The organism is Scopulibacillus darangshiensis, assembly GCF_004341035.1.
In the GTDB taxonomy this organism is placed as follows: Bacteria; Bacillota; Bacilli; order Bacillales; family Sporolactobacillaceae; genus Scopulibacillus; species Scopulibacillus darangshiensis.
On record NZ_SLXK01000029.1, the window covers coordinates 1 to 55,668 of the forward strand.

Here is a 55,668-nt window from a genome sequence, read left to right on the forward strand (position 1 = left end):
CACATGCATTATCAAGAAATAACTAAATAAATCAGGCTGGCAAGCTTATGTATTTTTTCATTGCAATCTTGTGTACTTTTACCTTGCAAAACACAGCTCCTTTTAAATACCATTGTTCCCCATTCATTTCTAACCATAACAGACAGAATTGAAGTGCTAAAACTTCAATAAAGTGCTGAGTCATCCCCCGCTTCCAAATTAACAATATCCGAAATAGCGGTATAAATGTTTGGAGGGTATTCTGCTAGTCGATGGCACAGATACAAATACCATTCTTCACCGTATGTAAGATAAATTTTAGTTTTACATCCGCGATCCTTAAGTTCTTTTGCCATATCAGGCCGGACGCCATAAAGCATTTCAAATTCAGTTTTAGCTAATTGATTTCCTTTTAGAAGTTCCTTAATCAAAGATTCGTCATGTGTCGCAATGGAGACAGGATGGTTAGCCTCTTGGCATATCTTTGCCAAATCCAAATAGTGTTTATTTAATTCTCCCGAGCGTGACATTGAAATATCTTCAGGTTCCTGATAAGCCCCTTTGACAATTCGAATCGTTCCGGGATAATGTAATAACTCTTCTAAGTCATTTGCCGTCCGCTTTAAATGAGCTTGCAGGGTGATCCCAATATTAGAATATTTCACAGCGGTCCTTTTGAACACACTAAGAATACTGTCCGTTTTTGCGGATTCCTCCATGCTGATCATAAGTGTTAAGTGATATGCCTTTGCTTCCTCCGCAAGTTCCTCTAATTGGTCTTGGGCAAATGCCTCACTAATAAATAAGCCAATATGTGATAAATCAAAAGATATTGTTGCGTGCAGATTTCTTGAGCCAACGTCTTTCATTAACCTAACAAATTCATTCTTAGCCTTAATACATTCAGCTTCCTCTGAAGTGTTTTCCCCGATATATTCCAGTGAAACCCGATATCCCTTCGACCGAAGCGATTCTGCCGCCGAAATGCCTTCTTCCCTTGTTTCGCCAGTGACAAAACGTTTTGCAGCTTTTTGAAATAAGGGATACAAATCCGGTGACTGTTGAATATAGGACTTAATTCCTTGATCACGTGCTATGGCTTTTAGAGCATCGGCTGCTTTTTGTTCCTCGACTCCCATTCTCCTTCTCTCCCTTCTCCATTATTTAAAGCTCTTTCATCATAGAAACGACTTTTTTCGATGAATCCAATGTGATATTTAGTTCCCGTTTTAGATGTCGCTCAATTTCTTTATTTTTATCAGATACTTTTTTTGAGAAAACAATTCAAGCTATAGAAAGTATTGAAGCAGTAATTCCTACTATGGTATTTACAGTTTCCATTAGTCCACCTCTTACATTTTATATCAATGTTTTTAGAAATGAAGTAACCATACGCTTCAATTTAAGTAAAATATTTCCTTGGTCCGCAAAACGAGGACCGAGCGAACCCCGCTGGAAGCGTGCGGAAACGACTAGAAGCATTATTTATTGATCAAATTCCTCTGTTCCCTAGGGGATTTTTTGTTTTACCTGCAAGTTGGAAGATAAATTGCTGCGATTTTCGGATAAAGTAGGATGATTCTTGGACAAATTTTAGTGTTTTTTTTAAAAATTGCGGTCATTTTTCGGCTGAATACGTTTTATTGAAAGGCTTTTTGGGCCACAACACACAAAATTCCCATGAGTATTCGTAAGAATCGTAGGGCCATCCGTAAAAATTTTTGGAACGCCCTGCTATTAATTTTAAAAGATAGTTGTGAAAAATTGTTTTGTTTTTTTGATAATACCTCTAGTTCCTTGTTTGAATTCAGGCCGAGTTAACGGAAAGGTAGCTTCAATTCCTTCGAAACATCATATTTGTCTGCAAGGTCACTTAAATTTTGATTATATTTATCTTTAGCCTTATCAATATCCTCATTTATCTTCTGAACATCCTGATATAACTTTTCCGACTCTTTTTGTTCCTCATCTGTTACCGGAGGTATTTGCAGTACCAAAACCTTGGCCAACTTTTCAAAAGAATGCAAAGTATAGTTCGATTGTTTTATTTCAATAGCATTAAGATCCTTAACTTCGTCTGTTTTCAAGTTCTTTTGAATGGAATTAATATTCTTATTCAATTCGTTTAAAAAAGGAATTACCTCATCCTTTATGTATTGGTGTGCTTTTTTGGGGTCTTGAACAATCGTATAAAAATGTTTTTCCATTTCCTTTAATTCCAACGCTTTTTCACTCAGAGGGTTCATATCCTCATTATTATATTTAACAAGCTCTTCACCAACGTTGTTATTGCAGGCACTAAGGAATATTAACAATGAAACAAAGATAATTAAAAATGTGCTTATCCTCTTCATATCTTTTTCTCCACGGCTATTATGGAACCCATAGGAACTATTTACTTCCATATTTTTCATCATTTATATCCTACTCTACTATGCCAAAAGGGGGATAAGTTGGACACTGATTCCCCGATTATTGTGGTGGGATTGGCACAGAATTAGGTTTTAGTCCTTTTGAAACATCGTATTTATCTGCTAAGTCTCTTAATTTATCTGAATACTTTTCACCCATATCATCCGATTTCTTGCTTAATTTTTGAACATCCTTATATATCTCTTCTGCTTGATTTTGTTCTTCCTCACTTACCGGCGGAATCAACAGTTTTAAAACACCTGCCTGTTTTTCATAAAGATCAACCATTGTATCAAATTCTTTATTCATAATGGCATTCAAATTTCTAACATCTTCAGTTTCTAAATTCTTCTGAATATCATTTGTTTTTTTACTCATTTTTTTCATCAATGGCAGCAGTTTTTCGTCCATATATTGAAATTGCTTTTTTGGATCATCAATAGTTTGAAATTCTTGATACATAGCATACATTTGTTTTGTTTCTTTATTTATAACCTGAAGGTCTTCATTATTGTATTTGACTAATTCATCCGCAGTTTTTGAACTGCAGGCACTTAATAGAAACAGCATTAATAACGTAGTGCTAAATATTAACCTTTTCATACCTTCTTCCCCACGGCTTTCGGAAACTATGTAAATTATTTACTCTCGTATTTTTTTGCCATTTCTACCCTACGCTTTTCATACTCATCACCAGTTTGTTGAATGTCATCAGACAATTTTTGAACTTTCTCATAGATTTTCAAGGCCTTTGCATGTTCTTCTTTACTAACAGGAGGTATTCTTAATTTCAATATATCATCTTGTTTTTTTAACATATCTAGTGTTAAACGAAATTGTTTTAATGATATAGCATTAAGATCTTTAACTTCTTCGGTTTTAAGTTTCTTTTGAATCTCTTTATCTTGTTTGTAAATATCCTCAACAAAAGGTATTACTTTTTCAGTAAGATAATCATGAGCCTTTTTAGGTTGTGCCATCAACGAAATGTATTCATTCTGTAATTCTTTTAGCTTCAATGATTTGTTATACAAATTAATCCGATCTTTGGTGTTGTATTTGTTAAATTCCTCCTCAATTTCTGAATTACAAGCAGTTAATAATAAGACAATTGATATTATAGAAAATAATAGAATTGTAATTCGACTTCTTTTCAAAGTGTCACTCTCCTCCAAACTACACTTGATTTTCCCTAGTAAATAAACAGGTTTTATTTTCTGATCGTAATCGTTCCATCAGGTCCTAGGCGGAACTGAACAACACCAGATAAGTCTTTGCCATTATTACTAACAAAAAGATTTACTTGTTTCGTTCCCGCTTCAGGAACAGGTGCATTTATGACTTTTTCCCATCCCGGGATATTCTTCTGTATTTCACTTGAGGCTACCCCCTTAACTATTTCTCCAGTTCTATTATCCAAAATCTCATTTACTTTTTGATAACCCGGAATTTTTCCCGATGCTTTATTAAGTGCATGATTACCAACACTTTCAAAACCCTTTTTCGCTAAGTCTGAGGCTATCTGGTCAAACTTATGAAACTCTTTCGTTTGCTGATAATAGTATAAATTTGGATTGTCCGGAAGTATAACGATATGTCCATCTACAATACTATAATTAATTTGGGTACTATTGATCGATGTAGTATTGACATTTATTACTGAATTAAGTTTATTTATGTCTAAGTGTGATCCTTTTTGAAAGCCTATTCTTCCATCGGTATCTAATCCATACTTCTTAGCGAAACTTTTAGCCTCTTTAGACATTTCACCGCTGGCATTTTCGTCTGTAGTAAAAAATGCCTTAATGTCGTTGATAACACCGGGTTTTACGTCCTCTCTTAGGTTACCGGTATACCAATCATTAATACTTAGGACGCCGTCTGGGTCAAGTGTGAATCGGACGTGTCTATTCCAATTCTCACCTTTACTGCTTACATAAACAATCACATCTTTGGTACCTGCCTTTGGAACCTCAGCAGAAATAATTTTACCCCAAACTGGGATTTTCTTTTGAATTTCATTTGACGCCTGATCCTTTATAATATCACCCGTTTTTGTCCCACTCAATCTATCACCTATTTTTGAAGCCTTCGGTATTTTCCCAACCCCTTTTCCCATTAAATAATCTCCAGTTGCCTCTGCGGTTGTTTTTCCAAAGGTACCCATTATCTCTTCAAAATGTCCATACTCAGCATTCTGAATATAATACCATTTATCCGGATTGTCTGTAAGTATGACTAATTTCCCATCTTTAGTTAACACATAATTTAACTTGACGCCTCTTAGATTAATGGTTTGAATCGGGGCGCCAATTGCTTTTTGGAAGGTGTCTAAATCAACTGGTCTGCCTTTAATTTGTTGGTGTGTGCCATCATCATATTCTCTTGGTTCAGCCTCTTCGACGTCAAATAGTCCCGAGAAGAAGTCACCTATGCCACCCCAAATATCTCCCGCTTTCTTTTCAATTCTATCACCATATTTATCGGCGAGTTTATAGACAGCAGTAGTGGAAAGGATGAAAGAGAACATAAAACGTGATAAAGAGAGCTTTTCCCCAGTGATGGGATCAACGCCTTGAGTCATTCTTATGTAATCATTATATCCGGACATTTCACCTACAAAGGTGGATATTTTATCCCACGACTTTTCATACCAAGGGCGGTTGCCCATCTCTTCTTGTTTGTCCTTAATACGCCTATCTTCCTCCTGATTATCCCTTAAAGTTAAATACTCCTGAGTTTGTTTTTCTACATCATCTTTCACTTGATAGGCATTGCTTGAATGGTACGCTTTCTCATCAAAATATAGCGGGGAGACTGTGCCGTCTTGTCTAGTTGCATCCATCAGTGCCGTGTACAAAGCATTCACGTGATTTTGCTGAACTTCCGACCTTTGATACTCTGCAGTTAAGTCCGCATCCAATAATGTTACCTTATCGATCGTATTCTTTCGCTCTTTCTCGGCTTCATGCATATGCTCATCAAAATCATTTGTGGAAAAAACCTCTAAAGGTAAGATGTCATTAATCGTGTCAAATATTTTCTGAAGATCCTCTTGCTGAACAGAGACAATATCCTTTGATCGTGTATTCGCACGGTAGAGGTCATCAATAAGAAACGTTGTATCAACCACGGTGTCACCGCCAAGATCATTGTCCTCCGCTGCCCCACCAACCCCATTCAAAAAAGCAAGCTGGACATCAACAAGATTAAGCCAGCCGTCTACCACATCCACTTGGGCTTCATAAAAATTTTTTATCGCATCAGCACCTTTGCCTTTTAAAGAATCGTCCAGCTTTGTCATGGCAAGCATCGCTTCCCTTAATGACTTGAGCTCGCCCACCAATTTTTTATAATGACCGTGACGTTCCTTCATGGCTCCCACCAGCGCCCTTGCGTCAAAAACTTTGGATCCTCCCCCTTGGCCAATCCGCATGCTAATCCCTCTTTCAATAATAATTTGCCGTTTTATGTAATCATACTTATCTATCATATCTATGTAATAGTTTACCATATAACTAGGGATTCGTTTCCAATTTTTCTGAAATAATAACCATTACTTATAGACTAAAGAAATAAATAGTGGAGCGGATTAGGAATTATAAGAGAACAAGACATGCTCTTTTGGAATCATCATAGTAACCACTTTCGTTAAGCCCCCCTGTTAACTGCCGATAAGCCCACTCCACTACCTCTCCCGCTTTTTATCAAACCATTCATTTTCCAAAATGCTCATTTCCCATAAACTCCAATATTCATTGCCCATCCTTCTTGAATCCCTAAGTAATCCTTCTTTTTTAAAACCAGCTTTTTCATAGCAAGCAATGGCTGGTTCATTGAAATCGAATACCCCGAGACTAACTCGGTGCAAGTTAAGTGTTTCAAATGCTATTCTTAGCACTTCTTCTATCATCAATTGACCGATTCCCTGCCCTCTTACATTTTTATCACCGACCAACACTTTGCCGATTCTTGCAGATTTGTTTTTTCTATCAATCTTACATAGAGAAATATGGCCAACGACATCCCCTGTTTCTTTTAGCACGACTTTGTAAACAAAAGCATCAGCGTTATTATGATTGGCATTCTCCATGTATTTGTTTAACTGGCCTTCATTTAATGGATAATCAAAGCCTGGCCCTCCCCATTGGAGTATGAATTCAGGTGAATCAATCCAATTGATAAGTTGTTTGAAATCCGATTGGACGAAATATTTTAGCTCAATCATTATATTTTCTCCTTAATTGTATATACTTTTGTGTTAATATAATATTAACAAATAAGTCAACTTAACATTATTGTTAAGTTCGAGAGGGATGACTTATGATTAAAACTGAAAACAGTTATAAACAGGCTGTGGAAAAACTTAAACAGGATAAAGAATTCATAAAAGAGCAAACTGAAAAATTTAAAAAAGTGGGATTAGAACCAGCGCATATTGAACTCGCAATCCAACCATACGTTTCATTTCATGAACAATTAAAGGAAGAAGTAGATTACTACGAACGCATTAAACGCGGTGACTTCGAACCCGTGTTCAACCTTCGAACTATCGGAAAAACGTTAATTGCCTATAGAATATTTCTGGGATTAACCCAACAAGACTTAGCCGAAAAACTAAATGTTTCACCTTCCCAAGTATCAAGAGATGAAAGAAATGAATATTTTGGGGCCACAATTGAGCGGATCCAAACTGTTATGGATGCAATGAACATGAGATCTATAACAAAAATTGACCCCTCAGATGTGATTTTTGCTTAATAGAAATGAGCAGGAGTAGCCATTACCAACTACTCATGCATGCTGTTTATTCGTATTCCTCGTTATTTGTGTCCCGTCCATTTTGGCTTATTAAAAATACACCAACCTCCGGGATAATGCTAAAAACCTTTCGCTTTTCGCAACCGCAATATTTGTGTTGCCGTTTTTAAGAAACGAAAATCCGTTGCTATAAATTCTATTACTGCGCCGTCCCGCTCCAACCTTTTTTGCAATAAATCCAGTTTTTGATATGGTTTCTGATCAAATCCTACTATAGGATAGATCCAGACTTCCCCATCCTTTTTGAAAAACGCCTTCTTGTAACTTAAACATGTCGTAGTACTCCTGGAACGATCGGGAAGTCATCGCAATGCCAATTTGCTGATACTTGTCTCTAATCCCCGTTTTCATGTTTCTCATCTCGTTCTTCGGCCGCATCCGTCTATTTTCTTTATAAATGCTTTTTCACAAAGTGAAGCAGCGTTTGGCCTAACCCTGTCATAATGACCCCCTTGCCTTCACATTTCGTACAAGAGGTGCTTTTCCCATGGCTTACGATCTCACCCTTCCCTTTGCACTCCGGGCATGGCATTTCAAGTTCATCAGTGGTAAATACGGTGTTACTCATTAAAATCCCTCCATCCTATTTTTGTTAAATTTATCGATAGGCACCACCAACCGTCTGACATGCCACCACATCCTTTTTTTGAAATAAAAAAAGCCCCTCACCCTTAAAAGGACGAGAAACTCGTGTTGCCACCTTCATTCGTTTGCACAACAATCGTCTGCAAACGCACTTATTCCGCACGGAAACAAGTCTTGTTTCGATGCGTGTCCCGTGTAACGGCGAGACACTCCGCCAAAGCCTACTCTTAACATTTCAGTTTGGCCGCTAGAAGCCCATTCAACATGATCTCCACACTGATTCCCACCAGCCATCAGCTCTCTGTCCGTGTCTGTCATGCTTACTCCTCTTCATCATCGCGTTTATTTTCAATTAATCATTATATTATAATAACTCGGTTTGTTAATCAATGGTTAATGCTTAAAAGTTTTCTTGCAAATGGCAGGCCAATTGTATGGTTAATACATCTTCAGGATTGTCAAAATAAAGATTCAACAATGCTTCGATCTTATTTAAGCGCTTGTATAAAGTATTCACATGAATATGCAGTTTTTCCGCCGTGTTTGCGGCTGATCTGTTCAACGATAGGTAGGTGAACAGTGTTTTCCTTAATTCACTGCCACCATCTTTTTCTGCAGATAAGGGTGCTAAAGTTTCTTCAGAAAAAGCCTCAATTTCTGAGCGCGGCTGGTTTAGAAATATGCGATTGATCCCGACATTTTCATATTGGATGATTTCTGAACGATGCCTTGTTTTTAAATAATAAAGCGCCTTGCCCGCTTCATTATAACTCCTTTCGATGTATCCAATCCCCTGGTACGGATTGCCGATGCCCGCACTCATCTTAGGCCCCCTGCCTGATTGCCATTCTTTGAAAATAACATGAACCTCTTCATTAAACGCAGCTCCGGCGGCAGAATCGGTGAATGATGCAAGAATAATAACCTTGTTGTTGAACCCGAAGACGAGCATCTCCCTATGGTTCATTCTTGTTTTTATTTTAGAAACTAACAGATGAACCGTCGCTTCTAAAATTTTCAGATCAGCGTATTCCAGGATTTCAAAAATGGCCACACACACAAATCCGCACAAATTCAGGCCGAATTCTCTTCCCTTAGCAAGCAGCATTTCCGGTTGCCTATTTTCCAAGAGTTCATTGAAGTATTCATGTGTTTTCTTATAATAGACTTCAATTAGCTTTTGTTTTTTTACAAGTTCCAAAGACAAAATAGCGCCCGCTTGTTCAATGGTGATCTGATCAATTTTCGATAAGCCCTTGTCAATGGATAACATGAAACAACCCAAAAAAACAGTGCCGTTTGCGAGCGGGTACAAATAATAGTTGCCAGGAGATGACTTTGTCTTATCAACGACCTCAATAAACACAGGTCTCTTTTCTTTCGCAAAAATAAATGATAATTCGTCATAACTAAATGGTGCTTGTTGGTGTTTTGGAAAATGCTCCTCCTCTAAATAACTTACAAAGAAGACAGAGGTGTTAACCATTCGGTTCACAGCAGCGATAATCACGTCCGGTCCTTTGTTTTGCAAGGAAATATGGGTTAAGGTCTTATGCACGTCATCGCGTTTTAAAAGAAGTTCGTTCTTTTCTTTAAGTTGTTGACTCAAAACGGTTACTTCTTTTAATTGTTTTTTCGTTTTGTTGTACAGGCTGGCATTGTGAATCACAATCGCCGCCTGATCCGCAAACACTTGCAGAAGTTTTAAATTATGATCCGTCAATTGTCCTTTGCCATAAAATTGATGCACAGCCAAAACTCCGATTCTCTTGCCTCCGAAAGAAACAGGGGCACACATCATCGCCTGTAAGGCACTGCTGTCAACGGCTGACATTAAGTGATCGAAATTGTCAGGTGTGATATGTTTGGCATCCATTTCCGCAAAAATCTCTTCTTTGGTTCGGTACAGTCTTGCAGCCCCATTTTCAAAAGCTTGGCCGGTAATTGATTCTCCGCTTTTTGTTTTAAACTGTTTGATACGGTGATTAAAACCAATAGAAGACTTTAACCGCAAATTATCCGTCCCTGGATCGTACAACAGAAGATACCCTGCATCCGCAGTAGGAATGACTGCCAATGCGCTGCTGATAATGCTCATCAAGCATTCATTTAGATCAAGGGAAGAAATGGCGCTAACTCCAGCAATTAAATTTTCTAGTTCAGTGTCCTTCCTTTGGATCACCTGCTGTTGATATATAAGATAAAACAGTGAATAAAGCTGCTCAAGCTTTGCCTTAATAGACGTCGAATAAGAATGTTTGGTCATGCAGGCAATGACCCGGTAATCATCGGGATAGAAAAACGTTATAAAAACTTCCTTGCCTTGCACATCAATGTCATATTTGCTATTTTCGTCGCTTTTTGCTGCTGCCGGCGGTAAAGCGGCATTTATCTTTTCGTTCGAGTAAACCTCTTCAACAACATCATCTTGCATGTTGCCAGTCCAAATCTTTATCGGTATATCCTTCAGATGATCATGGATTAAAGGGTGAACTGAGCTCATATCAGCCATTGGCATATCCCTCCCATGTGTATTTATATACTTTAAATAACTATATAGTGTAGATATCTACATTGCAAGGAATTTTCAAAACATTTAGCCTATTATTATGAATAGTGTGTTTGGACAGCTTCGAGAATGTTAATGGGGGCAATTCATCTTTTGGGGAGGGGTCGGTGTTTGATGGGTTCAACGTTAAAGAACAACAAACATTTTATTTTAGGACTGTTATTTACCGGGTGGCTGCTTGATTATCTTGACCGAATGGTGATGAGTGTTGCCGTTGTCGCAATAGCTAAAGATTTTAGCCTGGAACCTGGGGCGGTCGGCGCCGTGCTCAGCAGTTTTTTTGCCGGGTATGCCATAATGCAAATTCCCGGCGGGTGGTTAAGTGATAAATTCGGGTCGAGAAAAATGCTGATCGTGTCCATCATTTTTTGGTCTATTTTTACTGTTCTGAGCGGATTGGCATGGTCGCTGATATCATTGCTTGTCATTAGATTCCTATTTGGCATCGGGGAAGGCGGCTATCCTTCTGCCAGCCAAAAAGCGATCTCGGACTTCTTCCCTAAAAAGGAACGGGCAAAAGCATCATCTACTATGATGTCTTCTAACAGTTTTGGATTAGCGCTTGCCCCGCTTGTTGCCGCTCCAATGATGGTTTGGATGGGCTGGCGGCTGATGTTCATCGTGATGGGCGTACTCGGGATTGTCATGGCGATTATTTTTTGGAAATATGTCCGTCCGGAAAAGGAACGAGCAATATCAAGTGAAGAGCAGACAGCAAACAAAGTTCCTATGAAGACGTTATTAAAATCATCCGTTCTTTGGAAAATTGTCCTTATGTGGTTCGGCGCAGACATCCTCGTTTGGGGCCTTGCCGGCTGGATGCCATCTTATTTGGTAGATGTCAGGGGCATGGATATTCTTTCGATCGCCATTGTCGCCGCATTGCCGGGCATCGCCTCTGGCATTGCTGTCGTTGTAGGCGGCCGGCTGGTTCATAAGTTTTTTAACGGGCGTGAGAAGTATTTTACCGGCATCGGGATGGTCTTTGCCTCTGTCTGTTTGTATTTCATGTTTTCATCCGACTCCCAATTCGGGGTTATCTTATTCTTTATTTTGAGCATGACCTTTGCTTCGACGGCGATCGTCACCACCTTTTCGCTGCCTCATAAGCTGCTGTCTAAGGAAGTCATCGGTTCGGCGATGGGGATCGTCAATATGGGCGGCCAAGTCGCTGGATTCTTAGCGCCGCTTGTTATGGGGTTTCTTATCAGCGGCTTTGGCACGTATACTGCTGCTTTTTGGTTTCTAATCGGAGGCGGTATATTGTCAATGATTGCAGCCCTGACCATCCGGGATAAGGAAAATGGTATCGGCGCAAAAGAGATTGAGTCGGCAGCAAAATAAACACTGGAGGGATTAAGATGTTAGAGAAACTGTTTACTAATCTAGAAAGCTTGTATCCAGAGTTGGTGGCATTTAGAAGGGATCTCCATATGTATCCGGAGCTTTCCTTTGAAGAGATCACTACACCACAGAAAGTGGCCGACTTTTTGACTGAGCTCGGTATCGAAGTGAAAACGCAAGTAGGCACAAGAGGCGTAGTCGGGCTGATTAAGGGCGGCAAACCGGGCAAAACCGTTGCCCTTCGCGCCGACTTCGATGCTCTGCCCATTCAGGATGAAAAAAACGCCGACTATAAATCACGTGTCCCAGGTGTCATGCATGCCTGCGGGCACGATATCCATACGGCTGCATTGCTTGGGGTCGCCAAAGTTCTCTCAGAAGTAAAGGAAGAACTGGAAGGCAATGTCGTCCTCATTCACCAATTTGCAGAAGAACAGCTTCCCGGCGGAGCGAAATCCATGATCGAGGATGGCTGCCTTGAAGGTGTTGACGTAGTTTATGGCGCCCATGTCATGTCTCATTTGCCAATCGGGCAAGTCGGGGTAAAGGAAGGACATATGATGGCGGCTTATGATGCATTCGAAATAGAAATTTTCGGCAAAGGCAGCCACGGGGCCATGCCGCACTTAGGCATCGATCCAGTTGTACTCGGCAGTCAGCTAGTTACCAATCTGCAGCAGATCGTATCAAGGCGTGTTGATCCGCTAAAACCCGCCGTGGTGACGGTGGGTTCACTTAACGCGGGCCAGGTCTTTAACGTCATTCCTGATACGGCAAAGATCACTGGCACGGTTCGGACATTTGATCCAGACGTACGCGATCTGGTGGAGGAATCAATCAAACAAATCGCCAAGTCGACATGCGAAGGTGCGGGCGCAAGGGTCGTTTGTAACTATACACGAGGGTACCCGCCAGTAGTGAATCATCCAGGTGAAACACAGAGAGTGGAAGCACTCGCCAAAATGTTAGTCGCCCCTGAAGATGTGCTGCATCTTCCTGCCAGCATGGGCGGAGAGGATTTTGCTTATTATTTGCAGAAGGTTCCAGGGACATTCTTCAATGTCGGCGGAGCAAGTGATCAAGTCGGGCCAATCTACCCGCATCATCACCCGAAATTCGACGTCGATGAGCGTTCCATGCTGCTAATCGGCAAGCTGTTTATCTCGTCAGTCCTTCATTATTTATCCGATGGGAAAATAAAACCAGAACATATGCAAGCGTTGAAATAAGGTGAGTTTTATAAGAGTCAAAAGGCTGGGACAAAACTAAAAGAGTTCATTCATATGCCGAACAATAAAATTTGAAAAGTATCATTGCAAATGCGAAGCGGAGTCAAAATACGAAAGACTCCTACGGGAACAGCACGTGTCCGAAGACCCCGCAAGAAAGCGGTTTTTGCTTTCTGAGTTAATCAGAAAGTATAACTTTCTGACGCACATAAGTGCAACTAAGGCTTTCGCCATTAAAGCTTGGCGATAAGCCAAGTTTTCTTTAGGAGGCTAAGGCCGTGCCCATGGAAAGCGAAGTATTTTGACGGAGTGCTTTTTGTCTTCTCATGTATAAATAAAAATCCGAACTATTCAGACGTCTGAATGAGTTCGGATTTTTCTATTAGTTTCTCACTCGCGAATGTAACCTAACATTTCCGAGATCTTTATCGCGGCGCTCGTTACTTTTTGAATTAATCCCGGCAGACGGTCTTCCTGAAAACGCGCTTCAATGCCTGCAGCACTAATAGCGGCGACGACCTGATTTTGTTGGTTTAATATTGGCGCGCTTACTGATGCGGTATAATTTTCCAGCTCAGACCGACTAATGGTGTAACCGTCTTTTCTCGCCTTTTCTAGTGCTTGCCTTAGGGCGGATTTATCTGTTATCGTTCCGATGCCAATTGACCTTAATTCCGTATTTTCCAAATACGTTTCACGTTCATCCTCTGGCAAATAGGCAAGAATAATTCGAGAGTCACCGGCATACATCGGTGAGCGTCTGCCAATTGACGTAAATAAACGGACAGGCTGCAATGTATCCAACTTTTCTATATACATGGCTTCATTTCCATACCTCGTAATAAGGTTCACAGCCTCTTCCACATCATCGCGAAGCTCCTTCATAATGGGCCGTGCAATGGTTCGAATATCCAAACGGTCCGCTACAAGCTGCCCAAACTGCAAGAAGAGCAGGCCAAGAGAATAATAACCGTCCTTATCTTTTGTTAAGAATGCCATTTCCTCAAGCGAACCGATCATCCGGTGTAAAGAGGTTTTTGGAATGCCCGTGTAAGCCATCATATCATTAAAGGTGAGCTTTGAATGATCGAGAAAAAGTTTAAGGATTGTCATAGATTTTACAACGGTTTTGTTATTTGCCTGCAAGACATTTTCCCCCTTGTTTGTTTCTCCCAACGTTCTGTTTTAATTGCAGAGGCCAAAAGGGGTGTCGAAACTCCTTTTCATTTATTATAAATCTATATTCGCAAAAGAAAAACCGAAGATAAAGCAAAAATTGATTCTGTGAAGCTGCTCCCGCCTTCCATCTTTAGACTGTAACATCTTCTTCATCCAAAATGGAAGATGACTCCAAGAAACTTGTGCTGAAATCCCCTTTTACAAATGAAGGATGATTGAATAATTTCTTATGGAATGGAATCGTCGTATAAATGCCTGTAATGTCAAACTCATGCAGAGCCCGTTTCATTCGTTGAATCGCCTCATCTCTATCTTTGCCTGTAACAATAAGTTTGGCAACCATGGAATCGTAAAAAGGCGGAATCTCATAACCCGGATAGACAGCACTGTCAACGCGGATGCCGTAACCGCCAGGCGGCAAATACATCTCAACTTTACCAGGAGAAGGCATAAAGTTTTTAGCAGGGTTTTCCGCATTAATGCGGCACTCAATGGCCCAGCCATTTAACTGGATGTCTTCTTGACTAAACGACAATGAATGGCCATCTGCAACGGAAATTTGCTCTTTTATCAAATCAATACCTGTTACAAGTTCTGTAACCGGATGCTCGACTTGAATGCGTGTATTCATTTCCATAAAATAAAACTTTTCATCTTTATCCAATAAAAATTCAACTGTTCCAACACCTGTATAGTTTACGGCCTTTGCGGCTAATACAGCAGCTTTGCCCATTTCTTCCCGCAAGTTTTTATTTAAGGCAGGTGAAGGAGACTCTTCCACAAGCTTTTGATGGCGGCGCTGGATTGAACAGTCACGTTCTCCTAAGTAAACGACGTTCCCTTCCTCATCACCAATGATTTGGATTTCGATATGCCGCGGTTCCTCTAAATATTTTTCAAGATATACCCCAGCATCGCCAAACGCTGTTTCCGCTTCATGCTGTGCTTGCCGAACGGCTTTTTGCAGTTCAGCTTCAGTATGGGCTAACCGCATCCCTTTACCGCCTCCGCCTGCGGTTGCTTTTACGATAATGGGATAACCAATTTGTTTTGCGATGTCTACGGCTTCACTCATTTGTTCAATCAAACCATCGGTTCCGGGAACAATCGGGACGCCTGCCTGTTTCATTGTATCCCTTGCAACAGCCTTTCTTCCCATTTTGCTGATTGCCTCAGCCTCGGGACCGATAAATGTCACATCGCATGATTTGCATATCTCAGCAAACTCGGCATTCTCGGCGAGGAAACCATATCCAGGATGAATGGCATCCGCCTTTGTTACACTTGCAACACTCATTATATTGCGGATGTTTAAATAACTGTCTTTTGAAGCTGTCTGTCCGATGCAAAAAGCTTCATCAGCCAATTTAACATGTAATGCGTTCTTATCCGCTTCTGAATAGACAGCTACCGTGGCAATTCCCATTTCACGGCAAGTACGAATAATTCGAACTGCAATCTCACCACGGTTGGCGATCACAATCTTTTTAAACATGATTTGCCTTCTTTCCCAAAATATTTATTTTACAACGAATAGCGGCTGACCAAATTCAACAACTTGTCCATCATCTACTAATACTTCAGTCACTTCACCGTCCACACCCGCTTCGACGTCATTAAACAATTTCATGGCCTCAATAATGCCGACCGTATCGTTACTTTTAATTTTTGACCCTACTTGTACAAATGGATCAGCATCCTCTTCCGGTCGGGAATAAAAAGTACCTACCATAGGTGAGAGAACTTGGTGCTGCTGTGTATCACCGTCAACTTGATCTTCTTTTTCTTCATAACTATTTTCAACGGCTCTCGTTTGAACGTGATGTTGTTCTGCTTGTTCTCTCTTTGGCGGCACAGCAGTCGCTTCCGCTTTATCTATAATGACTGTCGTTCCTTCATGTTCAATATGAATTTTTTGAACGGAAGATCTGTTCATTAAATCAATCACTTCTTCTAGTTCGCGTACATTTATCATGATTAAGCTCCTTTTTAACCATTTATCATTTATTTTTAAAAGCCAATGAAACAGCACTTTTCAATTCTTTTAACTGCCGTTCTTTTTGCAGATATAACGATTCTGCATCTTCTAATGTCACAAACGAAAATCGAATCGATTGCCCTGGCTTTACTTGGGCGATTAATGGCAAATCTGCCGTAATAACCTGTGCAATCTTGGGGTAACCCCCTGTCGTTTGGCGATCCGCGAGTAAAATGATTGGGTTGCCATCTGGGGTGACTTGAATCGACCCATTTGAGACGGCTTCGGACAATAGCTCATGTTTATGTGTTAACTTTAATGCCGGACCTGATAGCCGGTACCCCATTCGGTCTGATTGATTCGACACTGTAAAAGGCATCTTTGCACATTCATTTTTACTAGACTCTGTAAAATATTCAAATTGACTGCCTTTTGTAACACGAATGATCGGACTTTCGCTAAGTGGCAAAAACTTCTTATAATTCACAGACCAATTCGCGAGAGCAAAGGATTCTGTCACCTCTTTTTTTGACAGCGGGCTTTGATGATGAGATTGTTCATTAAAGGAAATCACATCATCAGCTTGCAGGGCTCTTCCTTTATATCCGCCAAGTTCGCCCCTTAGATAGGTGCTTTTACTATTCATAACTTCGGGAATGGCGTATCCCCCTGCAACCGACAGGTAAGCGCGGCAACCTGATTTGCATGGTCCAAACTTAATGGTACAGCCTTTCTTAACAAATACGGGCTTCCACATTGGAACAGGCTCCCCATCAATTGCAGGGGACAAGTTTCCGCCTGTAATAGCAATTAAGCAATCCTTTTCTATCTTAAGCTTAGGACCCATTAACGTCATTTCGAGGACTGCTTCATGGTCTGTGTTTCCAACTAAAAGATTCGCGATTCGGAGAGAATAAGCATCCATTGCACCGCTTACTATTACACCGTGTTTCTGAAATCCTTTCCTGCCAAGATCTTGAATGCTTGTTAATAATCCTGGTTTGATCACGCGTAAGCTCACTGCCCCTCCCCCTTAAGAACCGTTTCATTATATTCGTCCTGAGATATTGGAGAAAATGTCACTATGTCCCCGGCTTGTAATAAACTCGGGGGATTATCATTTGGCAAAAATAGTTTCATTGGGGTTGCCCCAATTAATTGCCAACCCCCAGGGGTTGAAATCGGATAAACCCCTGTTTGCGCACCAGCGATGCCAACTGATCCGGCTGGAATGGCTGTTCTCGGAGAAGGTCTTCTTGGGGTGGCAATCTTTTCAGATAACCCGCCCAAAAACGGAAAACCTGGCGCAAATCCAATCATATAGGCTAAGTACTCACCATTTGAATGAATATAAATCACTTCATCGGTCGTCAAATTATTATGACGGGCGACATATTCCAAATCCGGTCCAAACTCGCCTCCGTAACATACGGGGATCGACACGGTGCGATGGATCAGCTCTTGATTAGAATCGATCTGCTGCAATCTTTTTTTAATGATTGAACTGACAACCTTATAGGGAGACATACTTTCTGTCTTGTTCCTTTTTTTGTACAGATTATAGACAACCAAAGGATCGTAAAAAATTGTCAAATTTATAAAAGCAGGCACACATTCTATTAATCCAACGAACGGATCATTTTCAAGCGAATCCATAAATGCTTTAATTTTTTTATGCGTATCATACTTGATCTCATTTCCAAACGTTATCATAATTGCTGAGTCACCCAATGGGGACAACTCAAATGCAAATTGATTTGAAAGCGTCTGTGACAAAAGACTCACCACTTTTCTTGTCGTTATTAAATGCCTAGTGCCTCATCTCGAATGTCTGTAATAAACATATGCCCTGGAGCATGAGTGATCATTATCGCTGGTTTCGTTTCCATTGCGATCGCTTGCGGGGTTACGCCACAAGCCCAGAAGACAGGAACTTCCCCTTCACGAATCGTTACGGCATCACCAAAATCAGGCTGATCGACATCTTGAACACCAATCACACTAGGGTCGCCAATATGAATTGGCCCACCGTGAACGGCTGGATAACGAGAGGTTACTTGCACAGCCCGCACAACATCTTTTTGCAGGATTGGGCGCATGCTTGCAACCATGTCCCCGTGAAATATACCGGCTTCTATACATGGGATATTTGTTTTATACATTGGAACATTGCAGTCTTCTTCAATATGGCGAACCGAAATATCATTGTTCAAAAGGGCATGTTCAAATGTGAAACTGCATCCGATTAAAAAGCCAACCATATCATCTTCCCAATAATCTGTAAGGTCCGTTGCTTCTTCCACTAGATCACCGTATTTATAAATGCGATATTTTGGTATGTCCGTACGAATATCGCTCGATGGGGCTGCGATTTTAGGCACTGGAGAACCGATTTCTGTTACATCAAGAAGTGGACAGGACTTCGGATTACGTTGGCAAAATAGCAAGAAATCGAAAGCATGCTCCTTTTTTAAAATCGCCAAGTTGGCTTGGGCATAACCGCTTGCCATTCCAGCAGTTGGCTTAACCAAGCGGCCCTCGCGAATCATGTCGCGAAGTTCGGCTGGAGCTGTCTGAGAAAGATCTATCATGTTAATATTCCTCCCAAGAAAAGATTAGGTAACCTATTTGAATAGTAATGGCAGTTGATTGATAAGTGTGTATCCGCCCATATAAATCAAAGCGATAACAACGATGACACCTGAAATCGTCAGCCATAAGGGGTGCTTGTAGTCACCGACAATCTTCTTCTTATAAGCGGCGATTAACAGAACACCAAGAGCAATGGGTAAAATCAAACTGTTAAGCGCCCCAACTAAGAGCAGCACTTTAACCGGCTTTCCAATTAATACAAAGCACAATGTTGAAAAAACTATAAACCCAATAATCGCCCACTTAGAATTTCGGTTTAATTTTTCACTAAAAGTTTGGATAAAGGAAACTGATGTGTAAGCAGCACCAACGACGGATGTAATCGCTGCTGCCCACATGATAATCCCAAAAATTTTATAACCAGCATTTCCCGCAGCAAGCTTAAAAACGGATGCTGGAGGGTTGCTTGGATCAATCTGCAAGCCTTTCGATACAACGCCAAGTACGGCCAAAAATAGCGCAATTCGCATAATTGTTGTAATCAAAATACCCATAACAGAACTCTTTGTGACTTCTGGCAATGCCTTGGTGCCTTTGAGACCCGCATCCAACAATCGGTGTCCGCCGGCAAATGTAATATATCCGCCAACTGATCCGCCAACGATTGTCATAATGACGAAGAAATTAATTTCGTCCGGTACAAAGGTATGAATCACAGCTTCTCCTACCGGGGGTGCTGTTTTCCATGTCACGAATAGCATAAGGGCAATCATGACAAGTCCGGCAATTTGAATGAAGCGATCCATGACTTTACCGGCTTCTTTAACTAAAAAGATTAATACAGCAATAACCGCACTAATGATCGCCCCTATTTTTGGCGATATGCCTGTCATAGCGTTTAAACCAAGTCCGGCGCCCGCAATATTCCCTATGTTAAAAGCGAGTCCACCCAAAACGATGAGCAACGCAAGGATATACCCTAGTCCAGGAAGAACCATATTTGCAATGTCCTGTCCCTTTTTTTCAGCAACGGCAATAATTCGCCACACATTTGTTTGAGCAAAAATATCTATAATAATGGAAATAAGAATGACAAATCCAAAACTTGAAGCAAGATTTTGAGTAAAAACGGTTGTTTGGGTTAAAAAACCCGGTCCAATGGCGGATGTTGCCATAAGAAACGCGGCACCCAACATTACCGTCCAGTTAATTTTCCGCAGAGCAGTGGTTTTTTTCGGTGATGTGGATTTTTTCTTTGACTCCAATAGTTGCTGCCCCCTTCTATCCATTATTTATTCCGGAAATTTCCTTAACCGTAATATCTGAAGATTCCAGAGATGCTTTCACATAGCGGGCAAAAGTTAAAGCGTGTGCCCCGTCACCATGAATGCAAATCGTGTCAGCTTGTAAAGGCACATCAATACCTTGCTGTGACAAAACTTTCCCTTCCTTAACCATCCGGATGACTTGTGACACGGCATCATTATCATTTTCAATTAAAGCATTTTCTTCACTTCTGGGTGTTAATGAACCGTCTTGTTGATACGTCCGGTCCGCAAAGACCTCACTTGCTGTACGTAATCCTATTGCTTGTCCAGCATGGATTAATTCACTTCCTGATAAGCCGAATAAAATAAGTTCTGGGTTCACTTTGTACACGGCTTCGGCAATAGCAGCGGATAAATCTTTGTTTTTGGCGGCCATATTATATAAAGCGCCGTGTGGTTTAACGTGTTGCATTTTCCCGCCCTCGGATTGCAGGAAGCCGTTTAATGCGCCAATTTGGTAAACAACAATATCATAAGCTTCTTGCGGCGATATTTTCATATTTCTGCGGCCAAAGCCGATTAAATCCTGCAAACCGGGATGAGCGCCAATTTGGACGTTTTTATCTAAGGCACGCTGCACTGTTTTCCTCATAACGGCCGGATCCCCTGCATGAAATCCGCAAGCAACGTTCACCGAGGTAACATCATTTAAAATGTCTTCATCGTTGCCAATATGATACACACCAAAGCTTTCCCCTAAATCACAATTTAAGTCGACTGCGTTCATTGTTTACTCCTCCTGCTTTCTCAAAATTTGTAACCGGTGTCATTTGCGAAAACGACAGCGTTACGATCTTAAACAATTGCCATTGCATGATTTGTTACGTCTGTTCCGAATTTCGGTACCGTTGTTCCAAAATTCGACCATATAAGAATTATAGCATGATTCCTCTATTTCAACAATTATGTTGTCGGAATATACCATACATTTCCTCTCTTTCGACACTTGTATGCGTATGCCCATACAAAACCCCCAACTTTTTTAGAAAAGTTGGGGGTTCAATGCTTGAATGACTTTGAAGACCCAAATTGAGGCCCTATTTCCATTCGGCGAGTATGATTCGTCCGCTTTGATGACCGCGCGGGCCGATTTTCCCGGTCCATGGGCACGAATAGCTCTCTTTCGTTACCGCTCAAGGCCTTTTTCCCTTCACACGGGCACGAATAGCCCCTTTTGCATTACCTGGAGTAGTTTTCTCTGGTTTCATTATTAACGATCGGATCAAAAAATAGCAGCCTTGTGCATTAACAAATCATAACAACAAGGCTGCTTATACCATATTTTACTTAATTTTACATTATTGGTTGATTAATTGTTTTACCACTTTATCCTCTGATTGGTCCCCAACATTTTCATAACATCTATAGAACAAATATGTAAGGTAACCATTCAAATCAAATCCATCCTTATTGCCAAAGTCCGATAACGTTAGTTTCTTTTCTTCCAATGTATACCCCTCCCATAACCCGCTTATTTATCATCATGGTTACCAAACTATTAATCTTTTAAACATATAAATTGTAAAAAGATACCGTATCCTTCTGATCAAGTTTTATGACCAAATACGGAAAAAACCCTAGACCATAAAAAAGTTTAGGGTTTTCCGTACTTGAATTTTATTACCACTTTCATCCGACAACTATTGATACCCAAACAAATTCTGTCTTTTGTTTGCATTAATTTATAAGCCTGCTTTAGTCAATTGTCTCGACAGCCGCGACAGGTTGACTCTCAATAAGCTGTCTTTTCTAATTTGATAACATGCATAAAATTATTAAACCATACTTTGATTAATTATTCAATCTATTCCGAAAATACAATGTCGGTTTTGGCTTTATTTAACATGCATCCTATGGTCTGACCCTTATATATCCGCCTTAGGCATGTTTTTGCAACTCATTATTTTTATAATAAGAAAAGTTTATTTCATCGTTCCACATCTGATCATATCTCCTCGTCCACTCGTTTGCGATCTCTTTGCTTTTGATAATGACAATCATTTCATCGTTTTTTTCTTCAGCGCTTTTCGTAAAATTATACGACCCGGAGCATACAACTTTGTTATCCGCTATCATTAGTTTTAAGTGCATATTCCCCTGATGATTATTAACTTTAACAGGTATGCCGTCATCAACTAAGTTATCTATTGCCTTTTTGGAATACTGAGTCGATTGCCCTCTGTCCGTTATGACCCTTACATCAACACCTCGCTTTTTCGCCTGAATGATCCGAGGTATTATTTTGGTTTTGGTAATAAGAAAGATTGCAATATCAAGAGTTTCTTTTGTTTGATCAATTAACCCACTTATTTTTAATTGGGGTGACTGATATTTATCTGACCTCGTGAAACTATAGTCAATCTCTTTTTCCCTAATGACATTTGGTGATTTTAGGCTTTTTTTCTTACCCTGTTGAAAGTTGGATACCATATATGTCGTTGCTCCCGCCGCCAATACTGAACCCACCCAAACAAACAAGTCCAAAATAATCACCCCTCTTTGCTGTATATTAAAATATCTATGCAGCTAGGGGTCCATCTCATAACGACCTATACATATAATAAGCATGGGAACCTATGCTCTTTCCTGCTCATACTGTATCCTTTTCATACGAGTGTCGATTGCCGTCATTATTTCCCGGAAAATAATAGATTGGCAAGTATTAGCTTTTAAAACATAAAGAAAACTCGCCGATTGGCGAGCCTTTGGTGAAGACAGAGGCGTAGTTGCGACGCACAGGACGTGCTAGTACTGGCGTTGTAACAGGATGTTACGTCTTTAGCCAGTGCACTTATGTGCGTCAGAAAGTTATACTTTCTGATTAACTAAAGAAAACCAGAGTGATAAATCTACTCTGGCACAAATGCTCAAGGCAATCTTCTCAATTTAAAATTCCACTCCGTCCCTGCCAAAATGCGGCTGGTCTAATCCCTTTCTTGCACAATATCATATTTTTTGAGTCTTCTCATTAGTAAGGAATGTGTAATACCAAGGGCATTTGCGGTTTTTCGGATTGTCTTATGTTTTTTATACGCTTTTCTAATTATCTTCTTTTCTATATTCTGCAATGACACTGTTAAGGAATCTCCTGATGGAATAGACAGCAAATCCTCTTTTTCATCACACTCTTCCCAGAAATGTTCTGGCAAGTCGGAATGAAAAATGTCATCCTGCTCTGCTATAACGACAAGCTGTTCGACCAGATTCTCCAGCTCCCTAATATTTCCCGGCCAATCGTAATTTTGCAGGATTTTGATAACCTTACTTGAGAAATGTCTTTGTTTATGATGCCGAACATTAAACTTTTTTAAATAGAAGTATAGAAGCGGGAAAATATCTTCCTTACGTTCACGCAGCGGCGGCATTTTGACTGGCAGCACATTAAGGCGATAAAATAAATCAGCACGAAATTGTCCGTCTTTAATTAGCTTTTCTAAATTTTGGTTTGTAGCCGCGATTATACGAACATCTGCTTCATACGTTTTTGCAGCTCCGATTGGCATATATGTCTTGTTCTGTAATAGTTGAAGAAGCTTGGATTGAATGTGAAGAGGCAGTTCGCTGATTTCATCGAGAAAAAGCGTGCCATGCTCCGCCAATTTTACCAATCCGGCTTTCCCTTTACTATTAGCCCCTGTAAATGATCCTCTCTCGTATCCGAAGAGTTCAGATTCTATGAGACTTTCAGGAATGGCCGCACAATTAATATGAATAAGAGGGTTGTCACATCTTTCGCTCAAGTTATGAATCTGTTCGGCCGCCAAGTTTTTGCCTACACCGGTCTCTCCGGTAATCAGAACGGTCGTGTCAACACCGGCGATTTTTTCAATCAATTCCGTAAGGCGGACGTAAGCCAGGCTTTGACCGATAAAAGCATGTTTATCCTTATTGGAAAGGCGCTCGCGTATATTCGTTTTCCTGATTTCTTGGATATATCGTTGCAAAAGAGATTCTATCTCTTTAAGTTCCAAATCGGAAGTGTTTTGGACAACATTTGTAATATCCCTTCTGTGAGCAATGACATATTTTAACTCTTCCTGATAGTCCAAAATAACGTGTCCTGTGCCCATAAACTTTTTTCCGTTGGGTAACTTCTGAACAGTCGTTATTGTTTTCATAGCTTCGAGTGCTCTTTTAATAGCGGATGGTTTGAAAACCCCTTGTTGTTCGAGCTCGGTTGCCTTTTTTCCAATTAATTCTTCCCTAGACATCCCGCAGTTTTTTTGCCCCGAATCATTTACCCATAATGTCGTTCCGTTTTTGTCGGAAATATAAATATCATCATCGATGGCATTGAGAATTTGAAAAAAATACTTCGGGTCAAGCTGAAATTGATCCGTCTTCATCTTTTCCCCCTCCCTTAAAGAAGAAAATTGTATTGATATCGATCCAGTCAATAGATAATAAAGAAATGAAGCCATATATTTCGGATCGAAAACAGAACAAGTGTATCGATTATGATACAATCTTATCAAAGTTTACGGTAAATACCACATGTTTAAACGATTTTAATGCGATTTTTCCTGCAAAAATCCGCAATGGTTTGGCACGAAAATTGCATCTACCTTTAACAAGAACATACAAGGGGGTAACAAATGAAAATGACCTCATCATATTGGTTAACAAATGTTTGTTTAGAAAAGGGTTATCAATTTGATAACGGCATGATATCCGGCACAAAAACGGAAAACTGCCACCTTCTTATTGATAACGGGAAAATTGCTGAGATCATGTCCGCAAATACTATGCCGGAGAACAATCTGCCAAGGAAAGATGCCGGTAACTTATTAGCGCTGCCATCATTCATTGAAAAGCACTGCCATTTGGACAAAACACTCCTTGGTGAGTCATGGCGGGCAGTCCGTTCAGCTCCGACTATTTTTGAGCGGTTTGAGATTGAAAAGGATTCACTTAAATCTTTACCGACGACAACAAGAGAAAGAGCAAAAACATTGATTGACATTTTGCTTAAGGCAGGTTCGACCCATATTCGCACACATGTTGATATTTATCCCGAGATCGGTCTTGAAAACCTTGAAGCCGTTCAGAAGGCACTGGCGAATTACGAAGGAAAGCTGTCTCATGAAATTGTCGCGTTTCCACAACATGGTTTGCTTCGCACTGATTGTACAAAATTAGTAAGAGAAGCAATTCGATCGGGAGCTTCTCTTGTAGGCGGTGTTGACCCAGCTACAGTTGATGGGAATATGGAAGCGTCATTACAGCAGATGATGGATATTGCGGTTGAAGGTAACGTTGATATTGATTTACATCTGCATGATTCTGGACAATTAGGTCTAGCAACGATCAAAAGACTGGCTGAGCTTACGGAAGAAGCGGGTTGGCAAGGCCGTGTCGCGATCAGCCACGCGTTTGCATTAGGCGACATGAACGGAAGCGAAGCTGAGGAAGTGGCGCAGATGCTTTCAGACCTGGGAATTTCGATCATTACAAGCGTGCCTATCGGCGGATTGATTCCCCCAGTGAACTTCCTCCATCAAAAAGGGGTATCGGTTGCAGCAGCCAGTGATAACATTTTTGATTCATGGTCGCCTTTTGGAAATGGCGATATTCTCGAGCGGGCCAGTCGTTTAGCGGAACTTTTCGACAGGAAGACAGAGCTTGAGTTAGCCGAAACACTTGGATTTATTACAGGCGGAATCATACCGCTGAACAAAGAAGGCGAACGCGTTTGGCCGCGGGAAGGCGATGAAGCCAGCATTGTTCTGACAGATGCGAGTTGCTCAGCTGAAGCGATTGCCAGAAAGGTACAGCGAAAAGCCGTATTTTTTAAAGGCAAGCTTGTTTCTGGTTCTCTTTGATCGACAACCTGGCTAAATTTTAAAAGAAAATGGTGAATTGTGATGGATTTTATAAAACGGACAATCAATTTGGCACTAGAAAGTGTTGAAAAAGGCGGCCGACCGTTTGCGTGTATCGTGGCGCGTGATGGTGAGATTATCGCCGAAAGCCCTAATTTAGTCGAACAAACCCAAGATCCAACAGCACATGCTGAGGTGATGGCGATAAGAAAAGCCTGCATGACATTAAAAACGGAACATTTAACCGGCTGTGATATCTATATCCTTGCCAGCCCATGTCCGATGTGCTTGGGGGCTTTATACTACTGCAGTCCGGACCGGGTCATATACATTACAACACGCGAGGAATATTCCTCCTATTATAAGGATAACCGTAAATATTTTGAACTTGAAACTTTCTACAGTGAATATGGCAAACCTGCCGAAGAACGCCGGCTGCCAATGATTCACAAACCGAATGGGGAAAGTATAAACGTGTACAAGCGTTGGGAGCAATTAAACAGGGCATGACATCTGCACAAAAAGGAGGATCTTCAATGGAAAATTATTGGTTAACCAATGTACGGCTCGAGACCGGCTTTACTTATGAGGACGGTATTGCGACTGGCACTAAAACCGGATTGTTTCATCTTAAAATTGAGGATGGGGAAATAAAAGACATCGTTTCATCAGATACCGCCCTTCCAAGTGAGGCCTCAACGCAAGACGCCGGTTCTTTATTGGCTTTGCCTAATTTTGCTGAAATGCACATTCATATCGATAAAACTTATTATGGCGGGACTTGGAAAGCTCCAACACCATTTAAAAACATTTTTACGAGGATTAACGAGGAACAGAAGTTACTGCCAAAGTTATTGCCAACAGCGAAAGAACGAGCGGAAAAAATTCTCGAACTAGAACTTCAAAATGGAACAACTTTTGTCAGGACTCACTGTAATATCGATCAAGTTGTAGGATTAAAAAATCTAGAAGCCACAATGCTCGCTTTAGAATCATATAAAGACAAAATGGAAGCAGAAATTGTCGCTTTTCCCCAACACGGATTACTGAGAAGTCATTCTGTGCAATTAGTAAAGGAAGCCATGCGGTCGGGAGCAAACTTAGTCGGTTCCGTAGATCCAGCTACCGTCGATAATAATATAGAAAAGTCATTAACCACTTTAATGGATATAGCCGTAGAATTTGACGCGGGTATAGACTTTCACTTACATGATAGCGGACAATTAGGAACCTATACGATGAAAAGGTTAGCGGATTTAACGGAAGAAGCCGGGTGGCATAACCGGGTCACTGTCAGCCATGCACTTGGGCTCGGTGATGTTTCTGAAAAAGATGCCGCAGAAATAGCAGAGCGGTTTGCAAATCTTGGGATTAGCATTACCTCAACTGTTCCCGTAAGACAAGCTGTCATTCCGATCCCGCTTCTCCATGAAAAGAGTGTCCGTGTCATGTTAGGCAATGATACGATTATCGATCATTGGAATCCTTTTGGCACGGGAGATATGTTGGTTAAAGCCAATACACTCGCCCAAAGGTTCCACTGGATTCACGAGCAAGCTTTAGCAAAAGCTTTAGGTTTTGTTACAAACGGATCCACACCTCTTGATGAGAACGGAAATCAGGCGTGGCCAAAAATTGGCGATCCGGCAAACCTTACTTTAGTCGAAGCATCTTGCTCAGCGGAAGCCGTTGCTAGAGTATCAAATCGTCATGCTGTGATCTATAGAGGAAACACCGTGGCAGGCACTTTAACATCTTAACAAATTAAACCCGCCGCCCCCGGGGCATGTATATTCCCGGGAGCGTGCGTATGAGCTTACTGCATAAATAATTATATGAATATTTTGAACAAAACCACTCATCAGAAAGGATTTTGGATCTATGAAAAAAATTTATTTTCTGGTTTTAATCCCTATTTCATTTATAATAGGCACTCCTATTTTTGCGAATAAAGTGACGCCATACATCTTAGGCATGCCCTTTTTCATGTTTTTCGTTTGTTTATCCATGATTTTAACTTCTCTTACTCTCCTTACCATTAATAAATTTACCGTTGAAACAAAGGGGGAAGATTCCAAATGATAGTTTCCTTACTTATTATTGGCCTGTTTCTTTTGCTCACTTTATGGCTAGGCATTAGCGCAAGAAAAGGCAAGGATATGGATCTGGAACAATGGGCGGTGGGCGGACGCGGATTTGGCACCATTTTTGTATTTGTATTATTGGCTGGTGAGACATATACGACATTTACCTTCTTAGGGGGAAGCGGTGCGGCATATGGCACTGGTGGTCCCGCCTTGTTTATCCTTGTATACGGGTCACTGGCGAATATTATCGGCTACTGGGTGTTGCCTCGAATTTGGAAGTACGCAAAAGAAAAACAACTCGTATCACAACCAGATTATTTTGTAAGCAAATACAATAGCAAAGGATTAGGTCTATTAGTAACGGTCGTATCAGTTGCTGCCTTGATTCCGTACTTGGTTATGCAGTTCAAAGGTCTTGGCATTATTGTATCGGAAGCTTCCTACGGGGCCATCTCTCCAACTGTATCCGTCTGGGTATCAATGGTCACACTTGTTATTTATGTTATGATATCAGGCATTCACAGTTCTGCACGGACCGCCGTTATAAAAGACATCATGATCTTAGGCATCGTGTTATTTTTAGGTATATATTTACCGATTCATTATTATGGTGGATTTCAAGATATGTTTCAAGGGATTGAAAGCGCCAAACCGGGATTCCTTATGTTGGACTCCGAGGGAAACAGTCCTTCCTGGTTTATTTCAACAGTGGTCCTGCTTTCTTTAGGATTTTATATGTATCCACACACATTCAGTTCTCTTTATTCGTCAAAAAGCGCTCATGCACTGCGTAAAAATGTCAGTATCATGCCTCTATATGCATTGGTCATAGTATTTGTCTTTTTTGTTGGGTTTGCAGCCATTTTGCAAGTTCCCGGATTAAAAGGAGAAAATGTCGATTTGGCCTTGTTCCGATTATCCCTGCAGACGTTTGACCCTTGGGTTATCGGCTTAATTGGAGCAGCCGGATTGTTAACAGCCCTAGTGCCGGGGTCAATGATGCTAATGGCCACTTCCACATTAATTGCGAAGAATATATATAAAGTGTTTGCTCATTCCGCAGATGATCAAAAGGTTAGCAAAGTTGCCAGAAGTCTCGTCCCTTTTGTCGGGTTAGCTGCCGTGTGGTTCACTCTTTACGGAACAAGTACTATAGCCTCTCTTATAATCGTAGGCTCTAGTTTAATCACTCAATTAACACCTTCAGTGCTATTGGCATTACCTAAGAGACCCATCCTTACCGCACAAGGCTCGTTTTCCGGAATTGTGACCGGTGTCATCATCGTTTCTTATCTCACCCTAACCGGCACAACTATCGGATCACTTTTTCCGTCCCTCCCGCAAGTAGTAAAAGACATTAATATTGGATTAATAGCATTGATCATAAATGTGATTGTCAGCCTTTCAGTTAGTTTTATTCAAAAAGCCGCAATGGCCAAAACTAAAACGAAAAAGACCTACGGCGTGTCTTAATAGTTATATATTTTTGATAGCACAACAGCCGCGTTGCCACCGGAGTAATGAAGAATATTTCTAAGTATAATCATTAGCCTTGCATTAACTTAATTTCATTTTGTCAAGTAACTTTTTGAATTATTTATGGGTTATTGTCCCTTAATTGTCATTTTTTGAACTAAATAGGTATAAAAAATCCCTTATGATTAAGGTAGGGTAGTCCTTTCCAAATCCCTAATCATAAGGAGAAACCATGGATAAGGATACCACAAAATCCACAATAAATGAACTACTAAATGCACTTGATTCAAGGACAGGCGGGGTTAAGCTTTTGACACAAACGCTAGGTGTAACCTATGCAAAGGAAGGAATTCGGGTAAATGCTATTTGCCCCGGCTATATTGACACACCACTCATCGGAGGGGCCTCGGCGGAAGCTAAAGCAACATCTAGTTGATCTTCACCCGCTAGGAAGACTTGGCAAACCGGAAGAAGTCGCTAAAGCTGTTCTATTTTTAGCCAGTGATGATGCCTCCTTTGTCACCGGTGCAAGCTTATTAGTAGATGGGGGCTATACAGCTCAATAATGATGGTATGAAAAGGAAAAGGACCTCTCTTGCGCTTTTGCCATAAATTGCACTGGGGAGGTTTTATAAATTCAGCATTTAGACATCGGGGGCTTATTCTGGGGTTAACTGACATTTTGCTTCTTTAAAGCGATGTCAATCAGTTGTTCGGCTTGTTCAATGGTATCACTTTTATACAAGTTAGCGATCAGTGCGTTAAGCACATCGATTTCCGAAACTCTGTTGATTTTTTCATTGATCTCGATTGATACCATCCCGAAACGTGATTCCATGTAAGTTTGAATAGCCTCTTTCTTTCCCCTAACTAGCCCTTCCTGCATCCCCTCTTGTTCCCCTTCTTCGTAAATCCTTCTGAAGACCCTAGTCATCCTTAACACCTCCATCATTTTATTGATATAAGCATCATCCAAATATTTATCACCAATAGCAATAGAAGTAGCCATCAAACGAAAACGTTGCTCCTCATCTTTTAACCTTTTGGCAAGTTCCACAACTTCAGCAGCTAAATCCGAACGTTTTTTCTGTGTTTTCATGAGTGGGAGGAAAATGAGCTTCAACTGGTCTTCATCCGTTAGTATTTCCCTGTTCAATATTTTATTCGTCAAATTATAAAAGATGGCATCACCGTCAAAGTCCTTCATATAAATAGCCTTTGCATGATACCGGATCGATCCATGGTCGAGGCTTTCTTCCGCCTGATTCACATCAGATCCGTAAATCACAAATGTTTTAATCAGTTTGCGTTTCTTTTCATATAGTGCCGTATCATAAAGCTTAAATCGTTCAAGTTCATTAATGTGAAATTGGGTTTGAAATTCAAGGTGTAGAAGGCTTTCATCCTTTAAGGCAAATACAAAATCCATCCGTCTATCTCTGACCTCAATCAAAGGCAGATCTGTAGATTCAACTTTTATAATCGGCGCCGTATAAATGCCGTAAAAGTCTAATGCTTTCTTACCGAATTGTTCCGTCATGGCTTTAAAAATGATATCATAATTTTGCTTTGATACATTTTTATGTTCCATTCTACACCTCTTTGATCATATTATAGCATCATTATCTGTTTGTAATGGTCCAAATGGTACAACAGTAAATTAATTATTACCTCTTCCGTTATACGAATGCGCGTTCTTATACAGAGTATACTACCCCCTCTTTCCTTAACTGTCAACTAATAAATGCACGACGAAATTTGGTGATGGAAGGCCCTTCTTCCAAATTTTCACTTTTCCGCCGGAGCTGACGGTTGAAGCTGTTTCTCTTTTTTTACAAGAGATCTGCCTTTTCCCGTTACCTTTGCTTCAGAAGGCGAATGACCACTATTTATTAAGTGACGAATCACACTCGTCATCTCAGCGTTCGTTTCAGGATCTGCCAGACTAAAATGTCCTCTAAAATTTTCATAATAAATAGCATTGATGCGGTAAACGAACCAACCTAGAATTGGTGCAGCGGCCGCACCGATAAAGTTCCGCATCGTATGGAGCGAAACGGAACGCATAGAAGCATGATGAATATCGCCCGCAAGCGCCGTCTATATCGCATTTTATTCGGCTAACCAAGTATCTTTGGTTGCACAAAGGCATTCGCCACGTATGTATGGCGAATGCCTTTCAAAGATTTAAAAGGAATTATGACATATCTTGTGTCAATCCTCTTTTCCCAATGATACAGCTTCCGCAGCCTAGTGTTTCACCCATTCCTCGTTTATACATACATACTTAATAGCTTGTCTAAAATAGGTAAATGCAATATGAATTTTTCCATCTGCGGTTTGTTTAATTGTTGGATATGAGTATTCCCTATTCAGCTTATCCTTAGAGTTATTCGTCATTGCATAGCCATCGCCTACTTCAAGATTCTTAATAAATGGCCATGTTTTGCCGTTATCTTCAGATACAGCAATCGTCATTGGCGCTCTCGGCGCACCCCAGAAAGCTGGCTTGCCTGCATCTTTTTTCCGGTCATCATTGCTCGCGTCAGGTAATGGGTCAATTTGATTTTCTTCATCATCCTCAATCTCATCATATAAGGATGTTCTTCGTTCCGTACAATGATCAGCATTTATATTATTAAACACTAAAGCCAAGTGTCCATTCTTTAACTTCGTAACTTGAATGGAAGAATTATTATTGGGTAATTCTGTTGCAGATGGTTTACTCCAGCTCCTTCCATAATCGCTAGAATAGCTGGCATAAATATTGTCAGCCCAACGGCTGCGGAATAATGCGAAAAGAGTACCATCGTTTAACTTTTCAATATTCATATGGACACAGCCCAAACTATTAGGCACTTTATATTCTTTCCAATTTTTTCCTTGGTCTTTTGAAATCTTAACAGCACTTATATCCTTATCACCCGTCCATTTCTGTCCGAGTGATGTCTTACAATACCAGATCGGCAAAAGCCATTCGCCGTTATCGAGTACAATAATTGGTTGTCTAATGAAAGTTCCAGGGGTATCAAACAATGTTCTAATAGGGCCCCAAGTATAGCCATTATCCTCCGAAGTACGGTATCTAACAACGGCTGTACCTTGATTACCGGATTTTTGGGCAGTGTATAATAGCCAAAGCTTGCCATTAGGGCTATTGAACAACACTGGATTTTGTTCGGAACAGGAAGGGTCATTAGAGACTTTAACGGCCCGGGACCACTTACCAGATCCCTTCTTCAATCTCGACATATAAATATGGATATCTGACATACCTTCTTGTGTTCCCGCAAACCAAACACATAATAGATCACCATTATCAAGCGGCAATAAATTAGATGCATGATTCTGTACACGACCTGAAGAAAAATAAGTCTCTGTCCGATCCAAATCACTGGTTACCTGTTTCAATTTCCCATCAAATTCTCTATTAGAAACCGATACATTTTCCATATAAATCACTCCAAACTTTAGGAAATTAAAGAATGAATCAAGGTTGCAACAATCTTATAGACGCTCCAAAGGGCAAATACTGAGAGGATTCCAACAATAGCTGTGTCAACGATATTGTGGGCACGATCTCCATAAATGCTTTTCTTATTAATAATTATTAATAATCCGATAGAAATGATTGGCAGGAAAAATACTAAAGCTGCGTTTGACACTACCGTTAATTGAACAAATCCTGGCATGTTAGGGAATACCCAAATGATTGGCAATATCAACATAAGAAAATAAATGTACTTATATGCTGGATCTTTCCTGTAATTCCCTTCATATTTTTCTTTTCTCTTATGTGAAGAAGAATAGAAACCGTCAAAGGCCAATCGGATATAGCCATCTGTTCCCCCAAGGAAAGTGCTAAAAGTGGCAGCCCATACAGCTAAATAGATAATAATTTCTCCCGGACGGCCCAATACCTGTCCGAGGACATTCCCGAGGTCATCCACGCTGTTCACTGTAATGCCACGAGGATGTAAAATTTCAGCACCTACCACCCATACAGACAAATTCAAGATAATCATCATGATTGTGGCAAAAAGCAAGTCATATCGTTGTACTTTCCGGTGTTTTGGAGTTATATACCCTTTTTGCTTCATCCACTCTGGATAAAGGAGATTGGCAATAGAGCCGCCGACTGCACCTATCAATGATATAGCAATGATAATAGAATCATATGCTCCCTTTTGATTTGGCAATTCGAAAAGGAAGACGCCTTTCAGCGCTTCGCCAGGCTGAAAACCTGCCATGACAGCGACACCTACCAAACACACTGTCATGACTGCCAATATGATTTTTTGAACAAATTCAACTTGCTTATAAACAGAACGGCCTGTAATCAATAATGCCAATAGAATATTCACAACTGACCACATAATTGGATTGCCAAGATTGGTCAGATGATATAATGCATAAGAAGCCCCCGATAAACAATAAGCAGCACTGACATAACCATATAAAATGGAACCGCTTCCTAAAACGGCCGGATAATAGGGATGGAGCTTTCCATAAGCTTGAATGATACTATATTTATGCGGATTAAAAAGCTGGAACTTCGCAATAGTATTGACCAATGCGAAGCGGACAAGCAATGCAATGGCAAGCGCCCACATCAAGGTATACCCATAGTTCGCTCCGGCAACTGACGCATCGACCAGATCACCCGCACCCAACCAAGTTAAAACGACAACAATTCCCGGTCCAAATCCCTTGACATAACCCCAAAAGGTATTTGGGATAGGCGCACCTTCTTGTTGAACAATAGATGTCTCTTTCCTTATAACCGTAGTTTCTTGGTTCATGTTTGTTTTTCCGCTCATTTTCTTCCCACTCCCCTCATTGCCCTTTTTAGAACAGACCTAGTTCAAAATCCCTTTTCTAAGTTTACTTTGTAACCTTTTTGGGAGATAACTCAATAGCCGATTGAATGGCCGCAACCATGCTCCTTTCATCGGCGATATTTTTTTCGGCAATATCAAAAGCAGTGCCATGATCGACAGATGTTCTGATAATCCCTCCTTTTAACCCAACTGTGACATTTATTCCTGCTTCCAACCCTAGTACCTTAATAGGTCCATGCCCCTGATCGTGGTAACAAGCGACAACAATATCAAAATCCCCGCGGACTGCCCTGTAAAAAAGCGTATCTGCTGGATAGGGGCCGCTGACATTTATCCCTTCAGATGCAGCCCTCTTTATTCCCGGAATAAGCTTTTCTTCTTCTTCCCCATTTCCGAACAATCCATTTTCTCCTGCATGAGGATTGATCCCGCAAACTGCGATTCTTGGGTCAGATAAACCGGACCTTTGCAAGGTATCATGAGCTAGTTTCACAACCTTAAAAGTTCGCTCAGGTGTGATCATCTCAATGGCCTTAAGTAATCCAACATGTGTTGTTAAATGAATGACCCTTAAATTTGGGGAGGATAACATCATTGAATAATCCTTTGTACCAGTCAAATCTGCCAAAATTTCAGTATGACCGGGATAAATATGACCGCCTTTATGCAAAGCCTCTTTATTTAAGGGCGCTGTACAAATCGCTTGGATGTCGCCTTTCTTGGCTAGATCAACAGCCTTTGCAATGTACTGAAAGGCTGCGTTCCCGGCAAGGGGGGATAGATGCCCAAAAGGCAAATCTCCCGGCAATAAATCCAAATCGATACAATTAATCGTTTCAGAGGAAAAGTGGCCATCGTTTGGTTCACTCACCTTGCGAATCGTTACATTTACTCCTGTTAATTTGGCCGCTCTTTCCAATATTTTCACATCACCAATGATTAGGGGGCGGCAATTATTATATAAGGAAGCATGCTGCAAAGCCTTTATAATGATTTCAGGTCCGACTCCTGCAGCGTCTCCCATTGTTATGCCTATCATAGGTTTCATCATCGTCATCTCCTTGAAGCTTCATCATCGCCTTTAAAATAGCAAATTCGCTGCCAAAATTACCCGCCTTTGTCACAACATCCAATTCTCTGCCGCTGTATAATCGTCCTAAAGGAATCCCTGGCTCAACTTCATCTATTAAATGAAATTCTGTCGCTTGGAGTTGCTTGAAGACTTGACCTGCGGTATCTCCTCCAGTAAGAAAAACTTTCTTTAGATGATTTTCGTTAATAATATCAGCGGCTAATTCACCTAATGCTTGAGATACTAAATCACTGGCTTCTTTAGGTGTATGGCCATAATACCCGCCTATTTCTTGCGTTTCCTTAACATCCTGAGAAGAATACAGCGCAATATGGTACCCTTGCTTTAATAACAACTGAGCCCTTTCCTTCAGAAATTGAAGTTCTTCATTTTTTAACCTTTGTTCTTGAACAACGTGTTTTGATGTCATCTCTATACCGACTGCTTTTGGATGAAGCAACACTTGATTTAACTGTTTTCTCCCTATTCCGCTCATACTTCCGCTAACAAATAGTATTTGATCGCTATTCTTGGGGAACACCTGATTAGCATTTTGCTTTTTCCACCCGTAGTTAATTGGAAGGTACTTGCTAAATCCCGCCGAACCAGCCCAAACAACAGCATATTTTGTCTGTCTGATAAAGGCCATAATCCGGTTTAGGTGCTCATCATTTACTGAGTCAAATACAATATAACGAATGCCTTTTTTCTTCATTTCCTTTAACTGTTTAGCGATATGCTCGCAGCCTCTTAATAGGTCTTCCACAGAAATATGGGCAACCTCTCTCCTGGACTGCTCTTGAATAAGCTGTGGCAGATAGGATGTTTTGACTGGTGTTTTGGGATCGTTTGCGACCTCTGTTTCATGTAATTTCCGTTGATTTAAATAATGAAAACCATGTATGACTTGCCGGCCATTTTCCGGGTATCCCGGGGCAATAATGACAAAATCAGGTTGAAAGACATCATAAATCGCATTAATCTCTTGCCCGATGTTCCCTCTCATCGTAGAGTCTATTTTTTTATAAATAACATCACATGTCTCTTTCTTAATAAACTCTGAAACTCTTTTTACTTTTTCATAAGCTTGTTGTCCAGTAAGGGAACGGCTGTCGGTATCAAATATAACAACATCCTTATCGTGCAAAGCTTTGGCATCTTGATTAAAAACCACAGATGTTTTTAGCCCATACCCGCTTAACTGAACGCCGCTGTCACTTGCCCCTGTCAAATCGTCAGCTATAATTGATATCTTCATGTCCTATCACATCGCTTTTCTTAAGGCAGTAGTTTCCGGTATATGTTCTTTATATCTTCCACACTTAGAGTTTTGGGATTATTGTTTAATAGTCGAGTAACTTTAGCGGCAGCCTCAGCCAAATCCTGTAAGTCTATTTCTTCAACACCGTATTTTTTCAAATTCTGTGGTATATCCAATTCCTTCGTCCATTTGTTAATTTGGGAAACAACCCGTTCGGCCGCTGCATTCTCGCTGTCTCCGGCCTCAGAAATCCCCATCGCTTCCGCAACCCTCGATAATCTCCCAGTAATCGCATCCATATTAAATGCCATGACATGAGGCAATAACATCGAATTGGCTACACCATGGGTGATATTAAATTTGCCTCCCAGCGGATATGCTAGCGCATGGACAGCAGCCGTTCCAGCACTTGTAAGAGCCATGCCCCCATACATAGAACCGATTATCATTTTTCCTCTTGCTGCGATAGATGCACCGTTGTGGTAGGCTTCTACAATACTAGATGAAATCAAACGAATGGAATCGAGAGCATAAGTATCGCTAATAGGATTTGCTTTATTTGAAATAAATGATTCTAGCGAGTGAGTGAAAGCATCCATTCCTGTAGCCGCTGTGATTGCGGCCGGTAATTCCAAGGTTAGAACAGGATCAATAAAAACGAGATCGGGCAGAAAATATTTGCTGACGATACCTATTTTAAGCTCCTCATCGGGTATAGTAACAATGGCATTCGGTGTTACTTCGGAACCTGTACCTGAGGTAGAAGGAATAAGAATCGTCGGAATGCCCGGTCTTTCAATCACATCAGGTTCAAGGAGTTCGTGCACCGATTTATCATTTGTTTTTAGGATCGAAAGGATTTTGGTAGCATCAAGAACACTGCCTCCACCAAGTCCAATAAATACATCATAATTTTCATTGGCAGGATCCTTATAAACCTCTTCTATATTGGCAACGGTTGGCTCTGGTAAGATCCCTGTTATAGTTCGAGAATCAATTCCCTTATTTGATAACTGGCTCTTAACCTCATCAACAAAGCCAAGCCTGATAAGCGAGGGTGACGTAATAATTAGCGCTTTTTGAATGTCTTTCCCTATAAGATGAAGGTTTTCAGCTAATGATTGAATCGAGTTTTGCCCAGAAATGATATGATTTGCCGTTTGAAAATGATAAAGTTGCTTCATAACCATCTCCACTCCTTAAAAATTCTTTTTATTTCTTATATAACTGAAGCACGTCTCTTAGTCTGTTTGTTGCTTCTTCAGACAGTTCCATGACTGGCGACCTTGGCGGGCCGACTGGAATACCAAGAAGTTCTACAGCTTTTTTGAAAACAGATGGCGTTGTCCCCATTTTTGAGGCGTTTCGTATCGCTCTCAATTTATTTTGTGAAAGCTTAGCCTCTTCTAAATTCCCCTTTTTCCAGTTGTCATAAATGGATAAAACTAATTCAGGGAACATATTTGCTGTTGCGGCGACGCCGCCTTCCCCGCCAGCCATCAGTGTCCATAATATTAATGAATCGTTACCTGACAAAACCGAAAAGTCATCGTCTGTTTGTTCTATATATTGAAGAATCAAGTCAAAATTACCGCTGCTATCCTTTATGCCTTCAATGTGAGGTATTCTGGACAAAACAGATACTGTTTCTGGTGCTAGCGAAACTCCTGTTCTGGATGGCATATTGTATAAAATAATTGGAAGCGATGTCGCCGCCGCTATTTTCTCATAATGCTTAATGAGCTCTGTTTGCGAGGGCGGATCGAAGTAGGGGGTAATAATCGAAAGCATGTTAGCACCGGTTTCCTCTATCTTTTTGGAAAACGCAATAACTTCCTTTGTGCTATTCCCTCCCGTCCCTACAATGACTGGAACTCTTCCATTGGTCTCTTCGATGACAATTTGCGCGACTTTTATTTTTTCCTCTTCTGATAATGTAGCAAATTCACCATTTGTCCCTAAACAAAAAATGCCATGCACACCTGATTCAATAAGGTGATTAACTAATTGGCGTGTAACAGGTTCGTTTATTTCTTCTTCTTTAGTCAATGGGGTTAATATCGCAGGCACAACCCCTTTTAATTTCGGCATTTTGTCTCCCCCTTCTGGGTTGTTTAAAAATTAAACACATTGAGCGTTCTCAATTTCCATTCTAAACTCAAGTGTTGTTAATTGCAATAACGATTGCAAGATTTTTTGAAAAAAACACACAAAAAAAGGCGCTATTTTAATTTGCGCCATAATGTTGAGCGATTTATGCCCAAACGTTTTGCAGCTTTAGATTGGTTCATTCCCTCCTCTTCCATAACTCTGCTTATCACTTTCCTTTCAATTTCCTCCAATGTCCCTGTTAATTCAATGTTGCACTTTTCATCATAAGCATCACCGACCGTCGTATACATAACCCTATCGACATCCTCTAATCCGATATATGGGTTATCACTTAAAATAACCAATTCCTCGACCACTCTTTTTAACTGATCAACATTATTTGGCCAGTCGTGATCTTTGAGTTTTTGTAAGGCTATTTCCCGAATGCCAGAAACTTGTTTCCCGTATTTAATGTTAAATTCATTTATAAAAAGCCGTGTTAAAATTTCAATGTCCTCTATTCTATTTTTTAATGGGGGCAAAGTAAGATTTAGCGACGCTAGCAAGTTGTATAATTCTTGATCAAATAAACCCTTTTCTATTCGGTCATGTATATCATTGAATGATGACACAATAATGCGAAATGGAGGATCAGTATTTTTATTCAGATAATCCAGTAACACTTTCTGATTGGCCATCGTTAAATGGTGTATGTCCTTCAAAAAGAAAGTTCCTTTTTCAACATAAGAAAGGAGATGGTCGTGTGATGGATCGCCGCTTAGTAACTGATCCCACGCTTTGTCGGGAATTAAATGACAATCTGCCTTAATAAATGGATATGAGCTTTCTGAACTTCCTGAGTGAATAAAGTTAGCGATTCTTTCTTTTCCGGTGCCTTGTTCTCCGGTAATCCAAATAGGTGCTTCTACCGTACTATATCTTTTCGCCCTTTCTATTACTTCCATAATGATGTCATTGCTTCCCGAGATTCCCTTGACCGTATGAGATGCATCCCCCGGTACCTGGCATCTTATATAGAGTCCCTGAACCTTTTCACCATGAAATAAATTTGTTTTTTTGACACGAAAAGCAGCATAAGGTTCATTTAAACCTTTTAAAGGAAAACCAGTTATTTCTAATAAGCCATCCTCAGTCTCAACAATTGTTTTAAATGGCCCCTTATCGATTATAGATAAAGCCCACTTTTTAATATTCAGCAAATGCTTTAGTTTTTCTTCGGGCAATTTTTTTACAAATCGATTCAAAAACACGGGCTTTAGATCTCCATCAAAAACGATAACGCCTTCATCTGCTTGTTCCACTATTGAATTAGGAATCACAAGGTCCTTTTTAAATGCAGTTAAAAATTTATAGGCATTCTTTGCCTCTTTAAATGCCTTTAAAACACTTTCTTTGCCAGAAGTTAATAAAATCCCGTTGAAACCCAATTCCTCTGCTTTTTGCACTGTTATCACATCACCAACGATCACATGATAGTCATCTTTTTGCAGCTCCAATAACTTTGGCTTAACATCCTCTTCTTTAAATATGGTATACGTGCTAATATCAATGTCTAACAAAGAACAAATGATCGCTGCACCTTCCGCTATAGTCGGAAAACCAACTATAGCAGCTTTGCCCGGAAATCCCTTGACCAGGGTTAGAACACGCAACATGTCATATCCTGAAACTTCTATATCAATAACTGGAATGGATACCTGCTCTTGAATTAATTTAGCCGTCCCACCTCGGCTAATAATAATATCAGCACCATTCCTTTCCGCTTCTGCCGCTATTTTAACACCTTCATTTAAATCACCGACTTCAACCTCAACTTGCAACTCAATATTGTCCTCTTTTTCCCCTAAACTTACAATTAATTCTCTCAGTCCGCTATATGGGGCTATAACAACAATTTTCATTTTCCCATCCACCTACTGTTGCGATTTTCAACACTTAACATTACTATAACAAAAAACATATGCTAAGGAAAATCAAGCAATGATATAAAATGAAGGACCTGCCTTATTTTAATGCTTGCATGCCGCCAAAAACCCACGCTTAACCTTGACGTGGGTTTGTCTATTATTTAACTAGCAATTCCATAATAACTTCAATCCCTACGGTACCTTCCGCTGAAAACACTTTAATCAATGGCTCGGATTTTTGTTTTAATAATTTGTTAGCCTTCTCTAGTAAATCCTCCATATTCAAAGGATTCCCAGGCGAACCATATGGGACATCAATTCTCGATCGGTGCTTAACTCCATTTTTCATTATGATTTCAACAATGTTATACCGATTTTTGGGATAGCTGTTTTTGCTGACAGGAATGTTTTTATCATATAGTCTTGTCATCTTTTTTATTAATGCCTTTGTTTCTTCTGAAATGGACTCTATGATGAAATTTTCAATAGATAAATCTTCATTTTGCAACAAAAGGGCGACACAATATTCAGCGCTAAAACGCCCCTCTTCACCGTTTTCTGGCATTCTATAAACGAGCGCAGCATCCCCGTTCGGCGGAAAATATAAATTTATATGTTCAATATCGTCAATTATAAAAGTATGATTTTTCATTATCTCTTTTGCAGCATCAATAACGTGAGCGTTCGCTGAACAGCAAGGATATAATTTAAACCACAATCCAGGGCGGTCAACAGCCCAATGGTCTCCCCAATCGGCAAAGAATTTATTGGCATCTTCCTTATTTTCGCCATACATCGACAGCAAGCCATTTTTGGAAACAATCGTGTTTTCATTCCCGGTTACTTTGCTTTTCACAAAATGGAGAATTTGCCAGGCTTTTTGTGCTGCAAGACCCGCATGCAATGGTTTGATCACGGTGCCAAAATGGCTTCTTGAGCCGCTGATTTGGGAGACACATAGATCCAATGATTGGCTAAATTCTAATAAAGAAAAGTCTAAATAATAAGCACCTGCTGAGACAGCACCATATAAGCCAGCCGTCGCGGTTGTATGGAAGCCCTTTTCGTAATGCTTGGTTCCCAACAATCTTGAAACTCGGGTCATCATTTCAATGCCGATAAGATAAGCTTCATAGAATCGATTGGTTTTTCTATGCTGTTCTGTTAAGGACAATAATAGGCTTAAAATGACAGCTGAGGGATGACCGCGAATCTCGGAATGAACATCATCTAAATCTAACGCATGCGCAGAATAGCCGTTGATCAAACACGCATCAAATGGGTATGTGCATGCGGTGCTGCCGATAATTGATGTTTCCCCGTGACCGGTGTAAATTGCTGTTTTTAATACATTTTTGAAGTTTGGCTCATGTTCAACAGTTGAATAACAGCAAATAAAATAATCCAGTAACCCTTTTTTTAAATGACTTTTCGTCTCTTCATCGAGTTGATCATATTTTGGTGCCGTATGAATCGATTTTACAATTTCCCGAGTTAAATTATCCATTGTTCAAGACATTTACAGCTAAATTGGAGAAAAATTCAGAAGCGACTTTTATGGCGTCCTCGCTTAAGTCGAACTGGGGATGATGCCATTCCCTTGGCCCGTCCACACCCATCCAGACGAAGAAACCAGGAATATAATTTTGGTAATAAGCGAAATCTTCTCCAGCGGAGCTTGGTTCCGCATCAATAGGTTGATAGCCTATTTCATTAATTGTAGATCTAATAATATTTTCATATTTGGAATCGTTGTTCACAACCGGCAAATATTCATCCCAGATAAATTCCACCGAGCCTTCATTTCCTTCCGCAATAGAAGCAGCCAGTTTTTCCATTAAACCCGGGATTGCTTGGCGGGCCTTCGGTTGAAATGTTCTGACCGTCCCTTCAAGGGTAACGGTATCCGGAATGACATTCCACGTGTTTCCCCCGTGAATACTTGTAATGCTGACAACAGCATTATCAAACAAATCCATTCTTCTTGAAATAATGGTTTGCACCGCTGTGACGTATTGGCTGGCAATCACGATGGGATCAATGGCATTATGAGGAATGCCGGCATGACCGCCAATCCCTTTGAATTTAATTTCAAATTTATCGACGCTTGCCATTAACCCCTCGGATTTAACACCTATTGTGCCAACAGGCAGATCGGGTTTATTATGCATGCCAAAGATGGAAGTCACATCTTCTAAGGCACCCTTCTCCACCAACTTTTTAGCACCTTGCGCAATTTCTTCTGCTGGCTGGAAAATAACCCTTACCGTACCTTTTAATTTGTCCTTCTGTTCATTTAATAGCATCGCCGCCCCTAAAATGGAGACTGTATGGAAATCATGGCCGCAAGCATGCATGATGCCATCATGTTTAGATTTAAAAGGAACAACTGTTTCCTCTTTTATCGGCAATGCATCAATATCAGCTCTTAATGCAATCGTCGGCCCATCATGATCTCCTTTTATCACTGCTATAACACCGGTTTCTAAATCAAAAGGCAATATGCGAATATCATGATGCTTCAGCCATTCTTTGATATGCTTTGTTGTATTCCGTTCTTCAAATGCGAGTTCAGGATTTTCGTGCAAATACCTGCGTTTACTGATTAAGTCTTCGAAAAGTTCCTGAGTCATATTAATCATTTAATTCACCTGTTCCTATTTTATTTAAAAATTGTTGTGTGCGCGGGGATTGAGGACGATTAAACATTTCTTTCGGGTTGTTTTGTTCAACAATCGAGCCGTCTGCCATAAAAATAACGCGGTCCGCCACTTCTTCCGCAAACTGCATTTCATGTGTAACGATAATCATCGTTGTTTTTAATTGCGCAATGTCCTTTATAACTTGCAACACTTCGGAGACCCATTCCGGATCAAGAGCAGATGTCGGTTCATCAAACAAAATAGCACGCGGTTTAACAGCAAGCGCACGGGCAATCCCAACGCGCTGCTGCTGACCTCCGGACAAGGTAACAGGATATTGATAGAATTGATCTTTAAGGCCTACCTTAACAAGCAGTTCCTTTCCAATGTCCTCTGCTTCCTGTCTTTTCATTTTCTTAGCTATAATCAGCGACTCTGTCACATTTTCCAAAGCCGTTTTGTTTTTAAACAGGTTATAATGTTGAAACACCATCGCTGTTTTCTGACGGAGCTGATGCATTTCTTTGGCATTCATTTTTTTGACATCCACTTTAGTGTCAGCAATTTGGATGAGTCCCTCGTCTGGCTTCTCCAATAAATTAAGGCAACGCAAAAAAGTAGATTTGCCTGAGCCTGATGGCCCTATAATGGCTAGTACTTCTCCTTGGTCCACATGAACATCAATACCGTCCAAAACCACATTATCACCAAATTGTTTCTTTAAATTCTTAACAGTTATCATATATAAACCCCTTTATGATAAATATGGCTTTTCTAATCGCTTCTCAAGGGCTTGCTGGAGAAATGTATAGATAATAATCATAATCCAATAAATTAGGGCTAAGGCCAAATAAGTTTCAAAAAACCTTAATGATGCCGCAGCCAGAATTTTACCTTGGGCAAATAGCTCTACGACACCTAACGTAAATGCAAGCGACGTTTCTTTTATTAAAAGAATAAAAATATTACCTGTCGCCGGAAGGGCATTCCTGGTTGCTTGAGGCAAAGTGATCCTTCGAAAGGCTTGTATTTTCGTCATGCCAACGGATAAACAAGCTTCGACTTGCCCCTTATCGACAGAACCAAGTGCCGCTCTAAAGATCTCTGCCAGATAAGCGGACTGTTTTAAGCTCAGCCCAATAATGGCTGCTGTAATTGCTGTCATTCCGCTTAAAGCGGGAAATATTTGCGGCAGCCCGTAATAGATTAAAAACAATTGGACGAGTGTCGGAATAGCTCTAAAAAACGATATATAAACTGTGGCTAATTGTTTAATAACAGGTATGTCTGACCGTTTAATCAGCGCTAATATTAAACCGCCGATAACCGCAAATATCATCGATACAAAAGCTAATATTAAAGTCAGTGGTATGAAAGGCAGCAAATGAGGGATAACATGTATTAAATAATCAAAGTCTAAATTTAAATTCATTTTTATCCTCCAACTGACTATTTTTTAACTGTAATATCTTCCCCTGCAAAATACTTTTCCGATATTTTTTTCAATGTCCCGTCTTCCCGCAGCTTTTGTATTTCTGCATTAAACTTTTCCCTTAACTTTTTCCCGTCCTCATTTTTCACAAATGGAAAAGCTATCTTTTCATATTCAAAAGGTTCACCGACAAATTTAAGAGGGAATTTACCCTTATTTATTTCAGCAATTAATGACGGTTTAGAATTAACATAACCGGCTACCCGATTTTTAATCGCGTCTTTCATCGCACCATCACGAGTTTCATATGTTTTTGGTTTAATTGAAGAATCAAATTCCTTTAAATTCTCGATATTATTTGAGCCGAGGACACCGGAAACCGTTTTTCCCTTTAAATCATCCAGACTGTTAATATCATCATTTTCTTTGCTTGTTACAATCGTACAACCCGAATAGGCATAGGAATCAGAGAAATAATATTTCTTCGCTCTTTCAGGTGTTAAAGCCACAAAATTTGCTATGGTGTCAATTCTGCCTGTTTCTAATTGACCCATTAGACCCGCGAAATCAGTCTTTTCCCACTCAACTTTATATCCTAGATCCTTAGCTATATGTTCAAAAACTTCGACATCAAACCCCACCAACTTGCCGTCTTCAACATACCCATTTGGAAAACTTTGAGCCGTCGTGCCTACACGAATGACCTTTTTATCATCAGATCCTGAACCGGAAGAAGATGAACTATTTCCACAAGCAGAAAGGACTAATAGCATCAAACCTACAATAATAACAAAACCTTTTTTCATTATTATGACCTACCTTCTTTTATGGGATTTTGCATTGAGCAGTTTTTCAAAATAAACAGTGACATGGCCTTTCCCTAGATCGGCTTCTCCAACCATTTGATACCCGCGGCCTTTATAAAAGTCTGTTAACCATGGATGTTTCTTTGCTGTACCGAGACTCACGGAAGGACAATGTAATTTTTCTTTTAAGAAATCATTTTCTACGTGGTCTAGCAATTTAGATGCATAACCTTTCCTCTTATACTCAGGATCAACCGCCACCCACCAAATATGCGGCACTTCATATGGCCCGGCATGGCTGCTCCATGGCATTCGTATTGAAGCAGTGGCGACAATGTTTTCTCCGTCTTTCATATAGAAACAAATATTTTCTTTAATGTTCTTTTCTACTAAAGCCTCATCTGCGTTTGCAGCGGCGAAATTGATACCTAAATCTCGATTCGGTTTGTAAGCCTTTAAAGAGAGATCGAGAATTTCAGGAGCATCTTCTTCCTTTGCCTGACAATACTCTACCATTATTATGCCCCCCCATTTCACACTAAAATTATTAGCTCAAACATGTTTCTCATTTTTTAGCCATCCTGACTCCTCGGCACGTTCCAAAACCCTATCGACGATCATAGGGGCTTCTCCTAAATAGGTGGAAGGGTCTAATAGCGTTTCCAACTCATCTTGGCTTAAGGCATCACATACCTGTTGATTCTCAAGTAACATTTCTCGAAATGGTTTATTTTGGTCAACAGCTTGTACACAAAGGTTATAGACGACATTGTGTGCCGTTTGCTTACCAAGGGGCCCTGCGAGTGCAAACATGATTCTTTCAGACAATAATACTCCCCCTTGGATGTTCAGATTGCGAAGCATGTTAGCCGGTTTAACCACAAGCCCTTGGAGGACCGAATGCATACTTGCTAGCTGTGCTGATAAATAGATACATGTTTCGGGCAGTGCAATCCATTCCCCGCGCCAGGACATGGCATCACGCTCATGCTCTATAATCATTCCTTCCAATATGAGTGCAACATTATAACGGATCGGCTTGGCCAAGCTTACTATCCCTTCCAAAGCAGCAGGATTTCGTTTGTGGGGCATTGTAGATGAGCCGATTTTACCGGGGGTAAATGGCTCTTCGATCTCGTCTATTTCAGTCCTCATTAGGTTATAAAACTCGTTAGCCATTTTTCCAATTGTAGCGCTGATCATCCCCAGAACCCCTATATATTCAGCGATTCGATCACGTGATGAATGCCAGCATATTTCCGGTGCTTCTAACCCTAACTGTTTCAACGCACGGCGTTCGACTTCAGGGCCAAGGGATCCAAAAGAGGCATAAGTACCAACTGCTCCGCCTAAAACTCCGATAAAGGTCTTTTCTTCAATTTCTCGTAATCTATCAAGATGGCGAATGACCTCACTTAAAATAACTGCTATTTTAAAACCAAAGGTGGTGGGCATTCCCTGCATACCATGTGAACGGCCTGCCATCGGTGTACCCCGGTGCTTCCGGGCAATTCGGGAAAGTTCTTCGACAATCGATTGGAGCTGGTTAACAATGACAGAGTGTGATTCCTTCAGCTGCAGGATCATTCCCGTGTCGACAACATCTTGAGTAGTGACACCATAATGCACATACTCTCCTGCTTGCCCGCAAACTTTTTGTAGACCCTTAACAGTTGGCATAAGTGAATGTTTGACCTTTAAAACCTCTTCTGCGATCTCATCCAAATCAAGAAATTCCACCTTAGCTTTTGAAGCAATCACCTTAGCAGCATCGGTTGGAATCAAACCAAGCTCCCCCTCAGCAAGAGCTAAAGCAGCTTCGACATCTAACTGTTTTTGCAATCGATTCTCATCTGACCAAAAAGAACGCATTTCGGCGGTTCCAAAGATATTGCGCAGCATAACCATATCTATGACATGTGAAGGCATATTCATTTCCCTTTCTATTTTCTATATTTCTGAACGCAAGATTTTAACCTGATACAATTTGACTAAACTGAGGAGTTTGAATCTTTATTATAAAGAAGTGGCACAACTTGTTTTATAGTGAAGTGGTTTGGAACTTGCCGCTGCGGCAAGTTCCTTAATATTTGGGTTCATTGGGCAAATAGAAATTGCCAAGGGATTCGGAAAGCTGATCAACTTTTTCCATGTGCTGCTGGGACTCCTCCCGCATCTCCTCTGTCATGGTCGCAACTAAAGACATAATCAGCCCATTGACAGCGGTCAGTGCCCCAACCATTGAATTCTGAAACATCGGTCCCCGGCAATCCACATAAAGTGCGACATCGGCAAACCGGGCAATGGGCGAAGTAGGACTATCGGTAATTGCAAGCACAGGTACGCTTGCCTTGTGGGCTGCTTTAGTCATCTCCACCACCCTACGACCGTATCTGCTGAATGAAAAAGAGATGACCAAGTCATTGGTTTCCAAGGAGCTTAATTCTTCCAGGTCTTCACCTCTTTCTGTTATAAGTTGAGACTTTCCAATGAGTTGATTTAAAAGAAAGTTCATTGCAAAAGCAGCTGTATAGGAATTACGACTTCCAGTCACTGCTACCTTGTCAGCCAGACGAATCAATTCTACTGCCTTTCCTACTGACTCAAGATTCACCCGATCAGACAATCCTTGGAGAATGGCTTGATCCGCCTGTAAAGATTCAAAAAAGGCAGTGCCGGCGGCATCAGTATTCTTTGATGATATGGAAATCATACGGTTAACAGGGGTCATCCGGTGTTTGAGCTGATCACGGAGGGCGGACTGAAATGCAGCAAACCCGGCAAATCCTATATCACTTGCAAACCGTGATACGGTCGGCTGACTGCACCCTGCTGCAATGGCTACATCTGCGCTAGTCATGAAAACAACCGACTCCGGGTCGCCAACAATTAAATCTGCAATTTTGCGCTTTGGGCCTTTCAATTCTTCATAACATTCCAAAATTCGGTTTAGCAAAGGAAGACGCCCTTCCTCAGTTTGATTTTTACTCATCCTTAATCACCTATCTTCAAATCTTCCAATTTAGGGAATGTAGATATTCAATTTTGTATTTTTTGAATGATCTCATTCTATCAGCGAATAAAAACGGTGTCAACACACTTTTCTGAATCTTCCACCTTAATTTAAACAAAAAAAATAAGCCTGAATTCCCGGCTTACTTTTTCTCTATTTTAATCATTGCCGTTTTTACACATTTCGCATGGTGAAAACACTACTAAAGACCTCTCCGACTACATTACACCTTTGCCTTTAATTTTTTTAGCGCCAGAAGATTTTTGATATAGGGTTTTAAGGTGTACAGACAGAGCAAGAAACAATACCGCAATAATTACAAAACTTCCGCCGGTAATCATCATATTAATATTTGGAGGTATGATTTTGCTTAAAGGGCCGTATAAAAAGTTGGCAATAGCCATTAATCCTTGTGCAGTAACGTTATAAGCACCTGCTACCCGTCCAGTATATTTAATATCCGTCCGCTCTAAAACAAAGGATAAGCTAAGGGCCATAAAGACTGCCTGTGTCCCTCCTATCATAATCCCTATTAAAAATGCCGTTAAGGGCATATGCACGAATCCCATAATGTACAAAGAAAGTCCGCTTCCTGCCGCTGTAATGACATAAAGGAAACCTTTTGCTCGGGCTGTCGAAATAGCTGCAGTACTCAGTGTTCCAAGCATTGCCCCTAAGCCGACGAACATGACTAAAGTGCCGTAAACCCCGCTTTTAGCATTTAAATGATGACTGATAAACTCCGGAAGAAGTGATGTATACGACATAGTTAAAAAACAATGCAGGCCAACCAATAAAATGATCAACCCAATTAATCGCTTATTTATAATATAAGCAAACCCCTGACCGATTGGGCGCAATAACCTTGAGACCTGGAAACTCTCAGTGTTAATACTTGGCTGTTTCAGATGAATCCAAAGTGACAATATGCCAGCACTTGTGTATAAAATAAAACATAATATAAAAACCACATTTGGACCAAACAAAACCAATAAGGGACTTGCGAGTAGCGATCCCAAAAACTGCGCGCCTTGTTGTACAGACCCTTGCAAAGCGGATGCATTGTATAAAACGCTTTTGGGTACCAGATCTGGCATAAGAGCATTCGTACAAGTCATTTGAAAGCTTATCGCCGCACCCATAAGGAACGAGCAAACGATAATTAAATATGGACTGGCATAACCAATACTCTGAAAAACTGCTAAACACCCCGTAGCCAATGCGCTGATAAATAATGAAAAAGAATATAGATAGCGGCGATTAAAAATATCTGCTAACACACCGGCTAATGGCGTGAAAAGGACTGAAGGAATCATCGATGCAAACATAACTGCTCCGACAAGAGATGTAGAGTGTGTAAGAGAAAATATTGCCCAACTTGCAGCAACTGTAAAAGCCCATTTACCCGAATTACCTAGAGCAGTACTCAACCACAATAATCGAAAACCTTTGAAACCGAGTGAAGTTATTATTCTTGGAATCCCCAACTTATTAAGCACCTCCTCAGCCGCTTCAAAGGTCACCTTAATGCATACCAGCAGTCTTTTAAATCCATTATTATATTATGCTTATGAATTTAACGTATAGGTTACATCTAAAATCTCAAGACTCGGGGGTTTTTCCAACCCGAACCGTTCCGGTAACGATTTTACTATAGGTCCCTCAATGTATTCCATTAGATCTTTTTCGTTTTCCCATAAATAGATCCCACCAACTTCACCCGTTTCTTCATTTTTGATATAATATTTTTCAATTAGCCCCTTAAGTGCCCGAAACTTAGAAAATCCCTCTTCTGACAACTGTTCCAATTCCTCCGGCGACTTGTTGCTTTTAAATCGCATCGATAAAATTTTCACTGCTAAGTCACTCCTTGTAAAATGGTTTATTCGCCTTCATAAGCGTTAAGTGCATTAACACCATGCGCAAGTGCGGATCCTGCCTTTAGTGCAGTTGCAACAAAAATCGATTCGGTCAGCTCTTCAAGCGTCGCGCCATCCTTCTTCGCTCTTTTTGTATGCGCCTCAATACAATACGGACAACCTGTAACGTGGGCAACGGCCACCGCGATTAATTCTTTATCCTTTTTGCTTATTAAACCGGGTTTCATAGCCTCGCTGTCAAAGGCGAAAAAGGATTCACTTAACGGTTGATTAATCTTTTTATATTCAGCAAGTCTTTTTCCGTATGATTTCTTGTATAGTTCATCATCATCGATGCTGTCATAAGCATTTAACGCATTTATGCCATGTGCCAAAGCTGATCCCGCTTTTAATGCTGTCGCCACCATTATTGCTTCCAACATTTCTTCCTTTGATGTTTCTAATTTTTTTGCATTAGTAACGTGTGCTTCAATACAATAGGGACAACCTGTGACATGAGCTATTGCTACAGCTATTAATTCCTTTGCCTTTTTAGATAATACACCTTCCGCTAATGCTAGTTGGTCAAATTTTAAAAAGGATTTAAAAGTATCTGGTGCCAATTTACCAAGTTCAGCAAGTCTTTTTCCGTATGATCTTTTATACAAACTATCATTACTCATATTTATGACCTCCATTTATTTAATTCTAAAATGATAACTCATTAAAATTCGACGCTGTCACCGCCATTTGCAGAAAACCCGCTGAACTTTTTAGACCGGAATTTCTGAGTGTTTCCGACAATGATGACATATAAAGCAGCGGCTACAATATATACAAATGTACCCAGAATATATTTTAGTTCCAACGAAGAAATTAGCAGATAAGATTGAAATCCAAGAAGTACGACCGCTATAACAGCAAGTAGATATAACTTACCGGGTGAAACTTTGAATGGCGAATTTTTATATAACTCTGGATATTTCTTTGGCAACTGTGTCGCAGCGACTGCAGGAAAGGCAAATACAATAAGAGAAATCCCCGTACCCAGTTGAGCAATTGTTTCAAGAGACAGGCCAGTAATAATTGGGATTGCGCCAATAAGGTAAAACAAAGTCAACAACCAATGAGGCGTTCCAAACTTTCTATTAACCGCACCCAATCGTTTAGGCAACCATCCATCCTGACATGCGATTAAAATGCTTTTGGTCACCCAAGAAAAAGTGGCATTTAGAGTCGTGGCTAATGCGAACATCGCTCCGCCAATCATAAAGACTAGGAAGAGTGGACGAGGTAAGACTTCCCCCGCAACAGCGGTTAACGGTTCGCCGGCCACTTGTTTGATCGGCAATACACCGGCCGCAATGGTTGCCATAAAGGCATACATAACCCCTATGCCAATTGTCGCAATAACAATGGTCAGTGGAATATCTCTCCCGGGATTTTTCATTTCCCCGCCAAGTTCGGCAATAACTTGTGCTCCTCCCGTTGCAAAAGAGATCAAACCAACAGCTGTAAAAAACCCTAAGAACCCATCCGGAAACATATCGTTCATATTAAAGACTGAATAGTTAATGTCCGGCACACCCCATACAACAAAAATGACAAGGGAGAGCAGTAAAACAATCACCATCCATCTTTCAACAATCGCGGCGATTTTCACACCGATAATGTTAGCGAGAAAAAGCACTGTTATAAGGATCAATGCAACAGGCCTTATCGGTACAGTCGGAAATAGTCCTTGTAAATATTGGGCAAATGAGATGGCGTATAAAGCTATAGTGATTTGCAAGAGTATAAATAATAACATCCAAAAGAAACCAATTTTTGGGGATAGTAAACGGCTGCTGTATCTGTATAATCCCCCAGTTGTAGGAATGGCGGAACCCAAAATGGCAATGGGCATAATAGTGAAGATCGTGATGACTGCTGATAGGATATAAGCTGGTGTAACGCCGCTCCCGGTTAACTGAATCGCAATGCCGGTAAGTGACATCACTCCCGCTCCAATAATTTGCCCCGCCGCTATACCAAGGACATCCCATAAACCTAACACCTTTTTTAATTTCGACTCTTCACTCAAATACAGCCACTCCTCTTCGGTTATTTTTTATTCCCTTCCAACACTGACAGACGATTTATTGCAGCTTCCATTCTGCTCAAACCTTCTTTTAAAATTGACCGAGGACAAGCAATATTAATCCTTGTGAACCCTTCACCCCCTGGGCCGAATATGTAACCTTCATCAAAAGCTACCTTGGCCTCTTTTTGCATTAATCTCTCTAGATCTTTTGAATTTAAACCTAATTCTCGGCAATCCAGCCAAACTAAGTATGTCCCTTCTGGTTTTATAACCTTAATTTTCGGTATACGATTTTCCATGTACGCTGTGAGGAATTCCAGGTTTCCTTCTATATAATCAAGACATTGATCCAACCATTCAGCACCAAATCTATAAGCGCTTTCTAACGCCATAATTCCGAATGTGTTGGGATGACTAAGAAAATGGGTTTCAACGACTTTGGTAAATACAGCCCGTAACTTCTCGTTTGGGATGATAATGTTCGATGTTTGCAAACCGGCCAAATTAAACGTTTTACTAGGTGCTGTACAAACTATTGAGTTGTTGGCAAACTCCTTAGATATAGAAGCGAAATTCACATGATTTTGATTTTTTAAGATTAAATCAAAGTGTATTTCGTCCGCCACGACAACAACACCATGCTCAATACAGATATCTCCTAATTTCGTAAGTTCTTCTTTTGTCCATACCCTTCCGACTGGATTATGCGGGCTGCAAAGAAACAGCAGCTTAACATCGGGGTCCAGTTTTTGTACTAAGTCATCAAAATCCATCGTATACCGACCGTTTTCAAATTTAAGCGGATTGTATACTAAGTCACGTTCATGCCTGACCACAACTTCTTTAAACGGATAGTAGACAGGCGGCTGAATAATAACTTTATCACCGGGTTCGGTAAAGGCTTCAACAATTAAGCTTAGTCCTGGAACGACCCCCGGACTATGACATATCCATTCCCTCTCCACAAGCCAGTCGTGCCTTTGTTCCATCCATTCGATAATGGCTTCAAGGTATGATTGCGGTCTTGTTGTATAGCCATAAATACCTTGTTCTACCCTTTTCTTTAGAGCTTCAATGACAGGTTGAGGAGCCGGGAAGTCCATATCTGCAACCCACATCGGGAGAATATCCTTGTCGCCAAATAAACTCTCTGTTTCATCCCACTTTATTGAAGCGCTTCCAAATCGGTCGATTTCCTTATCAAAGTCATATTTCATAGGTCTTAACCCCTCCGTTTCAACGGTAAAATTAGAACACTTAATCAGAAAAGAATCGACATACTCACACTTGGGCTTTACTTAAATACCTATAGATTGTGGCTTCTGATGTTTCTAGGTAATGGGCCACTTTCACTACAGCACCTTTTATTAAAAACACACCCCTTTCGGACAATTTTTGTACAACCTTCATTTTTTCTTCAGATGACATTCTATCAGGCTGTATATCTATTTCTGACAGTGTTCTCTCAATAATCGATGTTGTCAAATCCTCAATAGAGGTATGAAGGTCTTCGATTGGTTCTTTTGGCGCTTCTATTTTTGTATGTCCTTGGTTAAAGGTTGTTGCTGATTCACCAAATATCCCCTCTATAACTTGATTCAGCAGATTTTGTGTCTCTTGAATTTTCCGAATATCAATGTTTATACAAAGCATTCCAATGACATTGCCTTCATCATTCTTGATAAGAAAGGTAGATGAACGCAATATTTCACCGTCTTTCGTTTTACCAGAATAGTTTATTAGGAAGTCTTTCTCTAGATCAGACCCTTCCTTTAAAATTTTTAAGGCGAGGTCAGTTAACGAGCCACCAACCTTTCTGCCGCTGACGTGACTGTTTTTAATAGCTAGAATTGAATTTTCAATGCTGCTTACATCATGTAAAACGACCTCACAATGTTTTCCTAAAACGTTGCCTAAAAAATCTACAAGCGGGACATAGCATAATAAAGCATTATCAGAATTAATATGATCACCACCAATTTCATTAACTGTTAAAGCACTTTCACTTAATCTTTTTATAATAAAGATTTATTATAAGAATAATTTATCATCACACCGTTGTCAATATTTTTTGAAAACTTTTTATTATCCGAGTATGATGGTAACTAACACAGGGAGGGATTCAATGTCAACTGAACATCAAACGCAATTCAATTGGCGAGAACTTGTTGGGGATTTAAACAAATACTTGCGATTGAAGACAATTCCCATTGGTATGAAGGCATTTTCTAATTCGAAAGAAATGGAAACTATTCCGAAGATACGCCGACCGAAAAGGAGACATCTTCTCGACCAAATTGTCGCCCAATCGGCCCGTCTTGGCTGGACTGTTGGCATCACGGCAGAGAACCTCGCAATGAAACAATGCGGTGCGATTGCAGGATTGATGCCACAAGATGAAGATTGGTATTCTGGGGAAGCCATGAACGGGATTTGGTTCAGCACTCAGGAAGATTCGGCTGCTCATCAGCGTGCACTTGACGCCGTCCCATACGGAAAATATGAAGCAATAGCTGTTTCACCATTAGAAACGGGACGTCTCGAACCCCCTGATATTTGTCTTATTTATGCCACGCCCGGTCAAATGATCACGCTCATTAACGGGCTTCAGTGGAAAGGGTACAAAAAATTCGAATGGAGTGTTGCAGGAGAAAGCTCTTGTGCGGATTCATGGGGGAAGGCACTATCGACAGGCGAACCAAGCTTATCCATTCCCTGCTATGCCGAACGCCGCTATGGCGGCGTGTTAGATGATGAACTGTTAATGGCCATCCCACCGAAAGATCTAGTGAAAGGCATCGAGGGTATGGCGCACCTTTCCAAAAACGGTCTGCGCTACCCAATTCCGCAATATGGCATCCAGGCTGATCCAACAGAGTCCCTCGCTCCAATTTACCCCTTTTGGGTGAATAATGGGAAGGCAAATGGAGAGGGAATTTAAAGGGTTCTAAATGAAAGAGCAAATCTCAGGGGGCGGGAGATTTGCTCTTTCATTTAAAAGTTGATCCATATTATTTGGAATGGCAAAATAGCTATTAACTTACGGGAAAATCGAAATTCTTACGGATGCTACAAGGAATATTACGTGACCTGAAACCCAAAGGCCTTTCATAATATGCCATTAGGTTGTGCGATAACTTAGTTACTCAAACTTCGCAGACTGAAATCGGCAAATAAGCCTTGATATAATTGGGCAAGGCTGCTACCCATTGTTGAAGTTGACTTTGTATAAGTTTTTT

Annotated in this window: 51 protein-coding genes, 1 pseudogene and 1 other annotated feature; of the genes and pseudogenes, 10 read left to right on the plus strand and 42 right to left on the minus strand. The window is 40.5% G+C overall.

All coding sequences use genetic code 11. The annotated features are described in order from the left end of the window. Positions 1-164: 164 nt before the first annotated feature. The 6 genes from EV207_RS16440 to EV207_RS16465 form a co-directional block, all read right to left on the minus strand. Positions 165-1,118 carry a proline dehydrogenase family protein gene (locus EV207_RS16440; protein ID WP_132747240.1) on the minus strand — a complete coding sequence of 318 codons (954 nt, stop codon included), beginning with the start codon at positions 1,116-1,118 and terminating at the stop codon, positions 165-167. A gap of 678 nt (positions 1,119-1,796) precedes the next feature. After that, positions 1,797-2,396 (minus strand): hypothetical protein, encoded by a 600-nt coding sequence (locus tag EV207_RS16445; RefSeq protein ID WP_132747241.1) that lies wholly within the window; start codon positions 2,394-2,396, stop codon positions 1,797-1,799. A 55-nt stretch (positions 2,397-2,451) separates the two neighbouring features. Then, positions 2,452-2,994: a hypothetical protein gene (locus EV207_RS16450; RefSeq protein ID WP_132747242.1), complete on the minus strand. Its 543-nt coding sequence runs from the start codon at positions 2,992-2,994 to the stop codon at positions 2,452-2,454. Between the two features lie 35 nt (positions 2,995-3,029). Then, a complete protein-coding gene (locus tag EV207_RS16455) occupies positions 3,030-3,548 on the minus strand; it encodes a hypothetical protein (RefSeq protein ID WP_132747243.1) in 519 nt (172 codons plus the stop codon). Positions 3,549-3,601: 53 nt separating this feature from the next. Beyond that, positions 3,602-5,827 carry a ribonuclease YeeF family protein gene (locus EV207_RS16460; RefSeq protein WP_165886980.1) on the minus strand — a complete coding sequence of 742 codons (2,226 nt, stop codon included), beginning with the start codon at positions 5,825-5,827 and terminating at the stop codon, positions 3,602-3,604. A 252-nt stretch (positions 5,828-6,079) separates the two neighbouring features. Next, positions 6,080-6,619, minus strand: a complete 540-nt coding sequence (locus EV207_RS16465; RefSeq protein WP_132747245.1) for a GNAT family N-acetyltransferase — start codon at positions 6,617-6,619, stop codon at positions 6,080-6,082. A gap of 95 nt (positions 6,620-6,714) precedes the next feature. Here EV207_RS16465 and EV207_RS16470 point away from each other — a divergent pair, with 95 nt between their 5' ends. Continuing rightward, positions 6,715-7,152 (plus strand): helix-turn-helix domain-containing protein, encoded by a 438-nt coding sequence (locus EV207_RS16470; protein WP_132747246.1) that lies wholly within the window; start codon positions 6,715-6,717, stop codon positions 7,150-7,152. A gap of 451 nt (positions 7,153-7,603) precedes the next feature. On the opposite strand, the gene EV207_RS16475 is transcribed toward EV207_RS16470, so the two are convergent. After that, on the minus strand, positions 7,604-7,780 hold the full coding sequence (locus EV207_RS16475) for a tryptophan RNA-binding attenuation protein (RefSeq protein WP_132747247.1): 177 nt from the start codon (positions 7,778-7,780) through the stop codon (positions 7,604-7,606). A gap of 104 nt (positions 7,781-7,884) precedes the next feature. Further along, positions 7,885-8,143: a binding site (T-box leader), on the minus strand. Positions 8,144-8,197: 54 nt separating this feature from the next. Continuing rightward, positions 8,198-10,309 carry a helix-turn-helix domain-containing protein gene (locus EV207_RS16485; protein ID WP_165886981.1) on the minus strand — a complete coding sequence of 704 codons (2,112 nt, stop codon included), beginning with the start codon at positions 10,307-10,309 and terminating at the stop codon, positions 8,198-8,200. A 171-nt stretch (positions 10,310-10,480) separates the two neighbouring features. Between EV207_RS16485 and EV207_RS16490 the strand changes: the two genes are divergently transcribed. Next, complete coding sequence (locus tag EV207_RS16490; RefSeq protein ID WP_132747285.1) at positions 10,481-11,710, plus strand: MFS transporter; 1,230 nt, start codon at positions 10,481-10,483, stop codon at positions 11,708-11,710. A gap of 17 nt (positions 11,711-11,727) precedes the next feature. After that, positions 11,728-12,939 carry a M20 metallopeptidase family protein gene (locus tag EV207_RS16495; RefSeq protein ID WP_132747250.1) on the plus strand — a complete coding sequence of 404 codons (1,212 nt, stop codon included), beginning with the start codon at positions 11,728-11,730 and terminating at the stop codon, positions 12,937-12,939. Between the two features lie 390 nt (positions 12,940-13,329). On the opposite strand, the gene EV207_RS16500 is transcribed toward EV207_RS16495, so the two are convergent. From EV207_RS16500 to EV207_RS16545, 11 genes are all read right to left on the minus strand, one after another. Beyond that, positions 13,330-14,085, minus strand: coding sequence for an IclR family transcriptional regulator (locus EV207_RS16500; RefSeq protein WP_132747251.1), 756 nt, complete (start codon positions 14,083-14,085; stop codon positions 13,330-13,332). 163 nt (positions 14,086-14,248) lie between these two features. Continuing rightward, complete coding sequence (gene accC, locus EV207_RS16505; protein ID WP_132747252.1) at positions 14,249-15,613, minus strand: acetyl-CoA carboxylase biotin carboxylase subunit; 1,365 nt, start codon at positions 15,611-15,613, stop codon at positions 14,249-14,251. A 24-nt stretch (positions 15,614-15,637) separates the two neighbouring features. Further along, positions 15,638-16,093: an acetyl-CoA carboxylase biotin carboxyl carrier protein gene (gene accB / locus EV207_RS16510; RefSeq protein ID WP_132747253.1), complete on the minus strand. Its 456-nt coding sequence runs from the start codon at positions 16,091-16,093 to the stop codon at positions 15,638-15,640. Between the two features lie 25 nt (positions 16,094-16,118). Continuing rightward, the gene (locus EV207_RS16515; RefSeq protein ID WP_132747254.1) at positions 16,119-17,117 is read right to left on the minus strand and encodes a 5-oxoprolinase subunit C family protein; all 999 of its coding nucleotides are present in this window, start codon (positions 17,115-17,117) and stop codon (positions 16,119-16,121) included. Beyond that, positions 17,114-17,872: a 5-oxoprolinase subunit PxpB gene (gene pxpB / locus EV207_RS16520; RefSeq protein ID WP_132747255.1), complete on the minus strand. Its 759-nt coding sequence runs from the start codon at positions 17,870-17,872 to the stop codon at positions 17,114-17,116. The genes EV207_RS16515 and pxpB overlap by 4 nt, the downstream gene beginning before the upstream one ends. Positions 17,873-17,898: 26 nt before the next feature. Next, positions 17,899-18,687, minus strand: a complete 789-nt coding sequence (locus EV207_RS16525) for a putative hydro-lyase (protein WP_132747256.1) — start codon at positions 18,685-18,687, stop codon at positions 17,899-17,901. Positions 18,688-18,720: 33 nt separating this feature from the next. Then, complete coding sequence (locus tag EV207_RS16530) at positions 18,721-19,884, minus strand: NRAMP family divalent metal transporter (RefSeq protein ID WP_243647119.1); 1,164 nt, start codon at positions 19,882-19,884, stop codon at positions 18,721-18,723. A gap of 85 nt (positions 19,885-19,969) precedes the next feature. Then, entirely contained in the window at positions 19,970-20,743 is a 774-nt protein-coding gene (locus EV207_RS16535) for a LamB/YcsF family protein (RefSeq protein ID WP_132747258.1), read from the minus strand. A 571-nt stretch (positions 20,744-21,314) separates the two neighbouring features. Further along, positions 21,315-21,464, minus strand: coding sequence for a hypothetical protein (locus EV207_RS23160; RefSeq protein ID WP_165886982.1), 150 nt, complete (start codon positions 21,462-21,464; stop codon positions 21,315-21,317). 430 nt (positions 21,465-21,894) lie between these two features. Next, positions 21,895-22,500 (minus strand): phospholipase D-like domain-containing protein, encoded by a 606-nt coding sequence (locus EV207_RS16540; RefSeq protein WP_132747259.1) that lies wholly within the window; start codon positions 22,498-22,500, stop codon positions 21,895-21,897. A gap of 440 nt (positions 22,501-22,940) precedes the next feature. After that, positions 22,941-24,362, minus strand: coding sequence for a sigma-54 interaction domain-containing protein (locus tag EV207_RS16545; protein ID WP_132747260.1), 1,422 nt, complete (start codon positions 24,360-24,362; stop codon positions 22,941-22,943). Positions 24,363-24,617: 255 nt separating this feature from the next. On the opposite strand from EV207_RS16545, the gene EV207_RS16550 reads away from it, so the two are divergent. From EV207_RS16550 to EV207_RS16575, 6 genes and pseudogenes are all read left to right on the plus strand, one after another. Continuing rightward, positions 24,618-25,838 (plus strand): amidohydrolase, encoded by a 1,221-nt coding sequence (locus tag EV207_RS16550; protein WP_132747286.1) that lies wholly within the window; start codon positions 24,618-24,620, stop codon positions 25,836-25,838. Between the two features lie 42 nt (positions 25,839-25,880). Next, positions 25,881-26,348, plus strand: coding sequence for a nucleoside deaminase (locus tag EV207_RS16555; protein WP_132747261.1), 468 nt, complete (start codon positions 25,881-25,883; stop codon positions 26,346-26,348). 26 nt (positions 26,349-26,374) lie between these two features. Beyond that, positions 26,375-27,598: an amidohydrolase family protein gene (locus tag EV207_RS16560; RefSeq protein ID WP_132747262.1), complete on the plus strand. Its 1,224-nt coding sequence runs from the start codon at positions 26,375-26,377 to the stop codon at positions 27,596-27,598. 121 nt (positions 27,599-27,719) lie between these two features. Next, complete coding sequence (locus EV207_RS16565) at positions 27,720-27,920, plus strand: DUF3311 domain-containing protein (protein ID WP_132747263.1); 201 nt, start codon at positions 27,720-27,722, stop codon at positions 27,918-27,920. After that, positions 27,917-29,398, plus strand: a complete 1,482-nt coding sequence (locus EV207_RS16570; protein WP_132747264.1) for a sodium:solute symporter family protein — start codon at positions 27,917-27,919, stop codon at positions 29,396-29,398. The genes EV207_RS16565 and EV207_RS16570 overlap by 4 nt, the downstream gene beginning before the upstream one ends. 235 nt (positions 29,399-29,633) lie before the next feature. Continuing rightward, positions 29,634-29,967: pseudogene (locus EV207_RS16575) on the plus strand (SDR family oxidoreductase). Between the two features lie 104 nt (positions 29,968-30,071). Here the strand turns inward: EV207_RS16575 and EV207_RS16580 are convergent. From EV207_RS16580 to EV207_RS16690, 23 genes are all read right to left on the minus strand, one after another. Next, on the minus strand, positions 30,072-30,992 hold the full coding sequence (locus EV207_RS16580) for an RpnC/YadD family protein (RefSeq protein ID WP_207902966.1): 921 nt from the start codon (positions 30,990-30,992) through the stop codon (positions 30,072-30,074). Positions 30,993-31,189: 197 nt separating this feature from the next. Continuing rightward, complete coding sequence (locus EV207_RS16585) at positions 31,190-31,468, minus strand: hypothetical protein (protein WP_132747265.1); 279 nt, start codon at positions 31,466-31,468, stop codon at positions 31,190-31,192. Positions 31,469-31,651: 183 nt separating this feature from the next. After that, positions 31,652-32,854, minus strand: a complete 1,203-nt coding sequence (locus tag EV207_RS16590) for a sialidase family protein (RefSeq protein WP_132747266.1) — start codon at positions 32,852-32,854, stop codon at positions 31,652-31,654. 17 nt (positions 32,855-32,871) lie between these two features. Continuing rightward, the gene (locus EV207_RS16595; RefSeq protein WP_132747267.1) at positions 32,872-34,221 is read right to left on the minus strand and encodes an Nramp family divalent metal transporter; all 1,350 of its coding nucleotides are present in this window, start codon (positions 34,219-34,221) and stop codon (positions 32,872-32,874) included. 64 nt (positions 34,222-34,285) lie between these two features. Continuing rightward, on the minus strand, positions 34,286-35,290 hold the full coding sequence (gene pdxA / locus EV207_RS16600; RefSeq protein ID WP_132747287.1) for a 4-hydroxythreonine-4-phosphate dehydrogenase PdxA: 1,005 nt from the start codon (positions 35,288-35,290) through the stop codon (positions 34,286-34,288). Beyond that, positions 35,238-36,572 (minus strand): four-carbon acid sugar kinase family protein, encoded by a 1,335-nt coding sequence (locus EV207_RS16605; protein WP_132747268.1) that lies wholly within the window; start codon positions 36,570-36,572, stop codon positions 35,238-35,240. Before EV207_RS16605 ends, pdxA begins: the two co-directional genes overlap by 53 nt. Positions 36,573-36,592: 20 nt before the next feature. Continuing rightward, complete coding sequence (locus tag EV207_RS16610) at positions 36,593-37,759, minus strand: iron-containing alcohol dehydrogenase (protein WP_132747269.1); 1,167 nt, start codon at positions 37,757-37,759, stop codon at positions 36,593-36,595. Positions 37,760-37,787: 28 nt separating this feature from the next. Next, positions 37,788-38,666 carry a 4-hydroxy-tetrahydrodipicolinate synthase gene (gene dapA, locus EV207_RS16615; protein WP_132747270.1) on the minus strand — a complete coding sequence of 293 codons (879 nt, stop codon included), beginning with the start codon at positions 38,664-38,666 and terminating at the stop codon, positions 37,788-37,790. A gap of 131 nt (positions 38,667-38,797) precedes the next feature. Beyond that, complete coding sequence (locus tag EV207_RS16620) at positions 38,798-40,588, minus strand: sigma-54-dependent Fis family transcriptional regulator (RefSeq protein ID WP_132747271.1); 1,791 nt, start codon at positions 40,586-40,588, stop codon at positions 38,798-38,800. Between the two features lie 163 nt (positions 40,589-40,751). Further along, positions 40,752-42,101, minus strand: a complete 1,350-nt coding sequence (locus EV207_RS16625) for an MmgE/PrpD family protein (RefSeq protein WP_132747272.1) — start codon at positions 42,099-42,101, stop codon at positions 40,752-40,754. Then, positions 42,094-43,227 (minus strand): amidohydrolase, encoded by a 1,134-nt coding sequence (locus tag EV207_RS16630; RefSeq protein ID WP_132747288.1) that lies wholly within the window; start codon positions 43,225-43,227, stop codon positions 42,094-42,096. Before EV207_RS16630 ends, EV207_RS16625 begins: the two co-directional genes overlap by 8 nt. 1 nt (position 43,228) lies before the next feature. Further along, positions 43,229-43,978 carry an amino acid ABC transporter ATP-binding protein gene (locus tag EV207_RS16635; protein WP_132747273.1) on the minus strand — a complete coding sequence of 250 codons (750 nt, stop codon included), beginning with the start codon at positions 43,976-43,978 and terminating at the stop codon, positions 43,229-43,231. Positions 43,979-43,990: 12 nt separating this feature from the next. Next, positions 43,991-44,668: an amino acid ABC transporter permease gene (locus EV207_RS16640; protein ID WP_132747274.1), complete on the minus strand. Its 678-nt coding sequence runs from the start codon at positions 44,666-44,668 to the stop codon at positions 43,991-43,993. 17 nt (positions 44,669-44,685) lie between these two features. After that, complete coding sequence (locus EV207_RS16645; protein WP_132747275.1) at positions 44,686-45,474, minus strand: amino acid ABC transporter substrate-binding protein; 789 nt, start codon at positions 45,472-45,474, stop codon at positions 44,686-44,688. 9 nt (positions 45,475-45,483) lie between these two features. Then, complete coding sequence (locus EV207_RS16650) at positions 45,484-45,993, minus strand: GNAT family N-acetyltransferase (protein WP_132747289.1); 510 nt, start codon at positions 45,991-45,993, stop codon at positions 45,484-45,486. A 33-nt stretch (positions 45,994-46,026) separates the two neighbouring features. Next, positions 46,027-47,403, minus strand: coding sequence for an adenylosuccinate lyase (purB, locus tag EV207_RS16655; protein WP_132747276.1), 1,377 nt, complete (start codon positions 47,401-47,403; stop codon positions 46,027-46,029). Between the two features lie 154 nt (positions 47,404-47,557). Then, a complete protein-coding gene (locus EV207_RS16660) occupies positions 47,558-48,466 on the minus strand; it encodes a MurR/RpiR family transcriptional regulator (protein ID WP_132747277.1) in 909 nt (302 codons plus the stop codon). Between the two features lie 239 nt (positions 48,467-48,705). Continuing rightward, positions 48,706-49,974, minus strand: a complete 1,269-nt coding sequence (locus tag EV207_RS16665; protein ID WP_165886984.1) for an MFS transporter — start codon at positions 49,972-49,974, stop codon at positions 48,706-48,708. Positions 49,975-50,055: 81 nt separating this feature from the next. Then, on the minus strand, positions 50,056-50,343 hold the full coding sequence (locus EV207_RS16670; RefSeq protein WP_132747279.1) for a YdhR family protein: 288 nt from the start codon (positions 50,341-50,343) through the stop codon (positions 50,056-50,058). Between the two features lie 26 nt (positions 50,344-50,369). Beyond that, positions 50,370-51,029, minus strand: coding sequence for a carboxymuconolactone decarboxylase family protein (locus EV207_RS16675; protein WP_132747280.1), 660 nt, complete (start codon positions 51,027-51,029; stop codon positions 50,370-50,372). 41 nt (positions 51,030-51,070) lie between these two features. After that, positions 51,071-52,429: an APC family permease gene (locus EV207_RS16680; protein ID WP_132747281.1), complete on the minus strand. Its 1,359-nt coding sequence runs from the start codon at positions 52,427-52,429 to the stop codon at positions 51,071-51,073. 20 nt (positions 52,430-52,449) lie between these two features. After that, positions 52,450-53,646 carry a MalY/PatB family protein gene (locus tag EV207_RS16685; RefSeq protein ID WP_132747282.1) on the minus strand — a complete coding sequence of 399 codons (1,197 nt, stop codon included), beginning with the start codon at positions 53,644-53,646 and terminating at the stop codon, positions 52,450-52,452. A gap of 64 nt (positions 53,647-53,710) precedes the next feature. Then, positions 53,711-54,457, minus strand: a complete 747-nt coding sequence (locus EV207_RS16690; RefSeq protein ID WP_341539809.1) for a helix-turn-helix transcriptional regulator — start codon at positions 54,455-54,457, stop codon at positions 53,711-53,713. Between the two features lie 97 nt (positions 54,458-54,554). On the opposite strand from EV207_RS16690, the gene EV207_RS16695 reads away from it, so the two are divergent. After that, entirely contained in the window at positions 54,555-55,370 is an 816-nt protein-coding gene (locus tag EV207_RS16695; protein ID WP_132747284.1) for a DUF169 domain-containing protein, read from the plus strand. The last annotated feature ends 298 nt before the right edge of the window (positions 55,371-55,668 follow it).

Bases quoted from the DNA above. Each gene is read 5' to 3' on its own strand.
- EV207_RS16495 (WP_132747250.1), top strand. From the start codon at position 11,728: ATGTTAGAGAAACTGTTTACTAATCTAGAAAGCTTGTATCCAGAGTTG.
- EV207_RS16530 (WP_243647119.1), bottom strand. From the start codon at position 19,884: ATGTTGGGTGCCGCGTTTCTTATGGCAACATCCGCCATTGGACCGGGT.
- EV207_RS16580 (WP_207902966.1), bottom strand. From the start codon at position 30,992: ATGGAACATAAAAATGTATCAAAGCAAAATTATGATATCATTTTTAAA.
- accC (WP_132747252.1), bottom strand. From the start codon at position 15,613: ATGTTTAAAAAGATTGTGATCGCCAACCGTGGTGAGATTGCAGTTCGA.
- EV207_RS16560 (WP_132747262.1), top strand. From the start codon at position 26,375: ATGGAAAATTATTGGTTAACCAATGTACGGCTCGAGACCGGCTTTACT.
- EV207_RS16465 (WP_132747245.1), bottom strand. From the start codon at position 6,619: ATGATTGAGCTAAAATATTTCGTCCAATCGGATTTCAAACAACTTATC.
- EV207_RS16620 (WP_132747271.1), bottom strand. From the start codon at position 40,588: ATGAAAATTGTTGTTATAGCCCCATATAGCGGACTGAGAGAATTAATT.
- EV207_RS16595 (WP_132747267.1), bottom strand. From the start codon at position 34,221: ATGAGCGGAAAAACAAACATGAACCAAGAAACTACGGTTATAAGGAAA.
- EV207_RS16675 (WP_132747280.1), bottom strand. From the start codon at position 51,029: ATGAGTAATGATAGTTTGTATAAAAGATCATACGGAAAAAGACTTGCT.
- EV207_RS16695 (WP_132747284.1), top strand. From the start codon at position 54,555: ATGTCAACTGAACATCAAACGCAATTCAATTGGCGAGAACTTGTTGGG.
- EV207_RS16645 (WP_132747275.1), bottom strand. From the start codon at position 45,474: ATGAAAAAAGGTTTTGTTATTATTGTAGGTTTGATGCTATTAGTCCTT.
- EV207_RS16545 (WP_132747260.1), bottom strand. From the start codon at position 24,362: ATGAAGACGGATCAATTTCAGCTTGACCCGAAGTATTTTTTTCAAATT.
- EV207_RS16485 (WP_165886981.1), bottom strand. From the start codon at position 10,309: ATGGCTGATATGAGCTCAGTTCACCCTTTAATCCATGATCATCTGAAG.
- EV207_RS16570 (WP_132747264.1), top strand. From the start codon at position 27,917: ATGATAGTTTCCTTACTTATTATTGGCCTGTTTCTTTTGCTCACTTTA.
- EV207_RS16605 (WP_132747268.1), bottom strand. From the start codon at position 36,572: ATGAAGATATCAATTATAGCTGACGATTTGACAGGGGCAAGTGACAGC.
- EV207_RS16535 (WP_132747258.1), bottom strand. From the start codon at position 20,743: ATGAACGCAGTCGACTTAAATTGTGATTTAGGGGAAAGCTTTGGTGTG.
- EV207_RS16640 (WP_132747274.1), bottom strand. From the start codon at position 44,668: ATGAATTTAAATTTAGACTTTGATTATTTAATACATGTTATCCCTCAT.
- EV207_RS16470 (WP_132747246.1), top strand. From the start codon at position 6,715: ATGATTAAAACTGAAAACAGTTATAAACAGGCTGTGGAAAAACTTAAA.
- EV207_RS16625 (WP_132747272.1), bottom strand. From the start codon at position 42,101: ATGGATAATTTAACTCGGGAAATTGTAAAATCGATTCATACGGCACCA.
- accB (WP_132747253.1), bottom strand. From the start codon at position 16,093: ATGATAAATGTACGCGAACTAGAAGAAGTGATTGATTTAATGAACAGA.
- EV207_RS16555 (WP_132747261.1), top strand. From the start codon at position 25,881: ATGGATTTTATAAAACGGACAATCAATTTGGCACTAGAAAGTGTTGAA.
- EV207_RS16525 (WP_132747256.1), bottom strand. From the start codon at position 18,687: ATGATAGATCTTTCTCAGACAGCTCCAGCCGAACTTCGCGACATGATT.
- EV207_RS16440 (WP_132747240.1), bottom strand. From the start codon at position 1,118: ATGGGAGTCGAGGAACAAAAAGCAGCCGATGCTCTAAAAGCCATAGCA.
- EV207_RS16490 (WP_132747285.1), top strand. From the start codon at position 10,481: ATGGGTTCAACGTTAAAGAACAACAAACATTTTATTTTAGGACTGTTA.
- EV207_RS16610 (WP_132747269.1), bottom strand. From the start codon at position 37,759: ATGAAGCAACTTTATCATTTTCAAACGGCAAATCATATCATTTCTGGG.
- EV207_RS16565 (WP_132747263.1), top strand. From the start codon at position 27,720: ATGAAAAAAATTTATTTTCTGGTTTTAATCCCTATTTCATTTATAATA.
- EV207_RS16445 (WP_132747241.1), bottom strand. From the start codon at position 2,396: ATGATGAAAAATATGGAAGTAAATAGTTCCTATGGGTTCCATAATAGC.
- EV207_RS16585 (WP_132747265.1), bottom strand. From the start codon at position 31,468: ATGCGTTCCGTTTCGCTCCATACGATGCGGAACTTTATCGGTGCGGCC.
- EV207_RS16460 (WP_165886980.1), bottom strand. From the start codon at position 5,827: ATGCGGATTGGCCAAGGGGGAGGATCCAAAGTTTTTGACGCAAGGGCG.
- EV207_RS16630 (WP_132747288.1), bottom strand. From the start codon at position 43,227: ATGACTCAGGAACTTTTCGAAGACTTAATCAGTAAACGCAGGTATTTG.
- pdxA (WP_132747287.1), bottom strand. From the start codon at position 35,290: ATGAAACCTATGATAGGCATAACAATGGGAGACGCTGCAGGAGTCGGA.
- EV207_RS16590 (WP_132747266.1), bottom strand. From the start codon at position 32,854: ATGGAAAATGTATCGGTTTCTAATAGAGAATTTGATGGGAAATTGAAA.
- EV207_RS16685 (WP_132747282.1), bottom strand. From the start codon at position 53,646: ATGAAATATGACTTTGATAAGGAAATCGACCGATTTGGAAGCGCTTCA.
- EV207_RS16660 (WP_132747277.1), bottom strand. From the start codon at position 48,466: ATGAGTAAAAATCAAACTGAGGAAGGGCGTCTTCCTTTGCTAAACCGA.
- purB (WP_132747276.1), bottom strand. From the start codon at position 47,403: ATGCCTTCACATGTCATAGATATGGTTATGCTGCGCAATATCTTTGGA.
- EV207_RS16450 (WP_132747242.1), bottom strand. From the start codon at position 2,994: ATGAAAAGGTTAATATTTAGCACTACGTTATTAATGCTGTTTCTATTA.
- EV207_RS16635 (WP_132747273.1), bottom strand. From the start codon at position 43,978: ATGATAACTGTTAAGAATTTAAAGAAACAATTTGGTGATAATGTGGTT.
- dapA (WP_132747270.1), bottom strand. From the start codon at position 38,666: ATGCCGAAATTAAAAGGGGTTGTGCCTGCGATATTAACCCCATTGACT.
- EV207_RS16475 (WP_132747247.1), bottom strand. From the start codon at position 7,780: ATGAGTAACACCGTATTTACCACTGATGAACTTGAAATGCCATGCCCG.
- EV207_RS16550 (WP_132747286.1), top strand. From the start codon at position 24,618: ATGACCTCATCATATTGGTTAACAAATGTTTGTTTAGAAAAGGGTTAT.